Origin of the sequence: Corallincola spongiicola (genome assembly GCF_004284785.1) — a bacterium.
Lineage (GTDB): Bacteria > Pseudomonadota > Gammaproteobacteria > Enterobacterales > Neiellaceae > Corallincola > Corallincola holothuriorum.
In genome coordinates this window covers 749,729-807,399 of sequence record NZ_SHLY01000002.1, presented here as the reverse complement: position 1 = coordinate 807,399, position 57,671 = coordinate 749,729, and the positions used below count along the sequence as shown (strand labels likewise).

At 49.1% G+C, this 57,671-nt stretch carries 56 protein-coding genes and 3 tRNA genes (2 of these 59 running past the window's edge); 15 read left to right on the top strand and 44 right to left on the bottom strand.

Annotated elements, in window-relative coordinates:
* The 5 genes in view from EXY25_RS09280 to EXY25_RS09260 are tightly spaced (at most 42 nt apart) and all read left to right on the top strand, a layout consistent with a single transcriptional unit that may run on beyond the window.
* Positions 1-1,499, top strand: partial view of a monovalent cation/H+ antiporter subunit D gene (locus EXY25_RS09280; protein WP_114337347.1) — the 3' portion only. The gene continues 4 nt to the left of window position 1, outside the view; only the last 1,499 of its 1,503 coding nucleotides appear in the window; the start codon falls outside the window, past its left edge; the stop codon is at positions 1,497-1,499.
* On the top strand, positions 1,499-1,999 hold the full coding sequence (locus EXY25_RS09275) for a Na+/H+ antiporter subunit E (protein WP_114337346.1): 501 nt from the start codon (positions 1,499-1,501) through the stop codon (positions 1,997-1,999). Before EXY25_RS09280 ends, EXY25_RS09275 begins: the two co-directional genes overlap by 1 nt.
* Complete coding sequence (locus EXY25_RS09270) at positions 1,993-2,262, top strand: K+/H+ antiporter subunit F (protein ID WP_114337345.1); 270 nt, start codon at positions 1,993-1,995, stop codon at positions 2,260-2,262. The genes EXY25_RS09275 and EXY25_RS09270 overlap by 7 nt, the downstream gene beginning before the upstream one ends.
* A 9-nt stretch (positions 2,263-2,271) precedes the next feature.
* A complete protein-coding gene (locus EXY25_RS09265) occupies positions 2,272-2,658 on the top strand; it encodes a Na+/H+ antiporter subunit G (RefSeq protein ID WP_114337344.1) in 387 nt (128 codons plus the stop codon).
* A gap of 42 nt (positions 2,659-2,700) precedes the next feature.
* Positions 2,701-3,147, top strand: a complete 447-nt coding sequence (locus tag EXY25_RS09260; protein ID WP_114337343.1) for a phosphate-starvation-inducible PsiE family protein — start codon at positions 2,701-2,703, stop codon at positions 3,145-3,147.
* A gap of 48 nt (positions 3,148-3,195) precedes the next feature.
* Here the strand turns inward: EXY25_RS09260 and EXY25_RS09255 are convergent, their stop codons facing one another.
* From EXY25_RS09255 to EXY25_RS09240, 4 genes are all read right to left on the bottom strand, one after another.
* Complete coding sequence (locus tag EXY25_RS09255; RefSeq protein WP_158537969.1) at positions 3,196-3,420, bottom strand: DUF2375 family protein; 225 nt, start codon at positions 3,418-3,420, stop codon at positions 3,196-3,198.
* A 220-nt stretch (positions 3,421-3,640) separates the two neighbouring features.
* Positions 3,641-5,485 carry an alpha-amylase gene (locus tag EXY25_RS09250; RefSeq protein WP_207232135.1) on the bottom strand — a complete coding sequence of 615 codons (1,845 nt, stop codon included), beginning with the start codon at positions 5,483-5,485 and terminating at the stop codon, positions 3,641-3,643.
* Positions 5,486-5,736: 251 nt separating this feature from the next.
* Entirely contained in the window at positions 5,737-6,651 is a 915-nt protein-coding gene (locus EXY25_RS09245) for a cation diffusion facilitator family transporter (protein WP_158537968.1), read from the bottom strand.
* Between the two features lie 173 nt (positions 6,652-6,824).
* Positions 6,825-8,147, bottom strand: coding sequence for a DUF5610 domain-containing protein (locus EXY25_RS09240; protein ID WP_165419311.1), 1,323 nt, complete (start codon positions 8,145-8,147; stop codon positions 6,825-6,827).
* A gap of 305 nt (positions 8,148-8,452) precedes the next feature.
* On the opposite strand from EXY25_RS09240, the gene EXY25_RS09235 reads away from it, so the two are divergent.
* Positions 8,453-9,625, top strand: a complete 1,173-nt coding sequence (locus tag EXY25_RS09235; RefSeq protein WP_114337338.1) for a cation:proton antiporter — start codon at positions 8,453-8,455, stop codon at positions 9,623-9,625.
* 12 nt (positions 9,626-9,637) lie between these two features.
* Here EXY25_RS09235 and EXY25_RS09230 read toward each other — a convergent pair whose 3' ends face one another.
* The 3 genes from EXY25_RS09230 to ylqF are packed head-to-tail and all read right to left on the bottom strand — an operon-like array spanning position 9,638 to position 11,167.
* On the bottom strand, positions 9,638-9,937 hold the full coding sequence (locus EXY25_RS09230; RefSeq protein WP_130566513.1) for a TfoX/Sxy family DNA transformation protein: 300 nt from the start codon (positions 9,935-9,937) through the stop codon (positions 9,638-9,640).
* A complete protein-coding gene (locus EXY25_RS09225) occupies positions 9,918-10,205 on the bottom strand; it encodes a DUF1244 domain-containing protein (RefSeq protein ID WP_130566512.1) in 288 nt (95 codons plus the stop codon). The genes EXY25_RS09230 and EXY25_RS09225 overlap by 20 nt, the downstream gene beginning before the upstream one ends.
* A 41-nt stretch (positions 10,206-10,246) precedes the next feature.
* The gene (gene ylqF / locus EXY25_RS09220) at positions 10,247-11,167 is read right to left on the bottom strand and encodes a ribosome biogenesis GTPase YlqF (RefSeq protein WP_130566511.1); all 921 of its coding nucleotides are present in this window, start codon (positions 11,165-11,167) and stop codon (positions 10,247-10,249) included.
* A gap of 375 nt (positions 11,168-11,542) precedes the next feature.
* On the opposite strand from ylqF, the gene EXY25_RS09215 reads away from it, so the two are divergent.
* The 4 genes from EXY25_RS09215 to EXY25_RS09200 all read left to right on the top strand — a co-directional run bounded on the left by EXY25_RS09215 (position 11,543) and on the right by EXY25_RS09200 (position 15,983).
* Positions 11,543-14,911 (top strand): esterase, encoded by a 3,369-nt coding sequence (locus EXY25_RS09215; RefSeq protein ID WP_130566510.1) that lies wholly within the window; start codon positions 11,543-11,545, stop codon positions 14,909-14,911.
* A 178-nt stretch (positions 14,912-15,089) separates the two neighbouring features.
* Complete coding sequence (locus EXY25_RS09210; protein WP_130566509.1) at positions 15,090-15,311, top strand: hypothetical protein; 222 nt, start codon at positions 15,090-15,092, stop codon at positions 15,309-15,311.
* 29 nt (positions 15,312-15,340) lie between these two features.
* Positions 15,341-15,727, top strand: coding sequence for an RNA recognition motif domain-containing protein (locus EXY25_RS09205; RefSeq protein WP_342771979.1), 387 nt, complete (start codon positions 15,341-15,343; stop codon positions 15,725-15,727).
* Positions 15,720-15,983, top strand: a complete 264-nt coding sequence (locus EXY25_RS09200) for a VF530 family protein (RefSeq protein WP_114337332.1) — start codon at positions 15,720-15,722, stop codon at positions 15,981-15,983. The genes EXY25_RS09205 and EXY25_RS09200 overlap by 8 nt, the downstream gene beginning before the upstream one ends.
* 35 nt (positions 15,984-16,018) lie before the next feature.
* On the opposite strand, the gene EXY25_RS09195 is transcribed toward EXY25_RS09200, so the two are convergent.
* The 8 genes from EXY25_RS09195 to ffh form a co-directional block, all read right to left on the bottom strand.
* Positions 16,019-16,309, bottom strand: a complete 291-nt coding sequence (locus tag EXY25_RS09195; protein WP_130566508.1) for an Rdx family protein — start codon at positions 16,307-16,309, stop codon at positions 16,019-16,021.
* A 5-nt stretch (positions 16,310-16,314) separates the two neighbouring features.
* The gene (gene tyrA, locus EXY25_RS09190) at positions 16,315-17,451 is read right to left on the bottom strand and encodes a bifunctional chorismate mutase/prephenate dehydrogenase (RefSeq protein WP_207232134.1); all 1,137 of its coding nucleotides are present in this window, start codon (positions 17,449-17,451) and stop codon (positions 16,315-16,317) included.
* 16 nt (positions 17,452-17,467) lie between these two features.
* Positions 17,468-18,541, bottom strand: a complete 1,074-nt coding sequence (locus tag EXY25_RS09185; RefSeq protein WP_114337330.1) for a 3-deoxy-7-phosphoheptulonate synthase — start codon at positions 18,539-18,541, stop codon at positions 17,468-17,470.
* Positions 18,542-18,846: 305 nt separating this feature from the next.
* The gene (gene rplS / locus EXY25_RS09180; RefSeq protein ID WP_114337329.1) at positions 18,847-19,194 is read right to left on the bottom strand and encodes a 50S ribosomal protein L19; all 348 of its coding nucleotides are present in this window, start codon (positions 19,192-19,194) and stop codon (positions 18,847-18,849) included.
* Between the two features lie 30 nt (positions 19,195-19,224).
* The gene (trmD, locus tag EXY25_RS09175) at positions 19,225-19,971 is read right to left on the bottom strand and encodes a tRNA (guanosine(37)-N1)-methyltransferase TrmD (RefSeq protein WP_114337328.1); all 747 of its coding nucleotides are present in this window, start codon (positions 19,969-19,971) and stop codon (positions 19,225-19,227) included.
* Positions 19,972-19,990: 19 nt separating this feature from the next.
* Positions 19,991-20,521: a ribosome maturation factor RimM gene (rimM, locus tag EXY25_RS09170; protein WP_130566507.1), complete on the bottom strand. Its 531-nt coding sequence runs from the start codon at positions 20,519-20,521 to the stop codon at positions 19,991-19,993.
* A gap of 24 nt (positions 20,522-20,545) precedes the next feature.
* Positions 20,546-20,797 carry a 30S ribosomal protein S16 gene (gene rpsP / locus EXY25_RS09165; RefSeq protein WP_114337326.1) on the bottom strand — a complete coding sequence of 84 codons (252 nt, stop codon included), beginning with the start codon at positions 20,795-20,797 and terminating at the stop codon, positions 20,546-20,548.
* Between the two features lie 268 nt (positions 20,798-21,065).
* On the bottom strand, positions 21,066-22,433 hold the full coding sequence (gene ffh, locus EXY25_RS09160; RefSeq protein ID WP_114337394.1) for a signal recognition particle protein: 1,368 nt from the start codon (positions 22,431-22,433) through the stop codon (positions 21,066-21,068).
* 209 nt (positions 22,434-22,642) lie between these two features.
* Between ffh and EXY25_RS09155 the strand changes: the two genes are divergently transcribed.
* A complete protein-coding gene (locus EXY25_RS09155; protein ID WP_114337325.1) occupies positions 22,643-23,449 on the top strand; it encodes a cytochrome C assembly family protein in 807 nt (268 codons plus the stop codon).
* Positions 23,450-23,516: 67 nt separating this feature from the next.
* On the top strand, positions 23,517-24,794 hold the full coding sequence (locus tag EXY25_RS09150; RefSeq protein WP_130566506.1) for an HlyC/CorC family transporter: 1,278 nt from the start codon (positions 23,517-23,519) through the stop codon (positions 24,792-24,794).
* 72 nt (positions 24,795-24,866) lie between these two features.
* Here the strand turns inward: EXY25_RS09150 and EXY25_RS09145 are convergent, their stop codons facing one another.
* Both EXY25_RS09145 and EXY25_RS09140 read right to left on the bottom strand, forming a co-directional pair.
* Positions 24,867-25,409 (bottom strand): lipocalin family protein, encoded by a 543-nt coding sequence (locus EXY25_RS09145; RefSeq protein WP_130566505.1) that lies wholly within the window; start codon positions 25,407-25,409, stop codon positions 24,867-24,869.
* A 10-nt stretch (positions 25,410-25,419) separates the two neighbouring features.
* Positions 25,420-26,028 (bottom strand): transglycosylase SLT domain-containing protein, encoded by a 609-nt coding sequence (locus EXY25_RS09140; RefSeq protein WP_425455760.1) that lies wholly within the window; start codon positions 26,026-26,028, stop codon positions 25,420-25,422.
* Positions 26,029-26,251: 223 nt separating this feature from the next.
* Between EXY25_RS09140 and EXY25_RS09135 the strand changes: the two genes are divergently transcribed.
* Positions 26,252-26,896, top strand: a complete 645-nt coding sequence (locus EXY25_RS09135; RefSeq protein ID WP_130566504.1) for a LysE family translocator — start codon at positions 26,252-26,254, stop codon at positions 26,894-26,896.
* A gap of 24 nt (positions 26,897-26,920) precedes the next feature.
* Here the strand turns inward: EXY25_RS09135 and gshA are convergent, their stop codons facing one another.
* The 4 genes from gshA to EXY25_RS09115 form a co-directional block, all read right to left on the bottom strand.
* Positions 26,921-28,486, bottom strand: coding sequence for a glutamate--cysteine ligase (gene gshA, locus EXY25_RS09130; RefSeq protein WP_207232133.1), 1,566 nt, complete (start codon positions 28,484-28,486; stop codon positions 26,921-26,923).
* Positions 28,487-28,587: 101 nt separating this feature from the next.
* Positions 28,588-31,461 (bottom strand): M16 family metallopeptidase, encoded by a 2,874-nt coding sequence (locus EXY25_RS09125; RefSeq protein WP_130566503.1) that lies wholly within the window; start codon positions 31,459-31,461, stop codon positions 28,588-28,590.
* A 138-nt stretch (positions 31,462-31,599) separates the two neighbouring features.
* Positions 31,600-32,019, bottom strand: coding sequence for a YqaA family protein (locus EXY25_RS09120; RefSeq protein ID WP_130566502.1), 420 nt, complete (start codon positions 32,017-32,019; stop codon positions 31,600-31,602).
* Complete coding sequence (locus EXY25_RS09115) at positions 32,016-32,975, bottom strand: NADP-dependent oxidoreductase (RefSeq protein WP_130566501.1); 960 nt, start codon at positions 32,973-32,975, stop codon at positions 32,016-32,018. Before EXY25_RS09115 ends, EXY25_RS09120 begins: the two co-directional genes overlap by 4 nt.
* A gap of 107 nt (positions 32,976-33,082) precedes the next feature.
* Here EXY25_RS09115 and EXY25_RS09110 point away from each other — a divergent pair, with 107 nt between their 5' ends.
* The gene (locus tag EXY25_RS09110; protein ID WP_130566500.1) at positions 33,083-34,351 is read left to right on the top strand and encodes a dicarboxylate/amino acid:cation symporter; all 1,269 of its coding nucleotides are present in this window, start codon (positions 33,083-33,085) and stop codon (positions 34,349-34,351) included.
* 252 nt (positions 34,352-34,603) lie between these two features.
* Here EXY25_RS09110 and EXY25_RS09105 read toward each other — a convergent pair whose 3' ends face one another.
* The 12 genes from EXY25_RS09105 to recA form a co-directional block, all read right to left on the bottom strand.
* The gene (locus EXY25_RS09105; RefSeq protein ID WP_114337316.1) at positions 34,604-35,734 is read right to left on the bottom strand and encodes a sodium ion-translocating decarboxylase subunit beta; all 1,131 of its coding nucleotides are present in this window, start codon (positions 35,732-35,734) and stop codon (positions 34,604-34,606) included.
* A gap of 12 nt (positions 35,735-35,746) precedes the next feature.
* Entirely contained in the window at positions 35,747-37,519 is a 1,773-nt protein-coding gene (gene oadA / locus EXY25_RS09100; RefSeq protein WP_130566499.1) for a sodium-extruding oxaloacetate decarboxylase subunit alpha, read from the bottom strand.
* Positions 37,520-37,535: 16 nt separating this feature from the next.
* Positions 37,536-37,778: an oxaloacetate decarboxylase subunit gamma gene (locus EXY25_RS09095; protein WP_114337314.1), complete on the bottom strand. Its 243-nt coding sequence runs from the start codon at positions 37,776-37,778 to the stop codon at positions 37,536-37,538.
* A gap of 444 nt (positions 37,779-38,222) precedes the next feature.
* Positions 38,223-38,299: transfer RNA gene (locus EXY25_RS09090), tRNA-Arg, on the bottom strand.
* Positions 38,300-38,354: 55 nt separating this feature from the next.
* Positions 38,355-38,431 (bottom strand) — tRNA-Arg (locus EXY25_RS09085).
* Positions 38,432-38,446: 15 nt separating this feature from the next.
* Positions 38,447-38,539, bottom strand: a tRNA-Ser gene (locus EXY25_RS09080).
* Positions 38,540-38,707: 168 nt separating this feature from the next.
* Positions 38,708-38,902: a carbon storage regulator CsrA gene (gene csrA, locus EXY25_RS09075; RefSeq protein ID WP_114337313.1), complete on the bottom strand. Its 195-nt coding sequence runs from the start codon at positions 38,900-38,902 to the stop codon at positions 38,708-38,710.
* Between the two features lie 131 nt (positions 38,903-39,033).
* Positions 39,034-40,260: an aspartate kinase gene (locus tag EXY25_RS09070; RefSeq protein ID WP_114337312.1), complete on the bottom strand. Its 1,227-nt coding sequence runs from the start codon at positions 40,258-40,260 to the stop codon at positions 39,034-39,036.
* A 17-nt stretch (positions 40,261-40,277) separates the two neighbouring features.
* Positions 40,278-42,905 carry an alanine--tRNA ligase gene (gene alaS, locus EXY25_RS09065; RefSeq protein WP_130566498.1) on the bottom strand — a complete coding sequence of 876 codons (2,628 nt, stop codon included), beginning with the start codon at positions 42,903-42,905 and terminating at the stop codon, positions 40,278-40,280.
* Positions 42,906-43,091: 186 nt separating this feature from the next.
* Positions 43,092-43,844 (bottom strand): hypothetical protein, encoded by a 753-nt coding sequence (locus EXY25_RS09060; protein ID WP_114337310.1) that lies wholly within the window; start codon positions 43,842-43,844, stop codon positions 43,092-43,094.
* A gap of 77 nt (positions 43,845-43,921) precedes the next feature.
* Positions 43,922-44,326: a regulatory protein RecX gene (locus tag EXY25_RS09055; protein ID WP_130566497.1), complete on the bottom strand. Its 405-nt coding sequence runs from the start codon at positions 44,324-44,326 to the stop codon at positions 43,922-43,924.
* A 29-nt stretch (positions 44,327-44,355) separates the two neighbouring features.
* On the bottom strand, positions 44,356-45,396 hold the full coding sequence (recA, locus tag EXY25_RS09050) for a recombinase RecA (protein ID WP_114337308.1): 1,041 nt from the start codon (positions 45,394-45,396) through the stop codon (positions 44,356-44,358).
* 302 nt (positions 45,397-45,698) lie between these two features.
* On the opposite strand from recA, the gene mutS reads away from it, so the two are divergent.
* The gene (gene mutS, locus EXY25_RS09045; RefSeq protein ID WP_130566496.1) at positions 45,699-48,284 is read left to right on the top strand and encodes a DNA mismatch repair protein MutS; all 2,586 of its coding nucleotides are present in this window, start codon (positions 45,699-45,701) and stop codon (positions 48,282-48,284) included.
* A 100-nt stretch (positions 48,285-48,384) separates the two neighbouring features.
* On the opposite strand, the gene rpoS is transcribed toward mutS, so the two are convergent.
* From rpoS to EXY25_RS08990, 11 genes are all read right to left on the bottom strand, one after another.
* Complete coding sequence (gene rpoS, locus EXY25_RS09040) at positions 48,385-49,377, bottom strand: RNA polymerase sigma factor RpoS (protein WP_170308591.1); 993 nt, start codon at positions 49,375-49,377, stop codon at positions 48,385-48,387.
* 63 nt (positions 49,378-49,440) lie between these two features.
* Positions 49,441-50,304: a peptidoglycan DD-metalloendopeptidase family protein gene (locus EXY25_RS09035; RefSeq protein ID WP_114337306.1), complete on the bottom strand. Its 864-nt coding sequence runs from the start codon at positions 50,302-50,304 to the stop codon at positions 49,441-49,443.
* Positions 50,305-50,316: 12 nt separating this feature from the next.
* Positions 50,317-50,895, bottom strand: coding sequence for a YqaA family protein (locus tag EXY25_RS09030; protein WP_114337305.1), 579 nt, complete (start codon positions 50,893-50,895; stop codon positions 50,317-50,319).
* Positions 50,895-51,536 carry a protein-L-isoaspartate(D-aspartate) O-methyltransferase gene (locus tag EXY25_RS09025; protein WP_130566495.1) on the bottom strand — a complete coding sequence of 214 codons (642 nt, stop codon included), beginning with the start codon at positions 51,534-51,536 and terminating at the stop codon, positions 50,895-50,897. The genes EXY25_RS09030 and EXY25_RS09025 overlap by 1 nt, the downstream gene beginning before the upstream one ends.
* Positions 51,533-52,288 (bottom strand): 5'/3'-nucleotidase SurE, encoded by a 756-nt coding sequence (surE, locus tag EXY25_RS09020; protein ID WP_165419325.1) that lies wholly within the window; start codon positions 52,286-52,288, stop codon positions 51,533-51,535. Before surE ends, EXY25_RS09025 begins: the two co-directional genes overlap by 4 nt.
* A 5-nt stretch (positions 52,289-52,293) precedes the next feature.
* Positions 52,294-53,328 carry a tRNA pseudouridine(13) synthase TruD gene (gene truD, locus EXY25_RS09015; RefSeq protein ID WP_130566494.1) on the bottom strand — a complete coding sequence of 345 codons (1,035 nt, stop codon included), beginning with the start codon at positions 53,326-53,328 and terminating at the stop codon, positions 52,294-52,296.
* Positions 53,325-53,801, bottom strand: a complete 477-nt coding sequence (ispF, locus tag EXY25_RS09010) for a 2-C-methyl-D-erythritol 2,4-cyclodiphosphate synthase (protein WP_130566493.1) — start codon at positions 53,799-53,801, stop codon at positions 53,325-53,327. The genes truD and ispF overlap by 4 nt, the downstream gene beginning before the upstream one ends.
* Positions 53,792-54,505, bottom strand: a complete 714-nt coding sequence (gene ispD / locus EXY25_RS09005) for a 2-C-methyl-D-erythritol 4-phosphate cytidylyltransferase (RefSeq protein WP_130566492.1) — start codon at positions 54,503-54,505, stop codon at positions 53,792-53,794. Before ispD ends, ispF begins: the two co-directional genes overlap by 10 nt.
* The gene (ftsB, locus tag EXY25_RS09000) at positions 54,498-54,791 is read right to left on the bottom strand and encodes a cell division protein FtsB (protein ID WP_114337299.1); all 294 of its coding nucleotides are present in this window, start codon (positions 54,789-54,791) and stop codon (positions 54,498-54,500) included. The genes ispD and ftsB overlap by 8 nt, the downstream gene beginning before the upstream one ends.
* Positions 54,792-54,909: 118 nt before the next feature.
* Positions 54,910-56,211: a phosphopyruvate hydratase gene (gene eno, locus EXY25_RS08995; RefSeq protein ID WP_130566491.1), complete on the bottom strand. Its 1,302-nt coding sequence runs from the start codon at positions 56,209-56,211 to the stop codon at positions 54,910-54,912.
* An 85-nt stretch (positions 56,212-56,296) separates the two neighbouring features.
* On the bottom strand, positions 56,297-57,671 hold the 3' portion of the coding sequence (locus EXY25_RS08990; protein WP_114337297.1) for a CTP synthase. 263 nt of this gene lie beyond the right edge of the window; 1,375 of the gene's 1,638 nt are visible here — the last part of the coding sequence; its start codon lies off the right edge, out of view; it ends in the stop codon at positions 56,297-56,299.

Below are 57,671 nucleotides of genomic sequence, written 5' to 3'. Positions count from 1 at the left end.
AGTTAGTCGATCATATCGCCGTTCTCCCTGTACTGCTGCCATTCCTCGCAGCGATCTTACTGATCCTGCCTCCTTTGCAAGGGCGCATACAGTGGCAACGTAGCTTTGCTATCGCAGCTAACCTGCTGCTATTAATTATCTCTGTTTGGCTATTGGTAACGATCAATAATCAGGGAATTCAAGTGTATGCGCTGGGCAACTGGCAGGCACCATTTGGCATTTCACTGGTTGCCGATACGATGGCAGCTTTGATGCTATTGCTTACCAGTGTGCTGGGACTCTCTGCTCATCTGTATGCCTGTGCCGGTGACGATGCTCGCGGCAGCTTTTTCCATCCGCTGTTCATGTTTCAGTTAATGGGTATCAACGGTGCATTTCTAACTGGCGATGCTTTCAATATGTTCGTGTTCTTCGAGATCCTGTTGATCGCCTCCTATGCACTCATGATCCATGGCGGCGGCAAACAGCGTACCCAAGCGAATATTCACTATGTATTTTTAAACCTCATCGGTTCCACGCTATTTCTATTTGCCTTAGGCACGCTTTACGGCACCCTAGGAACGCTTAACTTTGCCGACATGGCGGATAGAGTGGCCTATTTGCCAACCGAACAGTTACCTCTGGCGAAAGCTGGAGGCCTGTTACTACTTGCGATATTTGGCCTTAAAGCCGCGCTATTACCATTACAGTTCTGGTTGCCCCGTACCTACAGCGCCGCAACACCGGCGGTTGCGGCACTGTTTGCGATCATGACCAAAGTGGGTATCTACAGTATTTGGCGTATTCATGGCGTGATTTTTGGTGAACAAGCCGGTGAGCTGGCCAATATGGCACAAGCCTGGCTATGGCCGTTGGCATTCTTAACGCTAGCCATGGGCTGTATTGGTGTCTTAGCCAGCCAAAGCCTGCGTTTACTGGTGGCTAATTTGGTCATTATCTCTGTCGGTACTTTGCTGATGGCTGTCGCGATCAACACCGAACAAACAACGGCGGCTGCGCTTTATTATCTAATCCACAGCACGCTCGTCGCCGCAGCGCTGTTTCTAATCGCTGGTATCGTGCAACAACTGCGCGGTAAAGCGGAAGATCGCTTTGTCACCGCCAGAAAGATCGCCAAACCAGCTTTTATTGGCACCTGCTTTTTTATTGCGGCATTGACGGTTATCGGCATGCCGCCATTTTCCGGCTTTGTCGGTAAAGCACTATTACTGAAATCTACCATCGACCAGCCGCAAATGGCTTGGTTTTGGGGAGCGATATTGATTGCCGGACTTATCTCCTTAGTCACCTTGGCTCGGGCAGGTACTACCCTGTTCTGGCGCTCCCAAGGCAACCAAGTCACCAGCGAATCAACACCTGCTTTGCAGATAGTTGGCGTGGTTATACTACTGGCTTGCTTCCCGTTACTGGTCGCCTTTGGTGGGCCTGTAACTGAGCTGACTCAACAAGCCGCGGCACAACTATACCAAGGCATCACATTAACAGCAGGAGCCATGTAATGAAGATACACCGCAGTTTTGCCCTGCTGCCAACCCCATTTCATAGTTTGTTGTTATGGCTGGTATGGCTGGCGCTAAATGATTTTTCTGCTGGCCACATGGTGCTTGGCGCATTTTTAGCCATAGGTATTCCATTGTTGGTGTCGCCCTTGAGTGCCGATGAACCTGTGGCGAAGAAGCCGCTGGTCGCATTGCGCTATTTCTTTATGGTGCTGTGGGATATCGTCGTATCGAACATAGAGATGATGAAACGGGTGCTGGGACCGATTAAACGCCTGAAACCAGGTTTTATTGTGGTGCCATTAGATCTCAGTGGCGAACTGCCTCTAACCATTTTCACCAGCACTATTTCATTAACACCGGGGACTGTCAGCGTCGAATTTTCTGAAGATAAGAAGTGGCTCTACGTTCATGCTCTGCATATCGATGACGAACAAGCGATGGTGGCACATATTAAGCAACGCTATGAGCAGCCACTAAAGGAGGTATTTGGATGTTAACCATCAGTATTATGATTGCCTGCGGAATGGTGTTAATAGCGCTAATTCTGAACTCCTGGCGGCTGGTTGTTGGGCCCAATACACCAGACCGGATCATCGCGGTGGACACTATGTATATCAATAGCATCGCGTTGATTTTACTACTAGGTATGTATCGTGGATCACCACTCTATTTTGAAGGTGCTCTGTTAATCGCGCTGCTGGGCTTTATCAGTACCTCAGCATTCTGCAAATACCTGCTGCGCGGCGACATCGTAGAATAAGGAATCGTTATGCCATTTTGGATAGAGGTCATTGCCTCGGCTTTACTGCTACTGGGCGCATTCTTTATGTTGCTTGGCTCAATCGGCTTGGTCAGGCTACCGGACTTTTTTACCCGTCTGCATGCGCCAACAAAAGCGACAACATTAGGCATAGGTGCCACCTTGTTAGCCTCTTTATTGATGTTTACCTACCAGACGGGTGAATTCGGTATAAAAGAATTACTTATTACCATGTTCCTGTTTATCACTGCGCCAGTGGCAGCCCACTTACTCGCCAAAGCGGCACTACATCACCGAGTTACCGTTTTAGGTGATGAAAAGACTCAGCAACGAATAGTCCAAGCGAGAAAGCAAGCACCGCCGGTAGACGAACCTTTGGACACGAAAGTTGACTAACTAGTAGCAACCTACTGAAAAACAGAGGCTAGGAGTCGATAGATGAAGTTAAATAGGGATGACAAACTAATCAATCGACTCCATGTTGTTATTCACTGGTCAGTCAAAGTGCTCGCCATATTGATGGTATTTGTTATCGTCATGGGGGTAATTGACGTAGGTTGGACGCTATACGAAAAACTGACCACGCCACCAACCTTTATCTTGACCATCTCGGATATGCTGGCGACTTTTGGTGCCTTTATGGCGGTACTGATCGCTATCGAGATCTTTATCAATATCACGGTGTACCTTCGTGATGACGTCATCCACGTAAAGATCGTCATGGCTACCGCATTGATGGCGATAGCCCGAAAGGTAATAATTTTAGATCCTGAGAAACTCAGCCCTGAATATACCGTGGCTATTGGTATTGTATTCTTAGCTGCAGCGATTGCTTATTGGGTAACAAACAAGATACCAAGAAAAGAGCAACTCGACGATCAATAGCCCTGACTCGGTTCAACGAGCTAGCATATAGGCAGGCAAAATCGCTGCCTATACATACTCCACTTCACTCACCCCGTCATAAAACTCGGCGTTCACGGTGATGTCATCAACTTGACCATCAAGTACCGCCACTAACAATTTTCCTTCGTTAAAGCCGGACGGCAACTTAACCCGCCCCATAGGATCAAGCTGCAGGTTATTAAAGACCTGTTGACACATACGCCCCAAGCCATCCTGCAGAAAGTAGATAACAGTCACTGTTTTGCTGTTCACTTGACTCACCCCAAAATTAATCACGGAAATAATTAAGTGTGCGGAGTTTGAAGGATTTCGCAGGTTGTTTTTTGAGCACAATCAATTTTGGTTAGCAATTAACCGCTAAATAACAGGCAGGTTACTGCGGCACAACACCAAGATAACAGCCACTTCTAGTGAAGCGGCTTGAAAGATAAAAAAAGCCGCCAAACGGCGGCTTAATAAAAGCTAAACAACGTTACTCTGGTTGGCCAGCAAACACCACGACCACGGCATCATCACCGGCATAGCGAGCAAACGCATAAGGCGCGTCACTGATCTGCTCATGGCTACCGGCACCGATAGCATAGTGCCGCTTGCGGAACTGGCCAACTTTCTGCCAATGAGCCAATAGCTCTGCACGTTCATCAACAATCTGATCCCAATTCATATCAGACCGAGTCCCTTGATGCTTATCAGAGCCGGTAACTCCAAACGGACGTGCAGTTTCATCTCCGTAGTACACCTGAACAGCACCAGGCAAGAGCAAGAACGGTGCTGCAATTCGCTTATAGGTACTCAAATCACTCTTTGCGTCTTTGTGAAAGAACAGGCGGGTATCGTGAGATGACAGGTAGCTCAAGACGTTAAACTGAGTATCGCTATTCACCTTATTGGCATAACGCTTGAACGTCGATTCTGCATTGCTGAAACAACGCATCGCCTTATCCGCATCTTCAGTTTGATAGGTAAAGTTAATAATGGAATCAAATTTACCGTGGCTGAAATAACCTGATTTAGTGACACCATGCCCCCAAACTTCACCCGTCGTCCAGAATGGTAAATCATCCAACTTCTTGTCAGGGTTGTTGGCTTTCCATTCTGCCAGCGCAGCAACACCCGCATCCTTTAGTTCCGCCCATGCATCCATCTCTACATGCTTAGCGGTATCGATCCGAAAGCCATCAACACCGTATTCACGCACCCAGTCAGAAAGCCATTTAACTAAATACTGGCGTACCGTATAACCTGGAATTTCAACAGCTTTGGTATCAGGTTTATTCTTATAAAAATTAGGCAGCCCGGACTCGTTAGATGACTCAGTCTTAAAATCTGGTAAGTAAGCCAGCGACATTTTCTGTTCGCTCTCTCCTGGCGAATCGTAACCAGCGATCCCGGCACGGACCCAGGCTTGGCCCCACCAGTTACCCCATTCACTGCTTTCGTAGTTGATATAACGGTTGAAGTAATGGTAATTCTTACCCTTTGGCGGCTCCCAATCAGTCCAATGCTCTTCTACGCCGAGCACTTCTTCCGTAGATTTAACCGTTGCACGCATCTTACCGAACTTGAACTCCTGCATATCTTGCAGTGTCGCGTAGCCTGGGTGGTTCATAACGATATCCATCACCACGCGGATACCACGCTCATGGGCCGCGTCTACAAAGGTGCGAAAATCTTCTTCGGTACCCATGTTGGCATCCATCGTGGTGTAATCCATGGCGTAGTAGCCGTGATACGCGTAATGCTTAAAATCACCGCGAATACCACCACCAGTCCAACCATGCACCTGCTCATAAGGTGCGGTCACCCAGATAGCATTAGTACCTAGTGAAGCAATATGATCCAGCTTACTCGTGAGGCCCTTCAGATCACCACCATGAAACGTACCGATCTCATTCGCACCATCGGGCTTACGCCCGTAGCTGTTATCATTTGAAGGATCGCCATTTTCAAATCGGTCAGTGATAACAAAATAGACATTGGCGTTATCCCAGCTAAAGCTACTCTCCTTACTATCCACCCGCTCCAATAGCAATAAACCTTCGCTGTCGGCGGCAGGCGTCAATGCCACCTTGCCATTGCGTACCGTAGTTTCCTGACCAGAATAGAAATCTCGAATCAGTTCGCCGTCACTGAACGCTTTAGAAACATTGACACTGACCTCCTCTCCGTTCCAACGTGAGCACTGAGCTTGGGAGACTGAGCCAGAACTGGCCACAATCGGACCAGTAGTTGCTGTATCGACATCGCCTGTCGCACAAGCGCCAAGCATTAAGGTAAGAGCGGAGGCCATGGCCGCGTAATGGAACGGGTGTTTCATATCCATATCCCGATAAGATAAATTGAGAAAGAGTAGAGAAATAACTTCTTTACTCATAAAGTCATGTTAGTTGCTCAAAAATAGCACGATGTTAGTGATACCGAATAGCATTAGAGTCAAAAAATTTGCATTCAATGCGTCAAAAAATATCCCCCTGGTAAACTAAAACCGATAGATTAATAGAAAGGCAGACGCCGAAAACGGCTTACCATCCACTCCTATTCAGAAACCGCCCCACGACAACGCAACGATTACAACCAGCGCCGATTAGCGGTGAAACTCACCGTTAACCACAAATCGGATTGCTGCTGTTGCAAATCTTGCCATAAGCGGCGCCGAATGAAATCTTGTTCCGCCATCGACAATTCACAATCCTGAGCGACTAAGAAGTTCACCTCCAGATCGTAGCGCCGACCGGAGCGAGAAAGGTAATGACGGTAGCCTCGCAGTTCATGCTGCCTTTTAACAACCGCCAACTTACATGGCAGCTGTTGGGCAAAATCGTCGTCTGGTGCCATCGCGAGTAGATCTTTTAAGCTCCGAAACAGCACCCTGAGAGGTAGAATTAAAGCGACACTGCTTAATAACAGCATCAATATCGGGTCAACAAACCTAACCCAGCTTTCGAAGCCAAACCAAGTTAGCCCCTGCGCCACAACAAAGCCGGCGAGTACGACGCTACTTAACAAACCATCCACTAGCCACTCATGACTATCGATCTCTAGCAACGAGGAGCCAGTGCGACGGCTCTCACGCCGCATAAAAGCGTAACAACACCAACACAACAGGCTACTTAGCAAGGCATAAGGTAACGCGAACGCCAACGCAACATGATGCCCACCAGACCAAATGGCTTCGACACCATAAAAAATAGCAAAACCACACATGAGCAAAATAGCGATGCCATTTAGAGTTGTCACTAAGGGTTCAATGTAGGCATAACCGAACTGAAAGCGCCGATCTTCGTCGCGCGTTACCAAGTAACTGGTTATAAGGCCAAGGCCTGTCATTGCAGTGCTAAAGAGAGAGAAAAAACCGTCGAGCAAAATAGCGGAAGAGCCGGAGAGCAAGCCAAAGCTGATGCCAAGAGCAACCATTATCAAAGTCGCAATCAAAGATATTTTTAGGGCAAGTTGCTCCCTACTAATGCCATGGCGAAAAGCCATAAATCCTCCCATAACAAGTCTACGTGGAGAAAAGTATAGCGGTTAGTAAGCAAGCAAGCCCGTCAAAATCTAGCCTAGTCGGAGGGGGTCCCCCCTTAGAAACCTCTGCGCCAGATATAAAAAAGGGCCAGCAATGCTAACCCTTCTTGCTACCCAATAGGGATTGCTAGCAACTATTCAAGCGGCGCTTGAACCGGTGCTTCTAACTGCTCAAGAGCTTGCAGCAACCGTTGGTTAAACTCCTGAAAACGATTGGCCGCGTCCTGCTGCTCTGGCTGCAGGAATGGCAGAATTTTTTCAGCCACCTGGTCAATAGCCGCAGTCGATTTCTCAGTGGATTCTGCAAAAATAGACTCGCTTTGCTCAATCAACTCTTTAAACTGTTTAATGTATTCACTAAGTGGCTCCATGATGTCATACAAGGAACTCGCTCCCGCCCCAGGCTGTGTGGTTGATGGCTGATCTTGTACCTGCTGGTACACCTTCGCAGCCGCAATCGTTTGGGTTTGTTCCAAACTCATTGAGAATGATGCAATTTGTGAATCATCAAAGCCCAGTTCATTGGCTTTATCAAACGCTGCATCAAAGTCCCCAGCAAAGAATGAATCGGCAACGCCTGCCACCTGATTAATAAAATCAGTGATCGCTGCCATCTCCTCTTCACTCAGATCGCCTTCGACGGAAAAAGAGAAGCCAAACGAGGACTCATTGCTGTAGCTAGAAATAAGTGCTTCGCCGTTATCATTCGAAGCATATCCCATCCCCATAGAGCTGGCTTGTAATGCATTGAAACTGATAGCGATCTTATCTCCCTCTTTGGTGAACAGCTCCAAAGAAGCACTGTTTTCAACCCGATAGGAAGCAGCCTGCCCCACTAACTGCGCGCCACTGAAGTCGCCACCGCTGCTATAACTTTCTGTGGAACTACTACGAGTCACCTCTACTTGCGGCGAAGATAACGCCACTTCATCACCAGCAAACAGCTCTTTCTCGAACTCGCCTAAGCGTTGCTGGATCAAGTCATAGCTCTTATCTATGCCATTCCCCAGCTCTTCGCTCATCATGCCCATATCTTCAAGTTCGTCGCGCGCTTCACCGAAGCCTTGATCTACACCGATGCGAGCCTGCGCCATCATATCTTCGAGATACTCATCGCTTTCACCGCGCTCCCGCGCTTGGTTAACCGCCTTTTCGATATAGGAAGTCACATTGTTAGCCACAAGCTCGTAATCAAAACCACCGGTATTTTCTTCAACCGGAGCCTCTGATGATGCCGCTTGTTGCGGCGAAAATGGCAAATTTTTATAGACTGAATCGGCCAAAGAGCGCATCGCAACTTGAAATGGCGAGCGCAAAGAAACATCTTCGCCGGGTTGCGAAACCAAACCCGGGGCCGACTTCAGGCCACCCGCAGCATCATTCTGTGGCTGACCCAGGCGGCCGGCACTTCCCGGCTGTGGACGCAACAGATTCATCAGGTCTGGGATCTTATTCATCATCATACCTTAGCCCTATGTACTGACTAGCCAGCCCATTGCCATCAATGAGCGGCTCTATGATCAGCCATCGGCATAAAAAAGTTAAAATTATACGCTTAGGTTATCGGCACAAATTGTACAGACTTTAATCATTTTTGAATGATAGTATAACTCACTGAAACAGCACATTTTTTCGAATGTGGATCACATTATTAAAAGACTATCACCGTGCTTTTACTGAGAAGAATATTGCCAATTGATACCCATTTCCGGTTATTCTGCAGATACGGATGAAAGCAGTACCCGCAGGATAAAGATAAATAATGCAGATCAGCTTTGACACCATAGTCATACAGCTTTCCATGATAGTGGTCAGTGCTGCCATTATTGGCACTGCATTCCTGTACGCTCGCCAGCCAATCATTCTTGCTTACATTGTTGCCGGGATCCTCATCGGCCCATCCGGCTTTGACTTGATCCCTAATGCCAACAACATTGAACAGATCGCCCATGTGGGGGTGATCCTGCTGCTGTTTTTACTTGGCTTACATCTGCAACCCAGAAAGCTGTTACTGCTATTTCAGAAAACAGCACTGATAACCCTCGGCACCTCCCTGCTATTTTTTAGCGCCAGTTTTGTGTTTGCCCTCAGTATGGGGATGCCGCTAAAAGAAGCGCTGGTGATAGGTGCGGCACTCATGTTTTCAAGCACCGTCATTGGCCTGAAGCTGATCCCCACAACGGCCTTGCATCACAAACACATTGGTGAGGTGATGACCAGTGTACTGCTGCTGCAAGACATTCTGGCTATCATGGTGATCCTGTTTTTGAATATTGATGCAGGTGAAGCGATGCTCACCACATTCGCGATGCTGCTAGTGAAATTAGTTGGCATCGCCATACTGGCCTTTGCTGGGGTGCGCTTCATCGTGTTGCCACTGTTCCGCCGCTTTGATGTGATCCAGGAATACACATTTGTGGCTACTCTGGCGTGGTGTCTGTTTTGGGCGGAAGCCGCCCATCAACTTGGTCTCTCATACGAGATTGGCGCCTTTTTAGCTGGCCTATCGATTGCTGTCAGTCAAGTGGCGATGGCCATCGCTGAGCACCTGAAACCATTAAGGGAGTTTTTCCTGATCCTATTTTTCTTTGCCATCGGTGCGCAATTCGATGCTGGAATGGCACCATTTTTAATGTTGTCCGGCTTCTGTTTCGGCGTAGTATTAGTAGGGCTGAAGGTGCTTAGCTTTAAAAAAGCATTTATCTGGACGGGTGAAGATAGAGCGATATCTCAACAGCTTGGAGTTCGCTTGGGGCAAGCCAGTGAGTTCTCTATGTTGGTGGCCTTTTCCGCGCTAAGCAGCGGCGTATTAAGCAGCGAAGGAGCTACCTTAATACAATCTGCAACCATAGCCACCTTTATCTTTTCTACCTATTGGGTGGTTAAGCGTTACCCCACACCGATCTCCACCAAACCTAAACTACGCAGAGACTAAGCTCACGTATCTTTAAGCCTTAAGCGCTTGCCGGGCAGCATCTAACTCCAGAATAAGTTGCCCTCCCACCTCCCGTTTAACAGTGCACCAATGGGTGTTAACTAGCGCGCCTTCAAGCGCATAAAGCAGATTCAGGCTGGGTGGCTTTAACAACTGCTGCTCGACCCGCAGAAAACAGCGAACAGCCCCTAAAGCCTGTAATTCAGTCAAAGAAGCGATACCGGCTGCAAGTAGCATTTTCGCCGACACAGCCCCCAAGTTTGGCAGCGCAGCGATCTCATCCCACGCCTGACTATTTTTTCTGGCTGGCATTAAAAGCGGCCAACTGTTCCGGAGTGGCTTCTTTTTGATACTTCGCCTTCCATTCACTGTAAGGCATACCGTAAATGTGTTCTCTGGCCTCGTCAGGGTCAACCGCTACATCCAGCTGAGCAGCCTCTGCCACCATCCATTTTGATAAGCAGTTACGGCAAAAACCCGCTAGGTTCATCAGCTCAATATTTTGAACATCTTTACGACTGTCTAAATGAGCTAATAAACGACGTAACACCGCCGCTTCAATTTCAGTCTGCTTTTCCATCGTGACCATCCTTCCTCAATTCTTCTCGACCCAAAGCCCGTTTAACGACGGCCTTTAAATTTAGCTTTGCGTTGTGCATCCTTCGCCGCTTTTTCCGCTAGACGTTTTGCTATCAAGGCTTCTTCGTCAATCACCATATCCGGAGTCTCCATGGTGATTTTTCCTAGCGTACCTGCACGAACTTCATGTAACAGAAGATCTGCCGCTTTATTCATTTCGACCTTGCCACCGGAACGTAAACAGCCGCGCTTACGCCCTATCATTTCCAACAGATCCCAGCCAGTCTCCGGTAACTCTGACAACTGATAGCGCTGTTTCAGTTGCTCAGGGTAAGCCAGCAACAAATAGTCCGCTGCATACATACCCACGTCATCAGACTCCATTGCGGTGTCTTTAACAGCCCCGGTCACAGCTAAGCGATAACCACTATTTTCGTTTTCCACCTTAGGCCATAGCATGCCCGGGGTGTCAGTTAGCACCACACCATTCTGCAGATTGATGCGCTGCTGCGCCTTAGTTACTGCGGGCTCGTTACCGGTCTTGGCAATAATACGATCAGCAAGAATATTAATCGTGGTCGACTTACCCACATTGGGGATCCCCATAATCATGGCGCGAATATTTTTGCCAGCTTGGTCCCGGTGAGGTACCAATTTACGGCACAGTTCGATGATGGTTTTAATTTCAGACGGCTGCTGCGTTGTCAGGGGCAAAGCTCTAACCCCGGTTTCCTGTTCCAAATAGTCCACCCAACGGGCTGTTAGGAGCGGGTCGGCAAGATCGCGCTTGTTTAGAACCTTAATTACCGGCTTATCGCCACGTAACTTAGTGATCATTGGATTACTACTACTGTAAGGAATACGGGCGTCCAACACTTCGATAATCAGATCCATCTGTGGCATCACTTCAGCGATCTCTTTCTGCGCCTTGTGCATGTGTCCCGGATACCATTGAATCGCCATCTAACTGCCCCTTGCCGTTTGCTGTAACTTGGATTTCCCGTTGCGCGCTAGTTTAACCTGTTGCTGTTCAAAATCAGAACTTATCTAAAGCTTACTTCAAACGCTCTGTACACTTCGCCAATGACTCCCCAGCAATAAACACACTGATGGGGAGCAGCATATCTCAATATGTAAATCCTCTGCTTGTAACCAACCAGTTACAAAAACTTACGCTTGGTAATCTGCCAGCGGAGCGTGATCACCTTTTTTAGCTGCCCATACTTTTAACATTTTCTCCTCCAAAGCCTTTGTATATCAACAAGTTCTTACATTAAGCCTTGGTCTACCCTATATCTTTCAACGTGATGTCGACTACAAACTAAAAGGAAGGAATCGATGAATCCAACAGTGTTATCCAAGCACCGTCTCGCCACCGCAGTGCTCATATTAGCCAGCGGATTTAGCCTAGGAGGCTGCTCTGACGACGATGACGACACTCTCACCTGTGAGCCTCCGCAAATCATTAATGACACAGGTGATGCGTGTATCGATCCTGAGCCTACTCCCCCTTATGCCGTTGATCTTTTCCTCAAAGGGGAATTCAGTGGCTGGGGGGCTGAAGAAGAATATATGCTCACATTTGAACAGGATGCTTACTATCTCCACAACGTAGAGATGGTTGCAGGCGTTCCTCAGTTCAAAGTAGCCGATGCTAACTGGACGCTGGAAACAACATTCACTGCCGATGTCGATAATTTAACGGAAGTGGTACCTGGCGAAAGTTATGTTCTACAAACTGGGGACGGCGCGGCCAATATGGCCATGGTATTGGAACAATCAGGGATCTACGATTATAAACTTGAAGTCGGTGATGATTTACTTCACCCCACATTCAGTTTTTCTCAGGACGTAGCGCCCTTGGATTATGACATCTATCTACGTGGTGGCTTTAACGGTTGGACCACAGACAACCAGTTACGATATGTCGGTGACAACAATTATCAGATGACCATGCAGATCACCCCTGGCAACCATGAGTTCAAGGTTGCTTCCGCAGATTGGTCTAGTGAATGGGTGTTGGATCCAGACGTATCGGTTGTCGCGGAATTAGACACAGATTATGTCATGTATCCTGGCGGCCCAAACAGTAGCTTTTTTGTCACAGAAACCGGTTACTATCGCTTTAATGTCGATGCCTCTGAGCCCACCGCATTGGTACTGCACATCACAGAAACTGATGGTGATGATGGCGTAATCATCAATCCTCACGAAGGCCACGAAGTCCGCCAAGAACTCAGCTTCACCACGTTCGACGATCAGCAAGAAACCGTGACATTTTCCGCGGAAGTTGCCGACGCCGAGTTCCGTAGTTATGCCCAATCAACTACCCAAGACCTACGCGATCCAGGCGACCCCTACGTGCTCTATGAAGAGGTCGCAGGCAAACCCAAAAGCCGTACCGGGAACTTAGCATTTGACGCATTGTTTGCACTGTCTGTGCACGAAACAGCAGAAAATAGCGTGAGCGAGATCCGAGACGATAGCTATAACGGTGGCGACCCTATCCCCTGCGATTGCTTTGAGACCGGCGCAAAGTGGCACTACGTATGGACCCGTGACCTTTCTTATGCAGCCAACCTGGGTTTAGCACTGTTAGATCCTGAGCGTGTCAGAAACTCCCTGCAATTTAAATTATCCGGCTATCGCGCGGGCACGGCCAAACCAACCGCAGCCGCCGGAGACGCGAGCGGCATACAGATAGTTCAAGACACCGGTTCAGGTGGTAGTTGGCCGATCAGTACCGATCGGGTGACCTGGGCGTTAGGTGCGGAGAAAGCGCTTAATGGTTTACCAGCCACGGAGCGAGCCGCATTTGCAACGCAAGCTTATCAAGCGCTGGTCAATACCATTGAAAATGATCGCATCGCTGCATTTGATAGCGATGACGGACTTTATCATGGTGAGCAATCCTTCTTAGATTGGCGTGAGCAAACCTACGCCAGCTGGATCGTGAACGACATAGCCAGCTTGGGTAGTGCGAAGGCCCTGTCAACCAACGTCGCTCATTACAAAGCGCTGCAATTAACCGCAAAACTGGCTCAAGAACAAGGTGATGCAACGGCGTCAGCGAAATATCAAGACTGGGCTGATGCCCTCAAGATCGCCATCAATGATGGTTTTTGGCTCGCAGATGCAGGGCTGTATAGCAGCCTGACGGCTGGTCATCAGAGCAGTGCACCGTTACACAAATTTGACTGGTTAGGTCAGGCGCTGGCAGTTACCAGCGGCATCGCCGACGCGGCGACGGCAGAAATGGTCGTCGCTAACTACCCTCACGGCGACATGGGCGCGCCCGTCATCTTCCCACAACAACCTGATATCGCGGTGTATCACAACCGTGCTATTTGGCCATTTGTAACGGCCTACGGCTTAAGGGCTGCTATTCAAACAGGCAATACAAAAGTGGCGGATGCCGCTTACACCACGCTGATACGTGCGGCCTCACTCAACATCTCAAATATGGAGAACTTAGAGTGGCTATCACTACAACCCAACCTGCTTGATTTTGATAACCCTGGCTTATCAGGACCGGTGATTAACTCGACGCGCCAGCTTTGGTCTGTCGGCGCCTATGTCGGTATGGTCATCGAAGGTGTGTTTGGTGTTAGCACCACAGACACTGGCATCGAAATCAACCCATTTGTAACCAACAACTTGCATGCAACCATGTTCGCCGATAGTACATCTCTTGCTTTACAAGGCTTGGTGCTGCAAGGCAAAACCATCAATGTCATGCTGAATTTGCCAGCGTTAACCGATACCGAGGGCTCTTACAGTGTTGCCACGATAACCTTAAACGGTGACGCAGCAACGCAACAGCTAAGCTGGGCAGAGCTCAGTGAAAGCAATGACATTGTGGTTACGTTTGGCGCGCTGACCAACACAGAAAGTAGCCTAACCGCTGTCACCGCAGAGCCGTTAAGTACAAATGATCCCGCCGTATTTGCTCCACTGGAGCCCACTATCAGCCGGGTGTTTGTCAACACCGACAATCTGCTCGCCGTTGAGTTTAACGATGACAGTAACCAAGGCAACTTGGCCTACCATTTGTACCGGAACGGCATGCTGATCCAAGAAAATGTGGCAGTCGGTATTGTCACTGACAACATCGGTGTGACAGCAGGCCAAGGTTATTGCTATACCATTGAGGCCGTTTACACCGATTCGGGTAATCGCTCTCACCATAACCAGCCTGCTTGTTATGACGCCGCACAGGAGATCTCTGTAGCCAATGCTAATGTCACGTCAAATCTAATCGTTAGTCCGGCAGATGATATTATCGATGAGAGCTACCTAGGTGACTGGGGAGCGATGACTGACACCCTGGTTGTCAGCAATGTTGCTATCGCCAATGATGGCGACTACGACATCCAGCTCAAATACCACAACAATTACAACGCTATTAACCTGGGTATCACTAATGGTGTTAAATGGTTACAGGTGAAAAACAGTGATGGTGCCGTCGTCGCTGAAGGCGTGATTCAAATGCCCCATGCACTAACTTCTGCAGGCACTAAACCTTTGGTTTATTCCACCCCGCTGACGGCCACGTTAACGGCAGGTAGCTATTCATTGGAGCTAATGGACTTCTACAATATGAGCTACCTGAGTAGCAATGAAACATTTACGGGGAACGGCGGCGACAATGGCCCTGTGAACCGTTTCGACATAGCCACAATACGGCTACAACCTGCTATCGACTGATCCACGCATACGCAGTTAACGAAGCGCAAAAGCCGACCAATGGGTCGGCTTTTTCTCGTCATTAATCCCTGAATAAGTACATTTTGAAACACAAAACTATTAACGTACTAAGCCAGCGAGACTAAAATCTACGCAACAATAAAGGCATCCCTTTTTTGACTTAGCAAGGATGATGATAATGAACTGGTTAGCGGGCATATCGATACTCATAGTGAGCATAGTCAGCACTGGGTGTAGCCAAAAGCAGGCCTATCATGGCGTCAGGGCAAATCAAAAAAGTGAATGCCAACGCATTGAGGATCCAGACAGATACCGTGACTGTATGGATGAGGCCAATCAATCTTATGAGGATTATCAACGAGAGCGCGAGATCTTGATTAGAGAAAAATCAACGCAATAACTGTTTGGCTCGATGGCAGCAGCAGGAGGATGCGAAACACGCTCTACCATGATGGTTTCCTGTTCTCCCAAGGGCGTAAGCTGTATAGTGCCAACCTCAAACAATTGTTCGGTACCCTCATGAAACTATTGATCCGCAACCTTTCTCGCAGCACGACAGAGTCTCAACTGCGGGCGTTATTTCAGCCCTTCGGAGAGATCCAGTCATGTACGTTAGTAATGGACAAAGAAACTGGAGAATCAAAAGGGTTTGGTTTTGTTGAGATGCCCAAGTTCGGTCCCGCAAAAATAGCGATGAAAAGTCTTAACAACCAAGAAGTTGATGGTAGTCGCATCCGAGTGAAGTACGCCCAGACAGACGTAGCAACTGAGGCTGAAGCAGTGACTAGCACAACGGGAAAACAGCGCCGTGACTGAACAAAACGACTCTGCTGCCAGTCAGAAAGATCCGCTTCATGGCGTGACGTTGAAAGCATTGCTCAGCTGGCTGATCGAACATTACGGTTGGGAAGAGCTGGGGCAAAAAATACCAATTAACTGTTTTCTCAAAGATCCCAGCCTTAATTCATCGCTGAAATTCCTGCGAAAAACGCCTTGGGCGAGAACAAAAGTAGAGGCGCTTTATATCAAAGCACAGCAACAAGCGAAGAGCATTTGGGGGAGTAATACTTAGGTAAAAGGCTATTCAGGCAGATTGGCGGTTATTGGCTATTTACGATCGCTATGGCCAAGGTCTCGTTCTGGAGCAACCAGGTCCCTGATTTTTTGCTTTAGTGGCTTCAGCTCGGGAAAACCACCCATCTCTTTACGGCACCAAATAAGCGTCCCGTCCAACCAGATATCAAACTGGCCAGCATCGCCGGGACCAATTGCGACACTATCAAGTTCTTCCGAAAATGTGGTTAGCAACTCTTGTGAGACCCACGCTGCACGCATCATCCAGCGGCAGCGAGGACAATAGCGGATCTCAATCTTGTTCAACCTAATCAGCTCAGACATGTTACTTAGTCAATATGGCGGCGATCATGGGCGACCAACAACATTTGCCGACTTTCCCCCATAAATTGCTCGGCATATTGGCCAAACCAATCAGCCACTTCACTGAACTGACGGATAAAACCATCGCGATCATTATTTTCTAGGCAACTGACAGCATCACTGAAGCGCTCGATATAACGGCGGAACATACCAAGTGCATCAGGTGAAGAAAGGATGATATCCGCGTAAAGTGCTGGATCCTGAGCAAACAAACGCCCCACCATCGCCAATTCAAGGCGATATATCGGTGAGCTGAACGCCAGTAGCTGTTCGATATCAGCATTTTCTGACTTCAAATGCATCCCATATACAAAGCTGGAAAAGTGGCGCATCGCCTGTACTAGTCCCATCGCTTCATCATGATCTTTTGCTGTAGCAGATTTGAGTTTGGCACCCCATAAAGCAAACTGATCCAGTAGCCATTGGTAACGTGCGCTGTCGCGGCCATCACAAACCACAATCACCTGCTTGGCAAAACTACTGATATCGGGTCCAAACATCGGATGCAACCCAACCACGGGTCCCTGATGTACACGAAGCATTGCGTTTAATGGGTCACTCTTGGTACTGGTGAGATCACATAAGATACAATCAGCAGGCAGTGTTGAGAACTTCTCAATGATCTCGACCGTGCGGGTAATAGGCACGGTCACCATCACCACACTGGCGCCAGCTAGAATATCATCAGCTTGCGCCCAATCCTGACTTCCCAACACTCGAACTTCATAACCAGACAACTCGAACATCTGTACAAACAAACGCCCCAGTTGTCCTTTACCACCAACCACGACGATAGGACCCGCCGCAGGGTTGACGGTTTTAAAACCGGTATCTTTTTCACTGCTGTAAGATTCTCTCATCGCACGACGCAGGATATCTTCAATCAAATCAGGGGGTACCCCTAATGACTCGGCTTCCTGGCGACGGCGAGCCAGCATCGCAGCTTCCCGGGAAGGGACGTAAATAGGTAAGCCATGCTCACTTTTAACCTCCCCCACCTCGGCCACGAGTTTTAGGCGCTGAGCCAGCAGCTGCAACAGCTGCTGGTCGACATCATCGATCTTGTCACGCAGGCGCAATAGCGCCTCTGGAGAATCATTCACTAACAGTTATTCCGTCTTAGCCCTGCACGCGAGCTTTCAAAGGCTTTGAAAGCTGCTCAGCCATGCCGCGCAGAGAGGTTTCAGTGGTTTCCCAGTTAATGCAGGCATCAGTGACCGATACACCGTACTTCAATTGATCACGGGGAAGGTCGGCACTCTGAGCACCCTCATTAAGATGGCTCTCCAACATGATACCAATGATTGAACGGTTGCCATCCAAAATTTGATGCATAATGTTTTCGGCCACCAATGGCTGAACACTGTAATCTTTGTTTGAATTGCCATGACTACAATCAACCACCAAACTCGGGCTTAATCCAGCGTCAGTCATTGCCTGCTCACACTGCGCTACATTCACCGAATCATAGTTAGGTTGCTTACCACCACGTAAAATCACATGGCCGTCTGGATTGCCTTCAGTTTGAATCACAGAAACCTGACCGTCACCGTTAATGCCCATGAAACGGTGACCTGATGCCGCCGCCTTCATTGCGTTGACGCTGTGGCCCAAGTTACCGTCAGTACCATTCTTGAAACCAACTGGCATAGACAAACCACTGGCCATTTCACGGTGGGTCTGGCTTTCGGTGGTACGCGCACCAATGGCTGCCCAGCTGAACAACTCGGACAGGTACTGTGGACTGATCGGATCCAGCGCCTCGGTTGCCATTGGCAGACCAAGTTCAGCGATCCACAACAGCAGCTCACGCGCTTTATGCAATCCTTCTTCTAAAGCAAAAGTGCCATCCATATTCGGATCGTTAATCAATCCTTTCCAACCGACAGTGGTACGCGGTTTTTCAAAGTAGACGCGCATAACTAGGAACAGTTCGTCTTTCAACTCGTCATGCAATTTCTTTAACTTAAGTGCGTACTCTTTTGCCGCTTCCACATCATGGATAGAGCAAGGGCCGGTCACAACCAACAAGCGTGGATCTTTACGATGAATAATGTTCGAGATGACGTTACGAGCATCAGCTACAGACTGCAGAACTTCATCACTGGCTGGGATCGCCTGCTTCAGTTGTTTCGGGGTGATCAGTACCTCTTGGGCGCTGACGTGTACGTCGTTAACCGTATCGTTATGCATTTTATAAAAACTCCTACATGCACCCTGTCTGTTCGATAAAGTTATCGCAGCACAGCTAAAAATCAGGGCACATATCTAATATCAGGCCCATAAATGAGTCCCGATTATTAAACGGATTGCGAGGAATGTATAGGCATAAAATGCATAAAATTGCATTTTTATTGATTAATAATTGAATTTTTATGCAGTGATGTCGTGCATGTTCACAACAAACAGATAAGACGCGATCAGTTTACCGAAAACAAAACAGCCCGCACAAGTGCGGGCTGCTGCTTCTAGCCATTGGGAACCAGGTGTTAAACGAATTAGCTAAGCTTTTCTTTAATACGTGCAGCCTTACCGGTACGACCACGCTGGTAGTACAGTTTAGCTTGACGTACGTCACCACGGCGTTTGACAGCAATGCTGTCTACTTGCTTACTGTGGGTCTGGAATACGCGCTCAACACCCTCACCGTTAGAGATTTTACGTACGGTAAATGCGCTGTGCAGGCCACGGTTACGCTTGGCAATAACTATGCCTTCGAAAGCCTGCAGACGCTCGCGGTCACCTTCACGTACTTTCACCTGCACAACGACTGTGTCGCCAGGGGCAAAAGTAGGAAGATCCTGCTTCATCTGTTCTTCTTCAAGTTGCTGGATAATTTTATTCATATCTCGCATCCTAGGTTAAACTGAATCACTCTACTGTTTGTTGTTGTTTTCATTAACAAACTCGGCAAGCAACAAAGCTTGCTCGTCAGTCAGAGCTAGGTTGTCCAAAAGTTCCGGACGTCGCAGCCAAGTTCGGCCTAAAGCCTGCTTGAGCCGCCAACGGCGGATCGATTCGTGATTGCCACTCAATAATACTGAGGGCACCGTTTCGCCATCAAGTACCTCAGGGCGGGTGTAGTGAGGGCAATCCAAAATTCCATCAACGAAAGAATCTTGCTCTGCTGATTCACTTTTCCCCAGCACCCCCGGTATCAGTCTTGCCACAGCATCTATCAAGGTCATTGCGGGGAGTTCACCACCGCTGAGTACGTAATCACCGATAGACCATTCCTGATCTACCTCTGACTGAATAACGCGCTCATCAATCCCTTCATATCGCCCAGCGACTAACACCAGTTTTTCGCATCCTGCCAGTTCCTGAACACCCTGCTGATCCAGCTTGCGTCCTTGGGGAGAAAGGTAAATCACCTTAACCCCATCACCGGCAGCCTGCTTAGCTGCTTGAATAGCGTCGCGTAATGGCTGCACCATCATCAGCATGCCTGGTCCACCACCGTAAGGGCGGTCATCAACAGTGCGATGCTTATCATGGGTGAAATCTCTTGGATTCCACGTTTGCAGCTCTATTAAGCTGTTTTTGATGGCCTTGCCCGTTACCCCATGCTCACTAATCGCGGTAAACATATCGGGAAACAGAGTCACCACACCAAACCACATGGGGGTTTCTCCTTGCCGGTTAAAAACCGGGTTCCCAGTCCACTTCGATCCGTTTCTGCACGAGATCTACGTTTTTAATCACTTGGCCATCGAGAAACGGGATTAACCGCTCTCTTTTACCGAAGGCATCTTTGCTGTTCGCTTTCACTTGAAGCACGTCATTTGAACCGGTTTCCATCAGTCCAGTAACAACACCCAGGTCATACCCTTTGTCTGTCACTACCTGCATTCCGATCAAATCCCGCCAGTAGAACTCATCTTCTGGCAGATCAGGCAGTTGCTCTGGCAGCACGGAAATTTCCAAGCCCACCAAAGCCTCAGCCTGTGTTCGGTCTTCAATCTCTTCGAACTTAACAATCAAACCATTATTGTGGCTACGCCACTTGCTGACTGTCAGTTGTTTCCCTGATTTTTGGTCTCCCAAAATCCAAGGGGATAACGCAAAGATATCTTCAGCGTTGTCTGTAAAGGAGTGAATCTTCAACCAGCCTTTGACACCATAAGGTGCACCGAGGCGGCCCAGAATCACATTTTCAAGTGGCTCTGACACTGCCCACTCCTTCTTAATGGTTAATTAAGCAGCCGCTTTCGCAGCGTCTTTAACCAACTGTGCTACACGGTCAGACAGGGACGCACCCTTATCTTGCCAGTGTTTAACACGCTCCAGGTCCAAGCGAAGACGCTCGGCTTGGCCGCGTGCAACAGGATTGAAGAAACCAACTTTCTCGATGAAACGGCCGTCACGTGCGCAACGGCTGTCGGCTACGACAACCTGATAAAATGGACGCTTTTTAGCGCCACCACGTTGTAAACGAATGGTTACCATACGTTCCTCTTTACCCAATTTGGCGGTTCCAGGCACCCCAAAAAAGCATGGGGCGGGCTAGAAGCGCGCTAATTCTACGCACAATCCATAGAATTGCAACCAAAACGACGGATAAAAAACGTTCAACTGCGGCGCTATATAAGTAGCAGCGAAGATAGTCAGAAAGCTTGGCGTAGTTGAGTAGGGAGGATGATCAAATGAGGGTTAATGAAAGAAAGCAAAAGGGAGCCACGTGGGCTCCCTTGTTAAGCATTTGAAGTGATGGTGCTTAGCGTCGTGGCATCTTCATGCCCGGTGGCATCATGCCGCCCATACCGCGCATCATTTTAGCCATGCCACCGCCCTTCATCTTCTTCATCATCTTTTGCATCTGGGTAAACTGCTTCAACAGACGGTTTACGTCTTGGATCTGCGTACCAGAGCCTGCCGCAATACGACGCTTACGAGAGCCCTTGATAATCTCAGGACGCTCACGCTCACCCGGCGTCATCGAATTAATAATCGCTTCCATACGGACGGTCATCTTATCGTCCATCTGCCCTTTAACAGCATCAGGCAGATTACTCATACCAGGCAGCTTATCCAGCATGCCCATCATGCCACCCATATTCTTCATCTGTTGCAGTTGCTCGCGGAAGTCTTCAAGGTTGAATCCTTGTCCCTTCTGCACTTTCTTCGCCAGCTTGGCTGCTTTTTCCCGATCAACGTTCTGTTCAATATCCTCGATCAGTGACAATACGTCACCCATACCAAGGATCCGCCCAGCCAAACGATCTGGGTGGAAAGGCTCTAAAGCGTCAGTTTTTTCACCAACACCAAGGAATTTAATCGGTTTACCTGTGATATGACGAATAGAGAGTGCCGCACCACCGCGGGCATCACCATCGGTCTTGGTCAGGATCACACCGGTTAACGGTAGCGCCTGGTCAAACGCTTTAGCGGTGTTGGCTGCGTCTTGCCCTGTCATTGCATCAACCACAAACAGGGTTTCGACTGGATCCACTGCAGCATGCAGCGCCTTGATCTCCACCATCATCTCATCATCAACATGAAGGCGACCGGCCGTATCCACCAGCAACACATCGAAGAACTGCTTACGTGCTTGTTCTATCGCACCAGAGACAATCGCTACCGGCTTTTCATCTGCACTACTGGGAAAGAATTCGACACCAATATCATTGGCAAGGGTTTCAAGCTGTTTGATCGCAGCAGGGCGGTAAACATCCGCGCTTACCACCATCACTTTCTTTTTCTCTTTCTCTTTTAAGAACTTGGCCAGTTTACCGACACTGGTGGTTTTACCCGCACCTTGCAGGCCAGCCATCATCACAACTGCGGGTGGTTGTGCATTGAGCGCTAGCGCTTCATTGCGCTCACCCATCGCCGCTTCTAACTCACTGCGGACGATTTTAATAAATACCTGACCAGGACTCAGGCTTTTAGTCACCTCAGTGCCGACCGCACGAGATTTAACCTTGCCGATAAAGTCACGTACCACAGGTAAGGCAACATCGGCCTCCAGCAATGCCATACGTACTTCACGTAGCGTATCTTTGATATTGTCTTCGGTAAGACGACCACGACCGCTGATATTTTTCAGTGTCTTGGACAAACGATCGCTAAGGTTTTCAAACATCTTTTTCGAGCCCGGTTTTGGTGACGAGTTGCGCATTATAACTAAACCAGCGCTGCTGGGTAGATGTCTAAGTGTTGGCAGGGTGAATTCTCGCGGTATACTCAGCGTTTAAGAAGCGCAAGATCAATAAGATGACGCTACTTTAAATACAATTAGTACGACAGCTTTTTAATTAGACTTCGCCTTATTTAAGGACTTCGAAACCAACTATGCTGTTCTCATCCAGCTTTTTTGCCGTTGCCGCCATCATCCTCTACCTGACACTAGCGGGCTGGTTAGGCGTGCGCATGATGCAAGGACGACTTCCTCACCGTAGCGGGTTGCTGCTCATTGCAGCGATTACACTGATGCTGCATCTGGTCACACTATTTCTGAGTATCCATTCCCAGGATAGTGGACAAAACCTAAGCATAATGAACATTGCATCTCTTGCTTCTTGGGTCATCACGCTACTCATCACCCTGCTCTATATAAAGAAACCGGTACAGATACTGCTGCCTTTCACTTACGCATTCGCAGCACTGATCAATTTGGCGGATATATTCAGTACGCATACCTACCTGGCTCATATCGAAACCCATCCCAGCGTGCTGATACACATATCGCTCTCCTTGCTCGCTTACTCAATACTCACTATTGCGGCGCTGCTGGCTATCTTGTTGTCGGTCATCAACCGTCAGCTGAAGGAGAAAAAACGATTCGCCTTAAATCCTGTGATGCCACCCTTGATGGTCGTTGAAACACAAATCTTTAATCTGATCCTTGCCGGCACTATTTTGCTTTCTGCCGCACTGGCAACCGGTTTGTTTTTCCTCGACAATTTTCTCGGTAGTGGCAAAGCGCACAAAGCGATACTGAGTGCAATTGCGCTAGCGATTTACGTCTCAGTGTTGTGGCAGCATTACCACCAGGGCGTGCGTGGAAGGTGGCTTATCATCGCCACAGTCACTGGCGCAACCTTGCTCACACTGGGGTATTTTGGCAGTCGCCTGATGCGAGAAGTGGTATTGACGTAAAATTTACCACTATTCTTTGTTTTTTCGGATAAGATAGCGACTTAATTGGTAATAAAGGAATCCCTCGTTGGACGAGATTTCGACGAGTGCCCTGTTTATAACACTGGGCATACTCATACTTATCTCCGCGTTTTTCTCCAGTAGCGAAACCGGAATGATGTCGATTAACCCCTATAGGTTAAGGCATCTAGTCAAAAAGAATCATAGCGCGGCGAGACGAGTACATAAGCTGCTCGACCGACCCGACCGACTGATCGGCGTTATTCTGATCGGTAATAACCTGGTTAATATCATGGCGTCGGCGATCGCCACCATCATAGGTATGCGTTTATACGGTGATGCTGGTATTGCCATTGCCACCGGTGTATTGACGCTGATCATACTGCTTTTTGCGGAGGTCACGCCAAAAACCTTAGCCGCCATGTATCCAGAGAAAATTGCTTTCCCCGCTTCTCTGCTACTTAAAGTCCTGCTCAAGCTAATGTATCCGGCAGTCTGGCTGGTAAATGTTGTCAGTAACGCCATGCTCGCCGTGTTCCGAATAAACCCAACTAAGCGCGCCAGTGCCCACCTTAGCTCAGACGAATTAAGGACCGTGGTCCATGAAGCAGGCACAATGATCCCTCGGCGCCACCAAAATATGTTGCTATCTATTTTGGATCTGGAGAAAGTCACGGTTGAAGACATCATGGTGCCACGCAGCGAAATCATTGGCATCGACATCAATGATGATTGGAAAAAAATCGTCAAACAGCTGACCCAAGGCCAGCACACCATGTTGCTGCTTTACCGCGACAGCATTGATGATGCCGTTGGCTTCGTACACGCTCGTGACGCACTGCGCCTGCTATCGAGAAATCAGTTCAACAAGTCAACACTGGCACGAGCAGCAAGAGAACTGTACTTCATTCCTGAAGCCACACCGCTCAATGTTCAGCTACTGAAGTTCCAACGCAATCGCGAACGTATTGGTCTGGTTGTCGATGAATATGGCGATATTCAAGGGCTGGTCACGTTAGAAGATATTCTGGAAGAGATCGTTGGTGATTTCACCACCACCGACGCCCCCTCACCAAGCGAAGAGGTTCATCCACAACAAGATGGTTCTTATGTGGTTGAAGGTGGCGCCAATATCAGGGAAGTAAATAAAGAGATGGGTTGGCACTTTCCAACGGACGGCCCTAAAACCCTTAACGGCTTGATCCTGGAATATATGGAAGAGATCCCGAACGAGGGTATCAGCCTAAGATTGGCGGGCTACCCCATCGAGATCCTCGAGGTTAAAGACAACATGGTGAAGTCCGCTCGCGTGATGCCAAGCCTTTATTCACCGCCAGTACAATAAACCAAGCAAATCGACGCCAATAAAAAAGCCTGATGCATCACATCAGGCTTTTTACTTCAAGCTAACGGTCGCTCATTCAGCACGGTCTGAAGCTGATTGAGTCACCCATATCAACTCATCGGTAGCAAAACCTAACTCCGTGGCCTGATGAACAAATTCCGCTTTCAGCTCATCACTGATCTCTGGGGTACGAGCCAACAACCAAAGATATTCCCGACTATTGCCAGCAACAAAAGCATATTGATAATCAGCTTTATCCAGCTCAAAAATGACATAGGAACCGTAAAAAGGGCCAAAGAAACTGACTTTTAGATAGCCCTCATCGGGCTGAGCAACAAAATACGCCCTGCCCTCGGCTTCACGCCATTCATCATCAGCGGCTTTAAAACCGCGGTTAATAACACGAATGCCACCGTCATCGCGCAACGAGTACTCTGCAGACACCTGACTCATACCGCGCTCAAAAGAGTGATCTAAACGGGCTATCTCATACCATTTGCCAAGGTAACGATCGGTATCCACCCCTTGCACGGGCACAACCCCCTCAGGGATCCCCAAACAGCCCGATAGCAACAGCACAGCGCCCAAAAACCAGGCGAACCTGAGTACTTTCATGGATCTACTCCTAGCCAAAGAACAATCGGTACAACCAGCTACTATCAAGCTCATCCTTACAACTCTTATATTGCGAAGAGTATTTAGAAGCCCTGTTGGCCACTTTTCGTGACGTGGTCATCAACCACTTCTTGCTTTTGTAAGTACCGCGTTTATAGCCCCCCCAACCCTCGTGGTAATTGAGGTACTGCCCATAAGCATCCCACTTAGATATGCCGTTGATCTTATGAGTTTTGGTAATAAACCAGCCCATAAAATCGATGGCATCATAAAAGTCCTCACGATCAGCACCAGAACTACCCGTTTCTCTGATGTAATCACTCCAAGTCGGCGTTTTCGCTTGCGAGTAGCCGTAGGCACTGCTCACCCGTCCCCATGGAATGAAACCAAGCAGATATTTCCGCGGTGGGGCTGCATCATGACGAAATGAGCTTTCCTGATACATCATCGCCATAGGTACTTGGATCGGTACGCCCCACTTATCATTCATATCCGTAGCGGCGTCGTACCAATCACGTTTTTCACGAAATATTTCACACAGGTTTTCAGGGTTGGATGGCGGTGAAGTCGCACAGCCAGACACCAACAACAGCGTAAGTAAGGCTAAGAAAATTCGCATCGGATCCATTTCTGCAGGGATGGTTACCACCAGTGTAACCAAGACGGTGTTGTCATTCGACAGAGCAACCGCAAAATTTTTACCAAATTTAAGGAACTTGCGCGTATTTATCCACTCTCAATCTATGAACGGCGATTGCTTGTTCAAGAACTATCCCTGGGTTTGGAGCTATCACATTAGATAGCTCTTTTTTTTTGCCTCAGATACGTCTAGCATTCCGCCAATGACAACGCACTCGCTTCTGTTATTCAGTGCTGTATCGCTGGGATTAATTATCGTTCCCGGCCCACTGATCTTACTCACCATATCAACTGCACTGCAGTTTAGATTCAACGGTGCCATCTGGTTAACCTTAGGTAGTGTAACGTCTGGGGCAATCAAAGCGGTGCTGGCTATGACAGGCATAGCAGCGTTACTGCAGCTAAATCCCGTACTATTGAGCGGACTACAGGGGGTAGGAGCACTTTACCTGCTCTGGTTAGCTTGGCAGCTCTCTCGCACTACTGATGAAAAGCAAAACCCGACAGCAACGGCTATCAACCACGCGACCAAACGGCAGCTCTACATGCGGGGGCTGTTCTCAGCCTTAGCTAACCCAAAGGGGATCCTGTTCTTCGCCGCACTGTTTCCACAATTCATCGACTCCGAACATGCGCTCTGGTCACAAACTCTAACGCTGATGCTCATTTTCAGCAGTATAGAGATCACCGTGATGCTGCTTTATGCCGCAGCCACCGTTTGGCTAAATCGTAGCATGGGGGTGTTGAATGGAGGAAAGCTAGTGGGGCAAAGGATCACCCCAATGGTGTTACTGCTGTTGAGCATCATGATGTTTTGGGAGCTTTTCGCCCCCATCATGGTGGAGTGATAGCAGCTGGTTAGCTATTTAGGCTCAGGCAAAATAGTCTGCCAAGAACTGTTCAAACTCGACACTAGACTCAGATTCGATCTCTTTTTGTGCCTCGACACTCAGCTGCGCCACCTTGTGCAGTGCATCGTCGCTGTAGAAGTTACTTCCCTGCTGAGCCAATAATTCTGCCTTATGACTCTCTGCGTAGTGCATACCTAAGCAGCCATTATCCATGGACCGCTGCTGCATCTCATTGAGCAGACGTGCGGAAGGAGTGAGATCTGGGTCTTCAACTTTGGCCAACTGCTTTGCCAATGCTGCCTGATAGTCATAACCACCGGCAGCCTTATCCATCACTTCAGCAACCGCACGCATTTCTGACAACAACTGCATTGCTCTGACCTTAAGTCCAACGAGCTGACCAGAAACCTCAACTTGTGCATTAGGATCCCGACCATATAGAACAGTGGTCGTAATATTGCGTGCGGCTTCGCTCAAGCCATCGCAATCCAGCACAGGGCTTTCCTGCAACAAACAATAGACCAGCAGCACATCAAGAAAGCGGATCTCATCTGCACTGACCCCTGTCTGGTGGAAAGGACTGACATCCAATGCCCGCACTTCAATATATTCGATGCCTCCACGCGCCAAGGCTTCACTCGGCTTCTCACCGCTCTCTGCGACACGCTTCGGTCGAATTGGCGCATACAGCTCGTTCTCTATCTGCAATAAATTACTGTTGAGCTGGCGGTACTCACCATCAACTTTGACACCAATTTTTGCAAAGCGGGGTTCTGGCGTATGTAACGCCCGGTCGACACTCGCCAGATAGCCGGTCAATGAGTTGTAATCCACCTGCAAGCGCGCTTGTGCGCGGTTGGTATAACCCAGATCGCTCATTCTCAGTGAGGTAGCATAAGGCAGGTAATACGTTCCCTGCCCCATCTTCTCAAAGGGTAATGCGGAGTTTTTCTGCTGCAAAAAAGAGCCGCAAAGTGCCGGAGAAGCACCAAACAGGTAAGGTACAAGCCAACCAAGACGGCGATAGTTTCGGAGCATCGCCAAATAGCCAGCAGACTGACTTTGTTGTAACGACTCGGCTCCTGCTTGCCATTGATGCCATTGCTGCCAAAAGTGTGCAGGCAAAGAAAAATTGAAATGCACACCGGCAATCACCTGCATCACACTGCCATAACGATGGTGTAGCCCTTTACGATAAAGAGTCTTCATCTTGCCGATATTGGAGTCACCATATTCGGCAATGCGAATATCAGCTTCGCCGCCAACGAAGCATGGCATGCTCAGCGGCCATAGCAGCTCACTTCCCATCTGCTGATAGGCAAAGCGATGGAGATCTGCCAATTGCCCCAGCGTCTCGTCAATGTTGTCACTTACTGGGGTAATAAACTCGACTAAAGACTCGGCAAAGTCAGTGGTCACCAGAGAGTTGGTCAGTGCTGAGCCAAGTCCACTCGGATGACTCTCTTGGGACAACTTGCCATCAGGCGAAATTCGCAGGCTCTCTTTTTCAATACCGTGCTGAATACCCTTGAGTAACTCAGGCTGAGCAGAGAGCAGGGAGATATAGCGAGTCAGTTGAGCAGTCAATTTGAAGTCCTTGCCAGATCAGGCGTTATCGCCGAAGCATAAACCGATAAAGGGCAAGCGTCTATGCTCACCCTTTGCGCTAATGTACTGATAAACCATATTTAAGGCTGCATAGTGACGGTTTCAATAGGCAAGCCTAACGATAACAACTGAGGCAAAACCTTCGCCGCGTCACCAACGATAACGATCTGCATCGTATCAGGTTGCAGCCACTTAGCCGCCAACGCATTCAGCGCAGGCTTATCAATAGTAGCCACAATCTCTCCCTGAGTTTGGGCAAAGCTAGGATCCAACTGATAGTTTAACATCTGACGCAGGAAGCCCGCCTTCTGCGATGGCGTTTCATAGCTCAACGCTTCGCTCTGTGACACAGCTTGACGTAAAAACGCCAGCTCCCCCGCATCGATACCTTGCTCGCTATATATCGCGAGTTCATTAAGGATCTCAGTTAACGCCAACCCTGTCACATCCTCACGCACAGAGGTAGATACTGAAAAACGACCGAGCGTCTTACCACCGCTAAATCCGGAACGGGCACCATAGGTATAGCCCTTCTCTTCCCGCAGGTTCATATTGATACGAGAGTTAAAAGCCCCACCCAACGGAAAGTTCATCAGCCCCGCCTTAAAATAATCCCCCGTGGCATCGTAAGGCATTGCTCGACGAACAACCCGGATCGCCGATTGCGCCGCTTCAGGCAGATCCACGACATAGATAGTCGACTTCTCGTACTGCGGAAAATCCTGGTAATCGGCAAAGCTGAGGGATTCTCCTGCCCATTGTCCTAACCAATCAAGTTTCGGTAGCCACTGTGCTTTACTTAAGCTCCCCACCACCACAAGCTGCGCCGCTTTAGCGCTGTAGTTCTGTTGATAAAACTGCTGCACATCTTGCAGACTGATCCCTTGCACCGAGCTGAATATGCCGCCATCGGGTAAGCCGATCCGCTGCTCGCCATATAGCACTTGCAACTGTGCCCGAGAAGCTAAAGCCCCAGGATCTTTCGCCGACTGCACAAGCGATTGCAAGGTCTGTGCTTTCAAACGCTCAAAGTCAGCAGCATCAAACTTTGGTTGTAATAGGATCTCTTGTAGCAGCAGTAAAGTCTCGTCTAAGTGACGCGCCAAACTAGACACCGCGATCTCGGTGTAACGGCCACTGGCGCGCGCTGAAATGCGGCTACCTAACTTATCTAATGCCAGCGCCATCGCTTCGCCACTGCGCTGCTGTGTCGCTTCGTTAAGCATCGCCGCGGTTAAACTTGCAGTTCCAGCTTTGCCTTCAGGATCGAGTAACGGTCCACCCTCAATGCTCAGCAACAAGGTCACCGTTGGCGTTTCGTCTATTTCACTGCCGATCACAGGAATACCGTTATCCAAGGTAGCTCGCCATGCGTCAGGTACATGAACGACGGGTGAAGGGCCAGCTTCAGGCACCTTATTACGATCGAAAGTTTCAGTCACCGGACGCAGAGCTAACTGCGCCGCTGTCATCTCCTCGGCTTGCGGGATTTGGCGTGCTGCAGGCTTAAAGTTATCTGGCGCCGCTATCAGCGCCAGTTGCCCTTGGGGCACGATACTCATTACAACAGCTGGCTTATCTTTGATGTAGGTGCGATAGACCCGCTCCACATCCGCTTTCGTCACAGCTCGATAACGGGCTAAATCATCAGCGATCTGATCAGGACTGTCAGCAAAGGTCTCGTTAAACGCTAAAGTCGACACCTTGCCAGACACACTTTGCAAACCAAAAATTGTCGAGGCTTCAAACTGCGCTTGTACCTTATCCAAATCATCTTGCGTGACGCCACGCTGCTCAAAGTCATCAATCGCAGCTCGCAACGCCTTCTCCATATCAGCTAAAGAGGGCATTTTTTCTGGATTAGCCAAGGCGTAGAGATTGAAACTACACGCCAGCTCCTGACAAGGGTGACTCACACCGGCCTGCACGGCATAACCGGCTTTCACTAAGTGCTGATAAAACAGTGACTGTTTGCCACCACCCAACACATCAGCAAGCAGATCCAGCGCGGCTTCATCTTCATGACGCCCATAAACGGTAGGGAAGGAGATATATAGCAGCGGTAGATGTACCCTATCTTCCATACTGATATAGCGAGTATCAGGTAACGTCACAAGCGTCTTAGCATCACCATCTACATCGGGGCCTGCTGCAATAGGACCAAAATACTTGGCCACCCACGCCAGCGTCTGCTCCACATCTATATCACCGCCAATCGTTAAGGTGGCATTGTTGGGTCCATACCAGCGCAGGAAAAATGCCTTTAAGTCGTTAACATTCACCCGATCCAGATCTTCTACATAGCCAATGGTTGGCCAGGAGTAAGGGTGATTTTCCGGATATAGTGCCTGGCTCACGCGTTCGTATAACAAGCCATAAGGCGCATTGTCGTAACGCTGAGCGCGCTCGTTTTTCACCGTCGCTCGTTGTACTTCAAATTTCTCCTGGGTCACGGCCTCTAACAAAAAACCCATACGATCGGATTCTAACCAAAGCACCTTCTCCAATTGATTGGCTGGCACAGTTTGGTAGTAGTTAGTGCGATCACTGTTGGTCGTGCCATTCAGGGTTCCCCCCGCTTCCGAAATAATCCGAAAATGCTGTTCGTCAGCAACATGCTTGGAACCTTGGAACATCATATGCTCAAAGAAATGAGCAAAGCCTGACTTACCTAGCTGCTCACGTGCCGAACCGACATGGTAGGTGACATCAACATGAGTAATTGGATCCGAGTGGTCCTGATGCAACAACAGCGTTAACCCGTTCTCCAACTGGTACTTCTGGTACGGTAATACAGGATCGCCATTGTTATCGACGGTAGCACTCACCGCTTCGACAAAATGAATACCTTCTGGCAATACCACGCGATCTTTTGGCTGCTGGCTGCAAGCGGCCAAAACCAACAACGAGAGAAACAGGGATGTAAACAGAGTCACGCGACTAGGTCGAAACATGGAAAGGTCCTGACAAAACAAGTTGCTGTCATTATCCGTAACGAGCGCGTGACCGCAAGGGCTGACAAAACTATTAACAATTTATACGCACCAGTCAGGGTGCAGAGCAGCAAACGCTACAAAAAGTACACTGAGAGTTCACCCCCATGGTGTCGCCAATAGCAAAACCAGCAAATAACGTAGCGCTTTACCGAGCGTGATAAACAACAAGACACCACGCCAATTAAGTCTGAGCCAGCCCGCCAACAAGCACAAACCATCCCCCACCAGAGGTAACCAACTCATCAGCAATATAGGGCTGCCATGCTTTTGTAGCCTGAGGTGCCATCTTAACTGCCATGCGTGTTTGGGCTTCGGCGGTCGCGACCTTGCTACCACTCGCCCCATCCACACCGTGACCACCGCCCCTAAAGTATTGCCCAACGTAGCCACCAGCCACAGACTGACGGTAGGCTCATTCCCCTTTAAGTACAGTCCGACCAAAATCACCTCTGAGCCGCCGGGAAGCAGAGTAGCCGCAGCAAAGCTGGCGATAAACAGCCCCCAGAGCTCAATCATTCTGGTGTTGCAGGGGCTCGGCAGTCCAGTATCACCTTCCCTCTTGTATGGCCTGTTTCAACCTGGCGGTGGGCAAGGTTGGCGTCGGCCAAAGGGAAAGTCGCGGCAACGGCCACCTTAATGACACCATCAGCCAACAAGGTAACCAGTTGCTTCAAACGGGCTGGATCCGGCTGGATCAACATACCTGTGACGTGACAACCTGCCGCATCACCTGCCTCAATAATTGCATCTGCAGTGACCGTAGGTAGCGTCACGACATCTGTACCGCAAAGCAGCTGCTTAACAAGTGATAAACCAACCTCACCACCCACACAGTCGATAACGAGAGAGGCATGTTCTGCTACTAGCGCCTGCCAGCCAGGCTGGCCATAATCGACACAACAGTCGGCCCCTAGCGCAAGTAACCACTCATGGTTTTGCACACGAGAGATAGCGGTCACCTTGGCGCCCTGCTGTTTGGCTAACTGCACCACTAAATGCCCGACACCACCTGCAGCGCCTAGCACAACGACCTCTTCCGCGTCACGAAGATCACCAAATCGAGACAGTGCCTGACTCGCAGTTAGCCCTGCTAATGGCAAGGCGGCAGCCTGACGCAAATCGACATTGTCGGGCAGAACAACCCACTCATCTTGAGGTGCTGAAACATGTTCAGCATAGGCCCCACCCATAAAAGGAAAGCCGATCAGTCCACAAACATGCTGACCAGAGCCTTTGCCATCAGCTGTCAGTAACTCACCGGCCACATCATAACCAGGGCACCAAGGCAACTTGTCGGCGTTTTCCTTCGCCGCCCAGCCTATACCTGCACGTGTTTTGGTATCAATGGGATTAACACCAGCAAACGCCACCCTGACAACGGGTGCTTGAGTCTGCAATGAGATCTCGGTAAGCGTTAAGCATTCCGGTTCACCAAAATCACTGATTTGAACTTGATGGGTATCGACTTCCATTAGCTTCCTTTTTCTCTTCAGGGAAGAGCAATGCCTTAGGGCTTAGGTTCAATTTCAATAACAGGTTAGAATAAACCAGTTATCTACTGAATTCACTTGAGATCACTATGTCCAGTCCTGCGCTCGCTGTCTACCGTTCTATTCCCTTTTGGCAAAAGGTACTCGCAGGGTTTGTGCTGGGTGCGACCGTTGGCTTACTGCTACCAGAGTTTGCAGTACAGCTTAAACCCCTCGGCGATCTATTTATCAACGCCATTCGCATGCTGGTTGTACCGTTAGTCTTTTGCTCTCTGGTCATGGCGGTTACCTCCCTAGGTGACGATAACCGCCTCGGACGAATAGGCATTAAAACCGTTGGCTTATTCTTGTTAACTGCAGTGATCGCCAGCGCACTTGGCCTACTCATTGGCAGTATGATGAACTTCAGTGCCGAGCTATCGCTAACAGCGAGCAGTGTGCGAGAACGGGATATTCCTCCATTTGCGCAGGTACTAGTGGATGTTGTGCCACGGAACCCTATCGCGGCCATGGCCGAAGGCAATATCCTGCAAGTACTGCTCTTTGCAGTATTGGTTGGAGTGGCCATCAATCAGGTAGGTGACAAAGCTGAGCCCGTGAAGCGCTTTTTACATAGTGGTGCAGAAGTGATGTACCAGATCACCCGAATGGTGTTGGCCTTAACCCCCTATGGCGTATTTGGCCTTATCGCCTGGATGCTTGGCAGCTTCGGCCTAGACTCACTATTACCGCTGGCGAAATTCGTTGTTGCCATCTATATCGCCTGCTTGATTCATATCGTGCTGGTTTACGGCACTGCAGTACAACTGTTTGGCGGGATTTCGATCCGCCAATTCTTCAAGGCGGTCTTTCCTGCTCAACTGGTTGCCTACGCCAGCGCCAGCAGTTACGGCACACTCCCTGTCAGTACTCGCTGTGTGACTGAAGGATTAGATGTGTCCCGCCAATATGCCAGCTTTGTGCTGCCCATGGGAGCCACTATCAACATGGATGGCTGTGGTGGTATCTACCCTGCTATTGCAGCGATATTTATCGCTCAAATTTACGGTATACCATTAGGCTGGATCGACTACGGCATCATCATGGCAACAGCCACACTCGCTTCCATCGGCACCGCCGGCGTTCCCGGCACCGCGATGGTGATGCTTACCGTCACCCTAAATGCCGTCGGTCTGCCATTAGAAGGGATCGCCTTTGTCGCCGCAATTGACCGCATCATTGATATGATGCGTACGGCAACCAATGTCACTGGCGATATGATGGTGGCTAGAGTGATTGGTTATCGTGAAGGTTTGCTGGTTACCAATGAGCCCACTACGACGATTAACGAACAATCGGCAACTAATGAAGCTAATTAAGCGACAGGAGGAAAATGGATGGCTCGCTTATTCTTAATCCCGATAATACTATGCCTGCTATGGATTGTTTTTTTACGCGCCAATGACCTTCCCCTTAAGGCGGGCAAGAAAGGATTTATCTATATTGCTACAGGCTCGACAATTCTCTTTCTGTTCCTCACCCTGATGCTTTGGCTGACCAAACCATAAAAAAGCGAGCCTAAAGGCTCGCTTTTTTAACTGCGGCTCATAGCCACCTGGTGAAGCTAGCGCTTATTGAACTAGCGCAAGTAGAACACCAGCCGCAACAGCTGAACCAAGTACACCAGCCACATTTGGCCCCATGGCATGCATCAGCAAGAAGTTATGGGGATTAGCTTGTAAACCAACTTTATTCACCACACGAGCGGCCATAGGGACTGCAGATACACCAGCAGCGCCGATCAATGGGTTGACCTTGCCCCCGGATAAACGGTGCATCAATTTACCCATCAACACGCCTGAAGCCGTACCAATAGAAAACGCCACCGCACCCAGCGCCAAAATACCCAGAGTTTCCACAGTCAGGAACTTATCCGCCGACAATTTCGAGCCCACGGCTAACCCCAGCAAGATCGTAACGATATTAATGATCTCATTCTGTGCGGCCTTAGATAGACGCTCTACCACACCAGACTCGCGCATCAGATTACCGAGACAGAACATACCCACAAGTGGAGTCGCCGCTGGCAAAAATAGGATGGCCATCAACAACACGATCAGTGGGAAGAAGATTTTCTCTTTGCGGCTAACCGGACGCAACTGCTCCATCGCCACATTACGTTCATCTTCCGTCGTCAGGGCTTTCATAATTGGCGGCTGAATAATGGGTACCAACGCCATATAGGAGTATGCAGCAACAGCAATGGCGCCAAGTAGATCAGGCGCTAACCGGCTGGCAACAAAAATAGCCGTTGGACCATCCGCTCCACCAATAATCGAAATAGCTGCAGCATCCGCCAGCGAAAATTCAAATCCTGGCACCATATTGAGAGCAATCGCCCCAAACAAGGTGGCAAAAATACCAAACTGCGCAGCAGCCCCTAGGAACAAGGTCTTAGGGTTAGCAATCAAAGAGCCGAAATCGGTTAACGCACCTACGCCCATAAAAATAAGCAGTGGAAAGATGCCCGTTTTCACACCCACTTCAAAGATGTAATAAAGCAGTCCACCGGGCTCAGTAAAGCCAGCCATCGGAATATTGGCTAGCACACAACCGAAGCCAATAGGCACGAGCAGCAAGGGCTCAAACTTACGAACGATCGCCAGATACAACAACAGACAGCCAACCAACAGCATCACTATTTGGCCCGGCGTAAAATTGGCGAGACCGGTGTCTCGCCATAGGATAGTTAAACCTTCCATTCAGTGTCCCTATTAACCCAGACCAAGTAGCGCATCACCAACGGCAACAGAGTCGCCCTCTTTAACGTTCAGCACGGTCACAGTGCCGCTTTGTGAAGCTCTGACTTCTGTTTCCATCTTCATCGCTTCCAAAATAATCACGACATCGCCTTCGTTGACCTGCTGCCCAACACTAACATTCACTTTGAAAATGTTACCTGCCAATGGCGCGGGCAAAGAAAAAGCACTGCTTGCTGGCGCAGGGGCAGCAGCAGGTGCGCCACCTGCTGCTGGCGCAACACTGGTCAATGCACCGTCAGGCGCAACTTCTACCTGATAAACCTTGCCATCAACACGAACACTGTATGCTTCTGCCTGGCCACTAGCGGCTGCAACAACAGGCGCAGGCTCTGGCTCGGTACCTGGTGCCGGTTCAAATGCATCTGGGTTACCACGATTTTTAAGGAACTTAAGACCGATCTGAGGAAACAGTGCATAGGTCAGCACATCATCAATCTTGTCTGTTGCCAAAGAGATCGCTTCTTTCTGAGCAACATCATCAAGTTCAACGCATAGCTTATCCATCTCAGCATCGATCAAATCTGCTGGACGACAAGTAATGGCTTCGCCACCTTCAAGTACGCGAGCTTGCAGGTCTGCATTAACCGCTGCTGGGGACGCACCATATTCTCCCTTAAGCACACCTGCGGTTTCTTTAGCGATCGACTTGTAGCGCTCACCCGTCAGTACATTTAGTACTGCTTGCGTGCCAACAATCTGAGAAGTTGGAGTAACCAATGGAATAAAGCCAAGATCTTCACGTACACGTGGGATCTCTTTCAATACTTCATCCAACTTGTCTGCAGCACCCTGCTCTTTCAGCTGGCCTTCCATATTCGTCAGCATGCCACCAGGCACTTGCGCTGTAAGAATACGTGCATCAATCCCCTTCAGGCTGCCTTCGAATTTGGCATACTTCTTCCTTACATCACGGAAGTAGCTGGCGATATCTTCCAGCCCTGTAATATCGATGCCGGTATCACGCTCTGTGCCTTCGACAATGGAGACAATGGTTTCCGTGGGGCTGTGGCCATAAGTCATGCTCATAGAAGAGATCGCCGTATCGAGAATATCGATACCAGCATCAATCGCCTTCATATGGGTGGCGACACTCAGTCCTGTAGTCGCATGACAATGCAACGCCAGTGGCAGTTCTAACTCTTCTTTCAAGCGGCCAATCAGTTCTTCAGCCTCGTAAGGCTTCAATAACCCCGCCATATCCTTAATACAGATTGAATGACACCCTAGGTCCTGAAGGCGCTTACCCATATCAAGCCAAGTATCTAACGTATGCACAGGGCTAGTCGTGTAAGAGATGGTACCTTGAGCATGTGCGCCGACCTTCACCGCCGCTTTCACTGCCGTTTGGAAGTTACGAACATCGTTCATCGCATCAAAGATACGGAATACATCCATACCATTGGCATGGGCTCGCTCAACAAACTTCTCTACCACGTCATCAGCGTAATGACGATAACCCAATAGGTTTTGCCCGCGTAATAGCATCTGCTGGCGAGTGTTTGGCATCGCCTTTTTCAACAGACGAAGGCGCTCCCAAGGATCTTCACCAAGGAAACGAATACAGGCATCAAACGTAGCCCCGCCCCATGATTCTATTGACCAATACCCAACCTTATCCAGCTTCTCAGCAATAGGCAGCATATCTTCAATACGCAAACGGGTTGCAAGCAATGATTGGTGGGCGTCACGAAGCACCACATCAGTGATGGCTAGTGGCTTTTTCATACAGGATCGCTCCTTGTTAGTCCTTGGTCGTATTCCGGTATTTGTGCACGGCAGCAGAGATCGCCGCGACAACGTCGGGGCTTACCCCAGTAGTTTGGGGGGGCGGCGTCGCATTCGCAGTCAAAGGTTCAGGCCCACCGGCAAATCGCGCAAGTAACTTCACGCCAACCACGAGTAAGCTTAAGAACAAAAATACGAATATCATGCCAACAGCCATGATACCTGCTGCTTCCAGTAACAGTTCGCTGATACTAGTCATCAGAACTCATCCTGTAATTAATTTTCAGTTTCCTGACGATATTGCCTAGAAGTACCATGACATATTGTAAAAATCAAACAAGATGTGCATAGATAGTCACTTTTACACGCATAAATACCGTTTTCAGGGCAATAGTCACACAAAACTGTAATTTTCTATGCAAAAGCTATCTGACACATTTGACACTATTTCTCGCACCCACGCTAGCCTCATTCGCCATTCAAACGAATGACGCGGATCAAAAGCAAATGGTTAACTTTCGAGCAAGTGATAAAACCGCGGGCAAACGCACATTTGTTCAGGGCAATAGAACATCTACCGCAACAGATAATGCTCATCAGCGAAAGAGTAACTCTAGCCAACAAACTCTTAGGTAGGCATTGCGAGGAAGGTATAAGCCAGATACAAAAATGCCCAACATCTCTGTTGGGCATCTCTGAATAATGGCGCGCTCGGGAGGACTCGAACCTCCAACCGCCTGGTTCGTAGCCAGGTACTCTATCCAGTTGAGCTACGAGCGCGTAATCGGTGCAATTGACATAGTCTAGTACATCAATTTTGAAACTGTTTAGTTAATGGCGCGCTCGGGAGGACTCGAACCTCCAACCGCCTGGTTCGTAGCCAGGTACTCTATCCAGTTGAGCTACGAGCGCGTTACATCAAACTAATGGCGGTGAGGGAGGGATTCGAACCCTCGATGGGGCTACAAACCCCATACTCCCTTAGCAGGGGAGCGCCTTCGGCCACTCGGCCACCTCACCTTTAGTGGCGCTGAATTCTAATGAAACTGGCGCTTATGTCAAACACTTTTTGGGAGCTTTTTGGTACTTCAATCGAGTTTTCACTTATACGTGCAAAAATCGAACATTTTGTTGCCATAAAACGAACAAAGCCGACATGAAGTCGGCTTTGTCTAATCTATTCGCAGGCTAGTAGTTCTGATTACCCTCATCATCACCCTTCTCAGCCTGAATACGCATATAAATCTCTTCGCGATGCACAGAGACCTCTTTCGGCGCATTCACACCGATACGAACCTGATTACCTTTAACACCCAATACCGTCACGGTGACTTCATCACCAATCATCAGGGTCTCACCAACTCGACGAGTTAAAATTAGCATTCGCTTGCTCCTTCATTCCTTAAACTCTGAGTGGCCACTCTGGGGCGCCTTTAAAACTCAGGATTATTATTAACTTAGCTTATAGACAACGATTAGCTAGTAAAAGTTTAAACTTTCTTAACAGCAACGGACTACTGCACCGGCTCTTTATCCAGATTGAAGGCTGCATGTAAGGTTCGCACAGCCAATTCTAAATATTTTTCTTCAACCAACACCGAGATCTTAATCTCTGATGTCGAAATCTGTTGAATATTGATTCCTTCATCGCCAAGCGACTCAAACATCGTCACAGCAACACCAGCATGGCTCTTCATACCCACACCCACCACGGAGATTTTAGCGATATGATCGTCGCCCTGCACCCCTTTAGCTCCCAACTTTGCACAAGTTTCGTCTAAAATAGCCTTTGCGCGTGCAAAATCGTTCCGGTGTACAGTAAAAGTAAAGTCTGCTGTGTTATCACCTACCGCATTCTGAATGATCATATCAATATCGATATTCGCTTTGCCTATAGGTGCGAGCACTGAAGCAGCAACATTTGGCTGATCAGGAACCCCCAGTATAGTTAACCGTGCTTCATCACGATTAAACGCAATGCCCGATACCAGCGGCTTCTCCATATTCAATCCCTCATAGGTGATCAGCGTGCCTTGCCCCTCTTCGAAGCTAGACAGCACGCGCAGTGGTACATTGTATTTACCGGCGAATTCAACTGAACGGATCTGCAGCACTTTGGCGCCCAGGCTTGCCATCTCCAGCATCTCTTCGAAGGTAATGGTATTCATCTTACGTGCCGAAGGCTCAACCCGCGGATCAGTGGTATATACACCATCCACGTCAGTATAGATCTGGCACTCATCAGCTTTTATTGCAGCGGCTATCGCCACCGCCGTGGTATCTGAACCGCCACGGCCAAGGGTGGTGATGTTGTTATTCTCATCTACGCCCTGGAACCCTGCGACGATAGGCACAACGCCTTCACCAAGACGTTGATTAAGTAAGCTATGTTCAACATCTAAAATGCGTGCTTTGCTATGGGAATCGTCAGTTAAGATCTTAACCTGATCTCCGGTAAAAGACTGCGCAGCACAGCCACGTTTATTCAAGGCCATTGCCAGTAAGGCAATCGTTACCTGCTCGCCTGTGGAAACCAGAACATCGAGCTCACGAGCTGAGCCATCGGGATCAATCGCATTGGCTAAGCCTAACAGGCGATTAGTTTCACCTGACATAGCTGAGACCACCACCACGACATCGTCGCCGGCGGCACGGTGCCGCACAACGCGCTCCGCAACAGCTTCGATGCGTTCAACAGTACCAACCGAAGTACCACCAAATTTTTGAACTATCAGTGCCACGCTTATTGCTCCTTGCTCTAGAGTCGTTCAGTCAGCCAAGGGCTCACGGACGCTAAGGCAGCAGGTAAAGCTGCCGCATCGCTGCCACCAGCCTGCGCCATATCTGGACGTCCACCACCTTTACCGCCGACCTGCTGTGCGACCATATTCACCAGTTCACCAGCTTTGACTTTACCAGTCAGATCTTTTGTAACCCCAACAATCAAGCTCACCTTACCGTCGCCCGGAACACCCAAAACAACAACACCAGAACCAAGACGGTTTTTAAGGTCATCCACCATACCGCGTAAGCTCTTAGGGTCTGCTCCATCTAACTGGCTGACAAGCACTTTGACGCCCTTGATATCAATCGTCTCATCGGTCAAGCTTGCGCCTTTATGTTTGGCAAGCTCAGCTTTGAGTTGCTCAACCTCTTTTTCCAGTGAGCGCATACGATCGACGGTCTGACGAACACGATCAGCAATAGAATGGTTATCACCCTTAACCAATGTACTCATCTCTTCCATCTGCTTGCCGATGGCATGCATCATGTCAATCGCGGCCTGTCCGGTAACCGCCTCGATTCGCCGCACCCCAGCTGCGATCCCAGCCTCTGTAGTGATTTTGAAAAAGCCGATATCGCCGGTTCGTTCAACGTGTGTACCACCACAGAGTTCGGTGGAAAACTCACCCATACCAACGACACGTACATCGTCCTCATACTTCTCGCCGAACAGTGCCATTGCGCCAGCGCTCTTCGCTTCGTCGAGGTTCATCAACTGCGTCGTCACCGGGTTATTCCGTCTAATCTGTTGATTAACGAGGTGTTCTATTTGGCGAAGAGTCCCAATACTCAGACTTTCAAAATGGCTAAAATCAAAACGCAGGCGTTCCGGCCCAACCAGTGAGCCCTTCTGCTGAACATGCTCGCCTAACACTTGGCGTAAAGCAGCATGCAATAGGTGAGTAGCAGAGTGGTTAAGTGCGGTTGTTTTTCGATGACGCTCATCGACGTCAGCGGTTAGCTCTTCGCCAACGTATATCTCACCAAATTCAACATAACCATTATGAACAATAGCTTTACTCGACTTCTGCGTATCAGTCACAGCAAATGCGCCATCGTTCATCCGCAGCGAACCGATATCGCCCTTTTGACCACCACTTTCACCGTAGAAAGGGGTGTTATCCAAAATCACAATACCCTCTTCTCCGGCCTTTAATTTTTTGACTGACTCGCCAGCTTTGGTCAGTATTTCTATCACTTTTGAGTTCATAGTCAGATTGTCGTAGCCGACAAATTCCGTGCAATGACTGATATTTAGGTCGGCGTTATAATCTTTATCAAAGTTACTCGCTGATTGTGCACGTTTACGCTGCGCCGCCATCTCAACATCAAACCCAGCTTGGTCTATGGTCAACGAGCGTTCACGGGCAATATCTGCCGTTAAATCAGCAGGGAAACCGTAGGTATCGTATAGCTTGAAAACCAACTCGCCAGGCACCACATCACCCTGCAGCGCTGCTAGCTCATCATCTAAGATCTGTAATCCACGGTCCAGAGTGCGGGCAAATTGCTCTTCCTCTACCTTCAACACTTTTTCGATAATAGGTAACTGACTATTCAGTTCATCAAACGCCGCGCCCATCTCGTTTGCGAGTACCGGGACTAAACGGTGGAAGAACACACCCGTCGCCCCCAGTTTATGTCCATGGCGCACCGCTCGGCGGATAATACGACGTAAAACATAACCCCGACCTTCATTGGAGGGCATCACGCCATCGGCGATCAAGAAAGAACATGAACGGATATGGTCGGCAATCACCCGCAACGATTTATCTTCTAAATCTGTCGTACCGATAATCTGAGCAGCATGTTTGATCAGGGTTTGAAAAATATCGATCTCGTAGTTTGAATGCACTCCCTGCAGTATCGCGGCAATCCGCTCCAACCCCATGCCGGTATCCACCGATGGATTAGGTAACGGTTCCATAGTGCCGTCTGATTGGCGATTAAACTGCATGAAAACAACATTCCAGATCTCGATGAAGCGATCGCCATCTTCTTCTGGTGAACCGGGAGGTCCTCCCCAGATATGTTCACCGTGGTCGTAAAAGATCTCAGTGCAAGGACCACATGGGCCGGTATCACCCATTTGCCAGAAGTTGTCTGATTCAAATTTCTTATCAGCGGACTTATCTCCTATACGCACAATGCGGTCCGCAGGAACGCCAATCTCATTAGCCCAGAGTTCAAATGCCTCGTCGTCAGTTTCGTAAATGGTAACTAACAAACGTTCTTTAGGCAGTTTCAACGTATCGGTGAGAAACTCCCAAGCAAAACAAATCGCGTCGCGCTTGAAATAATCACCAAAGCTAAAGTTACCCAACATTTCGAAGAAAGTATGGTGGCGAGCGGTGTAACCTACATTTTCCAAATCATTGTGCTTACCGCCGGCGCGAACACAACGCTGTGATGAGGCGGCACGGGTGTAGCTGCGCTGCTCTTTGCCAAGAAATGCATCCTTAAATTGGTTCATACCTGCGTTGGTAAACAGCAGCGTTGGATCGTCGTGCGGCACAAGTGAGCTACTGGCAACAAGCTGATGCCCTTTCGTTCTGAAGAATTCGAGAAACGCTTCTCGAAGAGCGGCACTGGTCATATACATACAAGGATCCCGGCAAACAGGTATTTATCACCGCAAACAAAAACAAGCACGTTGGCGGCACGGCATAAATTTAAACCGCCAATTATATGCCCTAACAAGCACGGAACAACCACTTAACGATTTTCAGAGCAAAATTAGATCAAAAAAGGGGCCATTTAGGCCCCTTTTATATGTTTTTTATGGAAACTAGCCAAAAAACGGTGTTCGAAGTCTAAAATCTAACAAGGTTCCGCTGGGAATTTCTATATGATTCTTACCAAACAACACTGATGCACCCAATCCAACTTTAGCCCCCGTCTTGGCACCATCTCCGCCATCAATTAACCCGCCAATGACGGCTCCGCGAGCAGTCCGCCCAACAGTATTGCGCCCAGCGCTGTCGCCGGAGGCTTGCAACTGGCCTGTAACAATAGGTTTCATTTGATTGTTCACCATCACTTCGGTCAGCTCAAGTACGATGGAAGGCTTACCAGCCAATCGGCCAGAAGAGTCAGCTTCAATCACACGACCGTATACCTGACTGCCTCGGGGAGCAATCACGCTGCCGTTTGAAGCCACTAAATCGGCTTCCAATACCGCTGTAAAGCGCTGACCTTTGCCTGTTTTTCGCGTATCTAAGGTATCACTCAAGCGTACCGTTAATTGAGTGCCCGCGGCCACTTCTGCGGGTGCGGAGGCTTGTGGCGCCGGGGCTGGTGCAGCAGGGGCCTGGGCAGCAGGAGCTTGCGCAGTTGGCGCAGCGTCACCGAAGTCGATGCCTGCAACCTGTTCAGTTGGGAACCATTGGTCTTGGCCGTTGACATTGAAAGTCACCATATTCTGATCCCGCGCGACCATTGTGCCTTCAATGACTCGTCCATCTTTCAATCGCAATGTATCTGCAACCGCAGTTCCCACCAATAAGCTCATCAAAAAACTTAAAGTCACCAAACGTCGCATGCTCACTCCCGTGCCTTTAACACTATGAATATTTACCAATTTTAGTCGACATTATGACCAATAAATCGAGAATTAGTTCAGTTACCACCCAATTGTTGGATCAAGTCATGATTAAATCCACGGTAAAGCAAAAAACGGAGCTGTTTCGCACGCTCTTCTCTTTGCGCTGATAGGCTGTCAAAGCGACGCTGAATACAATCACTAAGGACGAGTTGCCAATCAACAGAACACAGCTTTAGTGCATCAGAAATCAACGTCTTATCAATACCCCGTTGAATTAACTCTGCTCTGATCCGCTGCGGCCCATACCCTTGCTGACTGCGGCGACGAATGTAACTATCACAAAAGCGAGGTTCATCGAGCCAACCGTGCTCTGCACACTTGTCTAGGACGGTGGCGATGTCAGAAGAAGAAAAGCGCCGTTGGCGAAGCTTATTCGCCAACTCTTGGTGGGAGTGATCACGCCGCGCAAGCAAGCGCATGGCGGCGTTTAAAGTGTCATTCTCTGAACTCAGAGTTCCTCTCCAATCTCAGCTAACTGCTCCTCTTCTTGAGCAGCTTTCGGCTTAAGCAACAGCATATCGCGAAGTTTCGCCTCTATCGTCTGCGCTACCTCGGTATTTTCCTTGAAATAACGCAGCGCATTCGCTTTACCCTGACCCACTTTGTCGCCGTTATAGCTATACCAGGCACCCGCTTTTTCGATCAGTTTGTGTTGTACACCCAGATCAATCAGCTCACCCACTTTAGATACGCCTTCCCCGTACATGATTTGGAATTCGGCCTGTTTAAACGGAGGAGCCACCTTATTCTTCACGACCTTTACGCGAGTTTCATTACCGACGACTTCGTCGCCATCTTTCACTGCACCCGTGCGACGAATATCCAAGCGAACCGAAGAGTAAAACTTCAGTGCATTACCACCCGTCGTCGTCTCAGGGTTACCGAACATAACACCGATTTTCATTCTGATCTGGTTGATGAAAATACATAGAGTGTTAGAGCGCTTAATGTTACCTGTCAGTTTACGCAGAGCCTGAGACATCAAACGTGCTTGCAAGCCAACATGGGTGTCACCCATATCTCCTTCAATCTCTGCTTTCGGCGTTAATGCTGCCACTGAGTCAACAATCACCACATCAACAGCGCCAGAGCGCACTAACATGTCACAGATCTCCAGAGCTTGCTCGCCGGTGTCAGGCTGTGACACAAGCAACTCATCAACATTCACACCGAGCTTGCCGGCATAAACAGGATCAAGAGCATGTTCTGCGTCGACAAAAGCGCAGGTCTTGCCAGCCTTTTGTGCTTGCGCAATCACTTCCAAAGTCAGTGTTGTTTTACCACTAGACTCCGGACCATAGATCTCAACAATACGGCCCATTGGCAAGCCACCAATGCCCAAAGCGATATCCAAACTAAGCGAACCAGTAGAAACTGATTCAATATCCAATGCCTGGGAGTCACCCAGTCGCATAATTGAACCTTTACCAAATTGACGTTCAATTTGTGACAGTGCTGCGGATAGCGCTTTAGACTTGTTGTTATCCATTATTTTCTCCAATTGAGCCAGCCGGCCCCTGACAATTACTGGCAAGTATACTGTATGAGCATACAGTATCAAGTCCTGTGCAAAAGATTTTTTTTAGTGCTTTATTTTCAAATTGTTAGCAATCTAATCAAAGATAGTCTCAGACCTATACAGTGAGTTATTTGAATAGAATCATACACAGTTATACGGGCCTATAACTGTGGTTAACGGTTTCGGTTGTAATCAGGATCACGTATTCTATTGCCCATGAAAATAACCCCTGCGTCGCCACTCGCATAACCCAACAGAGACATCGACAGTTCATGACCAGCAAGCAGCTTTCTGACGCCGTACTTTCCCAGCACACTCCCATGATGCAGCAATACCTGCGTTTAAAAGCTGAACAACCCGATATCCTGCTTTTTTACCGCATGGGGGATTTTTATGAACTGTTTTTCGACGATGCCAAACGTGCCAGTGAGCTGCTAGATATCTCATTGACTCATCGCGGCCGTTCAGCCGGAGATCCTATACCTATGGCTGGCGTGCCTTACCATGCAGTAGAAGGGTATCTTGCTCGTATGGTACAGCTCGGCGAGTCTGTCGCTATTTGCGAGCAGATTGGCGACCCGGCAACCAGTAAAGGGCCTGTTGAACGCAAAGTAGTACGCATTGTTACACCAGGCACGGTCACCGATGAAGCTTTATTGGAGGAGCGCCAAGATAATCTTCTCGCTGCTGTCTGCTACGGCACAAGTAAACACGCAGAAACGTTCGGATACGCCACTTTAGATCTCAGCAGTGGCCGATTTCTAGTATGCGAACTGACGACTGAAGAAGCATTACTGGCAGAGATACAGAGAACACAGCCAGCAGAACTATTACACCCCGAACAGTTTAATCCCTACTGGCTTGATAGTGTCAAAGGCCAGCGCCGGCGTCCAGAATGGGAGTTTGAACTTGCCACAGCACATAGTCAGTTGTGCCAGCAGTTCGGCACCCAAAATTTACAAGGGTTTGGCGTAGAATCTATGCCACAAGCACTTTGTGCTGCTGGCGGCCTGCTGCAGTACGTCAAAGATACACAACGTACAGCTTTGCCTCATATCGATGCGATACAAGTTGAACAACATGATGACGCAGTCATTTTGGACGCCGCCACACGGCGAAATTTGGAATTAACACAGAATCTCGCTGGTGGGATCGAAAACACGCTCGCCACAATTCTCGATGGTACGGCAACAGCGATGGGGAGCCGTATGTTAAAGCGCTGGCTACATCGCCCACTGCGAGACCGCGCACTAATTAACGGTCGGCAAGAAGCGATCGCAACTCTGCTGGAAAGCATGGTGATTGACGAATTACAGTCGCTATTGAAAGGGGTCAGTGATATCGAGCGGGCGCTTGCACGAGTAGCACTGCATACTGCTCGTCCAAGAGATTTCACCCGGCTGCGAGCAACCCTGGCCCTGTTACCCGAGCTGCATGAAATACTGGCGCCATTAGGCTGTGTAAAATTGGCCGCATTGCTGGCAAAGTGCCAACCACAACCTGAGTTACATAACCTGTTGGTACAGGCGATCGTCGAGCAACCGCCTGTACTCATCAGAGACGGCGGCGTCATAGCCACTGGTTACAATGCAGAACTCGACGAATGGCGAACATTAGCCAAGAATGCTGGTCATTACCTGGAAGAACTCGAAGCAAGAGAGAAAGAGCGCACCGGGATCCCAACTCTGAAAGTTGGCTTTAATCGAGTACATGGCTACTACATAGAGATCAGCCGCAGTTACGCTGACTGTGTCCCTGCCGAATATGTACGCCGCCAAACTCTGAAAAACAATGAGCGCTACATCATTCCAGAGCTAAAAGCGTATGAAGATAAAGTGCTCACCGCGCAAGGCAAGGCTTTAGCACTGGAGAAGCAGTTATACGAAGCGTTATTTGATCAGATCATGCCGCAACTAAAGTCGCTGCAGCAGATGGCACAAGCTTTGGCAGAAATTGATGTGTTGAACAACTTGGCCGCTAAGGCCGACGCTCACATGTATTGTCGTCCTAGCTTGAGTGATACACCAGGGATCCATATTGACGGTGGGCGTCATCCGGTCGTCGAACAAGTGATGAAGCAGCCTTTTATCGCCAATCCTGTAGAGCTCACCAGCCAGCGTCGAATGCTGATCGTTACTGGCCCCAACATGGGAGGTAAGTCAACCTACATGCGACAAACGGCGCTCATTACACTGCTGGCTTATATTGGTAGCTACGTACCTGCAGAGCAAGCCACGATAGGCCCCGTTGATCGCATCTTCACCCGAATAGGTGCCTCTGATGATCTTGCCAGCGGTCGTTCTACCTTTATGGTAGAAATGACCGAAACAGCCAATATCTTAAATAACGCCACAGCAAACAGCTTAGTGCTGATGGACGAAATTGGTCGCGGAACCAGTACGTATGATGGTTTGTCGTTAGCTTGGGCTTGCGCAGAGCAGTTAGCTTTAAACATCAACGCCATGACGCTGTTTGCAACCCATTACTTCGAACTTACGGCACTTCCTGAGCGGCTACCATCACTGGCCAATGTGCACTTGGATGCCGTCGAACATGGCGACACTATCGCTTTTATGCATGCTGTTCAGGAGGGACCAGCAAGCCGCAGCTACGGCTTACAGGTGGCCCAGCTTGCCGGCGTACCAAAACGTGTGGTCAAAAGAGCGCGAGCGAAACTGGCCGAGCTTGAAGCCAACCCGACAGCAACCCCCGCGGCCAGCAGCCATCCTCAGCAGCAACAGCTAGACATGCTTGACGATCCCCATGAAGCGATCACGCTACTAGAGACAATAGACCCAGACCAGATGACACCAAGAGACGCCCTCAACGCTCTCTATCAACTAAAAGCGTTGCTGTAGTATCAAAACCCTAAGCACTAACTAAAAAGCCAGCGCTCATCGGCGCTGGCTTAATCAAAAACCGTCTATCTATTATCGGACGGCATCATTCAATCAGTTATCAGATGCGAAACAAACTATCGACTGACAACCCCTGACTCATCAGAATATCGCGTAAGCGACGCAGCGCTTCCACTTGTATCTGTCGCACCCGCTCACGAGTAAGACCGATCTCATGACCCACATCTTCTAGTGTAGATGGCTCATACCCCAGCAGGCCGAAGCGGCGCGCTAACACTTCACGTTGTTTTGAATTCAATTCACCCAGCCAGTGCACGATACTGTCTTGGATATCTTTATCCTGCAGGTTTACTTCTGGGCCCCCATCATTTTCATCGGCAATGATGTCGAGCAGTGCTTTATCTGTCTCACCACCAATAGGTGTATCCACAGAACTGATTCGCTCATTCAGTCGCAGCATACGGCGAACATCATCCACCGGTTTTTCCAACTCATCTGCGATCTCGTCGGGCGTAGGCTCATGATCGAGTTTGTGCGCCAATTCACGAGCGGTTCGCAGGTACACATTCAGTTCCTTGACCACATGAATAGGTAACCGGATGGTGCGAGTCTGATTCATAATCGCCCGCTCAATGGTTTGGCGGATCCACCAGGTCGCATAAGTCGAAAAGCGAAAGCCTCGCTCAGGATCAAATTTTTCTACCGCGCGGATTAACCCCAGATTGCCCTCTTCGATGAGGTCTAACAAAGCAAGCCCACGATTGTTGTAGCGGCGTGCGATCTTAACCACTAATCGCAGATTACTTTCAATCATTCGTTTTCGAGAAGCTGCACATCCACGCAGCGAACGGCGGGAGAAATAGACTTCCTCTTCAGCTGTTAATAGCGGAGAAAAGCCGATTTCACTTAAATAGAGTTGCGTCGCATCTAAGTTCTTTTGTAGATCTTCCTGCGTCGCATCATCGCTTAGCAGCGATGCCTTTTTCGTCTTAGTTGATTTTTTCGCCCCAGCATCAGCACTTTTTGAGCTTGATTGCTCATCTTCAACCGAATCAATAACCATCTCATCTTCAGAGATATTTACCTGGCCCATACGCAGTCTCCCAATCCTGTCCTACTTTCAAGACAAAACTACGAATAAGTAACGCTGATAACATCAGCGTTTTGGCAGATATCGCGTCGGATTAACCGACGTTCCCCGATATCGGATTTCGAAGTGCAGCTTCACTCGCTCAGCACCACTACTTCCCATGTCGGCGATATGCTGCCCCGCCCTCACCCACTGCTGCTCTTTCACCCGCAGCCTACTGTTGTGGGCATAGGCACTTAGGTAGTCTTCGCTGTGCTTTATTATTATTAGTTGACCAAAACCTCTTAATGCACTGCCCGAGTAAACTACTTTGCCATCTGCGGCAGCGTAAACCGGGTCACCCTTCTTACCTGCAAAATCAATTCCCTTGGCTCCCTGCTCCTTGCTACTGAACCAAGTGATGACTTTACCTCTGGAGGGCCAGCGCCAACCACTTACCTTAGAGGGATAAACCTCTTTAGAAGCGGGTTTTGGCTTGGTGTTTTTTTCACCACCATTGCCAGAGTAATCCTTGCCTTTTTTGGGATCAACCTTGGTGGGTGATGGCTGAGTCACAGTTTTGCCGCTAACCTTAGGTTTTGTCGGCTTTCTTGACACTTTCGGTGCAGCTTTCGCTGTTGAGGCACGTAATTTCAGTACTTGACCAGGATGGATCACGTAGGGCGAAGGAATATTATTGATGCGAGCCAACTCACGCACATCGCTGCCAGCAGCAAAAGCGATGGCGTAAAGTGTCTGCCCTTTTTTTACCGTATGGGTGGCGCTTTTTAACACCCCACGTTTATCTTCGGTATAGGCTGCAGGAGTACTTAACTCGCTGACAGGGGCGGGCTTATGAGTTTTATTGGAGCAGGAGAGCAGGCCGACGGCTGTTAACAGCAGTAGCCCAAGTACACCTCTCTGTGATCTGACGCTCCTTAAACTACTCACACATTCCCAATATCAGCGAAGAATCAAATAAGCCCCAACGGCAGCAACCACCGTCAACCAACCCATCAAATCAATATTGTCTCTTAGCTTGGCTTCCATTTTGGCTCCGCCCCAACGCATCAAAGCGCTAACCAAAAAGAAACGCATCCCACGGCCACAAATTGACGCCAGTACAAATGGGAAAAACACCATCTGTAACATGCCCGCAGAAACAGTAAAAACCTTGTACGGAATGGGAGAAAAACCAGCGAGGAACACGACCCAGACTCCCCAGCGTTCAAACCAACTGATGGCATGGGCAAATTTATCTTGGTAACCAGCGGCATTAATCGCAGGCTCAACCAACACATCGAACAGAAAATAACCCAACCAATAACCGACAATACCGCCAAGCACGGAGAACACCGTAGACCAAGCTGCGTAATGCCAGGCTTTCTCAGGTTTTGCCAATGTCATCGGTGCGAGCATGACATCTACAGGGATAGGAAAAAACACCGATTCGGCAAAGCTCATACCATACAGATAGGCAGGCGCATGACGATGGCGGACTTTCACCATCACCCAGTTGTACATAGGAGAAAAAAGTTTCATTAACCTGGTATTCCTTTAACCAGTGGTACAAAACGAACGGATTCGATCTGTTCGCTATAAAATTTATCACCTTGGCGGGTGATCCGTTGCAATACTTGTTCGTTACCGCCTACAGGAATAATCATCCGACCGCCGTCAGCCAATTGCTCCAGAAGCGCGGTAGGTACATCATCCGGTGCCGCTGTTACCAGAATGCCATCAAAGGGGGCTTTTGTTTCCCACCCCTGCCAGCCATCACCAAATTTCATCGATACATTATGCAGGTCCAACTGCCGCAATCGGCGTTTTGCCTGGTATTGCAGCGTTTGGATACGTTCTATCGAGCAAACCTGAGGCACCACTTGCGCCAGCACGGCCGTCTGATAGCCAGATCCAGTGCCGACCTCTAACACTCTGTTCATCGGTCCGCCCTGCAACAACAGTTCGGTCATCTTCGCCACTATATAGGGTTGGGAGATGGTCTGCCCCACACCGATAGGCAACGCCGTATTATCGTAAGCCTTATGAGCTAACGACGCATCCATAAAACTTTGCCGAGGCACAGCTGCGATAGCGGCTAACACTCGGGGATCGGAGATCCCTTCCTGTTGCAGAATTTGCAATAGCCGCTGCAAGCCCGGCGATGTTACTTGATCACTCATAAACGAATTGCTGACACCCAATGTTGTAATGCTTCGCGCTGATGATGCGCAGTTAAATCTATCTGCAGCGGTGTCACAGAAACATAGCCCTGCTCTACCGCATGAAAATCAGTGCCTTCACCGGCATCTTGCCCTTTACCCGCAGGCCCAATCCAAAACACCTCTCTAGCGCCAGGATCTAACGCGCGCACGACAGGCTCAGAACGATGGCGCTGCCCTAACCGAGTCACTTTTACGCCTCGCAGCTGCTCATATGGCATATCTGGCACATTAACGTTTAACAGTTGATCCGATGGCAGTGGGTTCGCCAACAGTTGTTCAACGAGGCTAACCGCAACCTTTGCCGCAGTATCATAGTATTTTGGTGCTCTAGATACCGAAGAGATGGCGATAGCCGGGCGTCCAAGAAAACGTCCTTCAATCGCCGCAGCAACGGTTCCCGAGTAGATGGTGTCATCACCCAGATTGGCACCGGCATTAATACCGGCAACCACCATATCAGGTTCATCCTCTAACAGACCATTGACCGCAAGGTGAACGCAGTCAGTCGGCGTGCCTCTTACAGAAAGAAAACCATTTTCCAATGCTTGTACCCGCAACGGCTCTTCTAACGTCAGCGAGCTACTGGCGCCACTACGATTTCTGTCGGGCGCCATGGTGACGACATCGGCGATCTGCGACAAAGCAAGATAAAGTGCCTTTAATCCCGGCGCATAGACGCCATCATCATTGCTTAATAGGATCCGCATGATTACATCTACTCCTGAAATCGAACCACTTCCCGCAGCACCGCTGTGGCATAGCAGCCAGTGGGAAGCTGGAATGAGAGTAACAGATCATCACCTTGCTGTTGCCAGCTAAATTGTTGCGGGTGGATCATTAATGGACGGCGTTCCTGCTTTAAACCTTGAGCCACCAACCCATCAGCAAACTCAGCAAACTCAGCAACGACCTCTTGCTCAATGAGTTGTGCATCAGAGCTCGATGACAGCTCCCCTTTACCCCATAGGGGTACAGAATATTGAATGTCACCAGAGGTCAATCTATCGACGATGGTGTCGTCAATCTGCTCAGCGGTGAAATAGCTCCGTGTGCCTGACAACATAAAACACTCACCCGCTAACGGTTGTACGCCACTCTCAATACGCTTAGAAGCCACGCGATTGAATAACAGGCTACGCGCGGCAGAGAGCGCCATACTCTTTTGATTACGGGACTTAATCCGTTTGCCGGCAAACAATGCCTGGGCTTGCAGTAGATTTTTACCGCCATGACCAAATCGTTGGCTGCCGAAATAATTTGGTGCACCTCGCTGCGCGACTGTGCGTAAAGCCTCTTCGGCTGCTGCCATATCTGATACTTGACGTAGGCGGATCTCAAATCGATTCGCTTTATGGGTGCCAGGGCGCAACTTCTTGCTATGGCGCTGTTGTGCGATCACCTCGACACCGGGCGCAATCTCACCACGCAGATCCGGGGCGTCCTGCCCAGGCAGTTGCACAGATATCCATTGTTGAGTGACCGCCCAGCGATCTTTCAAGCCAGAGTGTCCAATAACCTTAGGAGAGGCTTTCAGTAAGCCAGATAAGCGTGTGATCACATCCGCTGTATTGGCATCCTTCTTTCGGATCTGCAGCCAGAGGTGTTCTCCCTCGCCATCCGGTTCGAATCCCATCACTTCATCAACGAAGAAATCTTCCGGCTTCACTTTGAAATTGGCCTCAGCGGAAGGCTCCTGACCTAATCGATAGGCCAACGAATACCATGCCAATTCAAGATCTAAATGATTCATGATTTAGCCACCAAAAGTACGACCGCATGGCAAGCAATCCCCTCTTTCCGGCCGACATAACCCAGCTCTTCGGTGGTGGTGGCCTTGACATTAATTTGCGACACAGTCGAATCAAGGTCATCCGCAATCAGTGCGCGCATACTGTCTATATGAGGACGTAGCTTAGGCGACTGCGCCGCTACGGTGACATCTAAGTTGCCAATCTCAAAACCGAGCGCCTGCACTTGGGCGAAGCACTCTCGCAATAACACGCGACTATCCGCACCTTCATAAGCAGGATCAGTGTCAGGAAAGAGTTTGCCAATATCTCCTAAAGCAACTGCACCTAACAGTGCATCACAAATCGCATGCAACACCACATCGCCATCGGAATGAGCGATCAATCCTTGCGAATAAGGCACGGTCACACCCGCCAGCACTAAAGGCTTATCACTACCAAATTTATGAACATCGAAGCCGTGGCCTATGCGCATCCAAGATTGTCCTCATGCTGTAAATAAAAGCCGGCTAACTTAAGATCAGCCGGTCGAGTCACTTTGATATTAGTGTCGTTTCCTAGGACAAGCTTAGGATGATGCCCCGCCCACTCCATTGCCGACGCTTCATCTGTCACAGGAATACTTGCCGCTAACGCCGCAGCAACGTTACGTTGCAAACTCTTTGTAGGAAACAGTTGCGGCGTCAGGGCATGCCAAAGCCCCTCTCGGTTCACAGTATGATCAACGAAGCCATCAGGTGATGCTCGCTTCATTGTATCTCGGACTGGCGCAGCTAATAAGCCGCCATCGTCATCCGCAGCCACCTGCTCGAGTAAACGCTCAATATCATCAACCAATAGGCATGGGCGCGCGGCGTCATGGACTAAAGCCCACTGCGCTCCCAGCGCCAACGCTTTGTTCAGGCCATTAAGCACTGAATCCGCACGTTCAACACCACCATCCACCCTAAGTACCTTTGGATGATTGGCCATGCTCAGTTGTGAGAAATAGGGGTCGTCTGCAGACACCGCAACAATTACTTGGCTCACCAGCGCGCACGACAACAGCTTTTCAATGGTGATATCTAAAATAAAACGTCCATCCAAGGTCAAATATTGCTTGGGACGATCCGCCTTCATGCGGCTGCCAACACCTGCGGCAGGCACAATGGCGACCAATGAGGGATATATTTTATTCATTGTTTACTTGCTTAGGGCTTTCGATAATGCGGTAGAAGGTCTCACCCTGCTTGATCATACCGAGCTCGTTGCGAGCACGCTCTTCGATCGCTTCATTGCCATTACGCAGATCATTGATCTCCGCATACATCAGCTCATTACGTTGTTGTAACCGATTATTCGCTTCAGCCTGAACGGCGACCCTATCATGCACAGACACGGCATCACGAATGCTATTTTTACCAAACCACAGACGCTGCTGTAACAAGGCAAAAATAATCAGCAATATGATCCAGAGCAACCGCATAGCAAGCCTATAGATAAAATTCTGTCGCTATTATGCGGGAGGGGATGGTGTGGGAAAAGAGCTGATAGCAAAAAGCCGCCCATCAGGGCGGCTTTTTCAGAGTTTGATCAGCTTAAGCTTACGCTTGGCCTTTAACTTCTTTCAAACCGTTGTAAGGTGCTTTTGAACCCAAAGCTTCCTCGATACGGATCAGCTGGTTGTATTTAGCAACACGGTCAGAGCGGCTCATAGAACCGGTCTTGATTTGGCCAGCACAAGTACCAACAGCCAAGTCAGCGATAGTTGCATCTTCAGTCTCACCTGAACGGTGAGAGATCACAGCGGTGAAGCCTGCATCTTTAGCCATCTTGATAGCAGCCAGAGTTTCAGTCAGTGAACCGATCTGGTTGAACTTAATCAGGATAGAGTTAGCAATACCGTTGTCGATACCACGCTTCAGGATCTTAGTATTAGTAACGAACAGATCGTCACCAACCAACTGGATCTTGTCGCCAAGCAGCTTAGTCTGATGTGCGAAACCATCCCAGTCAGACTCGTCCAAACCGTCTTCGATAGAAACGATTGGGTACTGCTCAACCAAACCAGCAAGGTAATGGTTAAACTCTTCAGCAGTGAAGATCTTGCCTTCACCCTTCATGTTGTAGTTACCAGCTTCTTTGTCATAGAACTCAGAAGCAGCACAGTCCATGGCCAAAGTAACGTCTTTGCCCAGCTCGTAACCTGCAGCTTCAACCGCTTCTTTAATCGCAGCCAATGCCGCAGCGTTTGATTCTAGGTTAGGTGCGAAACCACCTTCGTCACCTACAGCAGTGCTCATGCCCTTAGACTTAAGTACTTTTGCCAGGTTGTGGAATACTTCAGCACCGATACGCAAACCTTCTTTCAAACTCTTAGCGCCAACAGGCTGGATCATGAATTCTTGGATATCTACGTTGTTATCAGCGTGCTCACCACCGTTGATGATGTTCATCATTGGCAGAGGCATAGAGAACTGACCTGCAGTACCGTTCAGTTCTGCGATGTGCTCGTACAAAGGCATACCTTTAGCTGCTGCAGCTGCTTTAGCGTTAGCCAAAGAAACAGCCAAGATAGCGTTTGCGCCGAAGTTAGCTTTGTTTTCAGTGCCGTCGAGATCGATCATGATTTGGTCGATAGCAGCTTGGTCTGCAGCGTCTTTACCTACAACCGCTTCAGCAATTGGACCGTTAACTGCAGCAACCGCTTTCAGTACACCTTTACCCAGGAAACGTGACTTATCGCCATCACGCAATTCCAGCGCTTCGCGAGAACCGGTTGATGCGCCAGAAGGGGCAGCAGCCAAACCGATGAAACCACCTTCCAGGTGAACTTCAGCTTCAACAGTAGGGTTACCGCGTGAATCGATGATTTCACGGCCAATAATTTTGACGATCTTAGACATGGTCTTCCTCGTTAATTTACGAATTACTAATTAAAAAACAGCACGGACTCACACAGGGGCGAGAGTCCACAAATTCTTAGTCAAATTAGTTTAGGTGGCGCTTCTGATAATCTCCAGCCGCCGCCACAAAACCGGTAAACAATGGGTGTCCATCGCGTGGTGTAGAAGTGAATTCCGGATGGAACTGACACGCTACAAACCAAGGATGTTCAGGGATCTCAATGATCTCAACCAGTTTCTTATCTGCGCTTAGGCCTGTAATCTTCAGACCCGCTTTTTCCAACTGCTTACGGAAATTGTTGTTCACCTCATAGCGGTGACGGTGTCTCTCTTCGACGGTAGCGTTGCCATAAAGTTCCCGAGCACGGCTACCATCCAATAAATGACAAAGCTGAGTCCCAAGACGCATGGTGCCACCAAGATCAGATTGCTCGGTACGTTGTTCAACATTACCTTCCGCATCCAACCACTCGGTGATCAACCCCACCACAGGATAAGCACTTTCAATATCGAATTCTGTACTGTGGGCGCCTTCCATGCCAGCAACATGACGAGCGTACTCAATCAACGCTACCTGCATACCAAGACAGATGCCTAAATAGGGCACGCCGTTTTCACGGGCATACTGGGCAGCGAGGATTTTCCCTTCAACGCCACGCTCACCAAAGCCACCGGGTACCAAAATTGCGTCGACACCTTCGAGCACTTCGACGCCTTTGGTTTCGACATCTTGCGAGTCAACATACTTAATATTGACGTTTTGACGACTTTTCAAGCCACCGTGCTTCAACGCTTCATTCAAAGATTTATAGGCATCAGGCAACTCAACGTATTTGCCTACCATAGCAATGGTGACATCGTTGGTCTGATTGCTCTCTTCGTAGAGCACCTGTTCCCACTCAGACAGATCGGGTTCCGCACACTCGAGACCAAAGCGTTTCACCACCAAGGCATCAAGCCCCTGGCCACTCAACAGAGCTGGAATACGGTAGATGCTATCAACATCTTTCAAAGAGATAACCGCACGCTCTTCGACGTTAGTAAACAGGGCGATCTTAGCGCGCTCATTTGCAGGAATATTGCGGTCACTCCGACAAACAAGAATATCAGGCTGAATACCTATAGAGCGCAGCTCTTTCACTGAGTGCTGAGTCGGCTTGGTTTTCACTTCGCCAGCGGCAGCCAAATAAGGCACCAATGTCAGGTGCATAAACATGGCGTGATCACGCCCCAGTTCAGTACCCAGCTGACGGATAGCTTCTAAAAACGGCTGCGATTCAATATCACCCACAGTGCCACCGATCTCGACAATAGCGACATCATGGCCTTCAGCACCTTTGAGCACACGGGCTTTAATTTCATTGGTGATATGTGGGATCACCTGAATGGTTGCCCCTAGATAATCACCACGGCGTTCACGACGAAGGACATCTTCGTAGACACGACCCGTAGTGAAATTA

Coding starts and splice junctions, on each gene's coding strand:
- EXY25_RS09275 (WP_114337346.1), top strand. CDS start 1,499: ATGAAGATACACCGCAGTTTTGCCCTGCTGCCAACCCCATTTCATAGT.
- EXY25_RS09270 (WP_114337345.1), top strand. CDS start 1,993: ATGTTAACCATCAGTATTATGATTGCCTGCGGAATGGTGTTAATAGCG.
- EXY25_RS09265 (WP_114337344.1), top strand. CDS start 2,272: ATGCCATTTTGGATAGAGGTCATTGCCTCGGCTTTACTGCTACTGGGC.
- EXY25_RS09260 (WP_114337343.1), top strand. CDS start 2,701: ATGAAGTTAAATAGGGATGACAAACTAATCAATCGACTCCATGTTGTT.
- EXY25_RS09250 (WP_207232135.1), bottom strand. CDS start 5,485: ATGAAACACCCGTTCCATTACGCGGCCATGGCCTCCGCTCTTACCTTA.
- EXY25_RS09245 (WP_158537968.1), bottom strand. CDS start 6,651: ATGGCTTTTCGCCATGGCATTAGTAGGGAGCAACTTGCCCTAAAAATA.
- EXY25_RS09240 (WP_165419311.1), bottom strand. CDS start 8,147: ATGAATAAGATCCCAGACCTGATGAATCTGTTGCGTCCACAGCCGGGA.
- EXY25_RS09235 (WP_114337338.1), top strand. CDS start 8,453: ATGCAGATCAGCTTTGACACCATAGTCATACAGCTTTCCATGATAGTG.
- EXY25_RS09230 (WP_130566513.1), bottom strand. CDS start 9,937: ATGCCAGCCAGAAAAAATAGTCAGGCGTGGGATGAGATCGCTGCGCTG.
- EXY25_RS09225 (WP_130566512.1), bottom strand. CDS start 10,205: ATGGAAAAGCAGACTGAAATTGAAGCGGCGGTGTTACGTCGTTTATTA.
- ylqF (WP_130566511.1), bottom strand. CDS start 11,167: ATGGCGATTCAATGGTATCCGGGACACATGCACAAGGCGCAGAAAGAG.
- EXY25_RS09215 (WP_130566510.1), top strand. CDS start 11,543: ATGAATCCAACAGTGTTATCCAAGCACCGTCTCGCCACCGCAGTGCTC.
- EXY25_RS09210 (WP_130566509.1), top strand. CDS start 15,090: ATGAACTGGTTAGCGGGCATATCGATACTCATAGTGAGCATAGTCAGC.
- EXY25_RS09205 (WP_342771979.1), top strand. CDS start 15,341: ATGCGAAACACGCTCTACCATGATGGTTTCCTGTTCTCCCAAGGGCGT.
- EXY25_RS09195 (WP_130566508.1), bottom strand. CDS start 16,309: ATGTCTGAGCTGATTAGGTTGAACAAGATTGAGATCCGCTATTGTCCT.
- EXY25_RS09185 (WP_114337330.1), bottom strand. CDS start 18,541: ATGCATAACGATACGGTTAACGACGTACACGTCAGCGCCCAAGAGGTA.
- rplS (WP_114337329.1), bottom strand. CDS start 19,194: ATGAATAAAATTATCCAGCAACTTGAAGAAGAACAGATGAAGCAGGAT.
- trmD (WP_114337328.1), bottom strand. CDS start 19,971: ATGTGGTTTGGTGTGGTGACTCTGTTTCCCGATATGTTTACCGCGATT.
- rpsP (WP_114337326.1), bottom strand. CDS start 20,797: ATGGTAACCATTCGTTTACAACGTGGTGGCGCTAAAAAGCGTCCATTT.
- ffh (WP_114337394.1), bottom strand. CDS start 22,433: ATGTTTGAAAACCTTAGCGATCGTTTGTCCAAGACACTGAAAAATATC.
- EXY25_RS09155 (WP_114337325.1), top strand. CDS start 22,643: ATGCTGTTCTCATCCAGCTTTTTTGCCGTTGCCGCCATCATCCTCTAC.
- EXY25_RS09145 (WP_130566505.1), bottom strand. CDS start 25,409: ATGAAAGTACTCAGGTTCGCCTGGTTTTTGGGCGCTGTGCTGTTGCTA.
- EXY25_RS09140 (WP_425455760.1), bottom strand. CDS start 26,028: ATGCGAATTTTCTTAGCCTTACTTACGCTGTTGTTGGTGTCTGGCTGT.
- EXY25_RS09135 (WP_130566504.1), top strand. CDS start 26,252: ATGACAACGCACTCGCTTCTGTTATTCAGTGCTGTATCGCTGGGATTA.
- EXY25_RS09125 (WP_130566503.1), bottom strand. CDS start 31,461: ATGTTTCGACCTAGTCGCGTGACTCTGTTTACATCCCTGTTTCTCTCG.
- EXY25_RS09120 (WP_130566502.1), bottom strand. CDS start 32,019: ATGATTGAGCTCTGGGGGCTGTTTATCGCCAGCTTTGCTGCGGCTACT.
- EXY25_RS09115 (WP_130566501.1), bottom strand. CDS start 32,975: ATGGAAGTCGATACCCATCAAGTTCAAATCAGTGATTTTGGTGAACCG.
- EXY25_RS09110 (WP_130566500.1), top strand. CDS start 33,083: ATGTCCAGTCCTGCGCTCGCTGTCTACCGTTCTATTCCCTTTTGGCAA.
- EXY25_RS09105 (WP_114337316.1), bottom strand. CDS start 35,734: ATGGAAGGTTTAACTATCCTATGGCGAGACACCGGTCTCGCCAATTTT.
- oadA (WP_130566499.1), bottom strand. CDS start 37,519: ATGAAAAAGCCACTAGCCATCACTGATGTGGTGCTTCGTGACGCCCAC.
- EXY25_RS09095 (WP_114337314.1), bottom strand. CDS start 37,778: ATGACTAGTATCAGCGAACTGTTACTGGAAGCAGCAGGTATCATGGCT.
- csrA (WP_114337313.1), bottom strand. CDS start 38,902: ATGCTAATTTTAACTCGTCGAGTTGGTGAGACCCTGATGATTGGTGAT.
- alaS (WP_130566498.1), bottom strand. CDS start 42,905: ATGTATATGACCAGTGCCGCTCTTCGAGAAGCGTTTCTCGAATTCTTC.
- EXY25_RS09060 (WP_114337310.1), bottom strand. CDS start 43,844: ATGCGACGTTTGGTGACTTTAAGTTTTTTGATGAGCTTATTGGTGGGA.
- EXY25_RS09055 (WP_130566497.1), bottom strand. CDS start 44,326: ATGCGCTTGCTTGCGCGGCGTGATCACTCCCACCAAGAGTTGGCGAAT.
- recA (WP_114337308.1), bottom strand. CDS start 45,396: ATGGATAACAACAAGTCTAAAGCGCTATCCGCAGCACTGTCACAAATT.
- mutS (WP_130566496.1), top strand. CDS start 45,699: ATGACCAGCAAGCAGCTTTCTGACGCCGTACTTTCCCAGCACACTCCC.
- rpoS (WP_170308591.1), bottom strand. CDS start 49,377: ATGGGCCAGGTAAATATCTCTGAAGATGAGATGGTTATTGATTCGGTT.
- EXY25_RS09030 (WP_114337305.1), bottom strand. CDS start 50,895: ATGAAACTTTTTTCTCCTATGTACAACTGGGTGATGGTGAAAGTCCGC.
- EXY25_RS09025 (WP_130566495.1), bottom strand. CDS start 51,536: ATGAGTGATCAAGTAACATCGCCGGGCTTGCAGCGGCTATTGCAAATT.
- truD (WP_130566494.1), bottom strand. CDS start 53,328: ATGAATCATTTAGATCTTGAATTGGCATGGTATTCGTTGGCCTATCGA.
- ispF (WP_130566493.1), bottom strand. CDS start 53,801: ATGCGCATAGGCCACGGCTTCGATGTTCATAAATTTGGTAGTGATAAG.
- ispD (WP_130566492.1), bottom strand. CDS start 54,505: ATGAATAAAATATATCCCTCATTGGTCGCCATTGTGCCTGCCGCAGGT.
- ftsB (WP_114337299.1), bottom strand. CDS start 54,791: ATGCGGTTGCTCTGGATCATATTGCTGATTATTTTTGCCTTGTTACAG.
- eno (WP_130566491.1), bottom strand. CDS start 56,211: ATGTCTAAGATCGTCAAAATTATTGGCCGTGAAATCATCGATTCACGC.